The organism is Sphingomonas sp. SUN039 (assembly GCF_024758725.1).
Lineage (GTDB): Bacteria > Pseudomonadota > Alphaproteobacteria > Sphingomonadales > Sphingomonadaceae > Sphingomonas_O.
This window is the reverse complement of the sequence record NZ_CP096972.1, coordinates 111,149-166,268: the sequence shown is the minus strand read 5'-3', so window position 1 is coordinate 166,268 and position 55,120 is coordinate 111,149. Positions and strand designations below refer to the sequence as shown.

Sequence of the window (55,120 nt, the reverse complement as noted above, 5' to 3'; positions counted from 1 at the left end):
CGACGTTGCGGCAGGCACAGCAGCGCTGGTCATCCTCGCACCGCTGCTCACGGCGGTCGCCGTCGCGATCCGCCTCGAGGACGGCGGCCCCGTTCTTTTCCGGCAAACGCGGATCGGGCGTGACGGCAAGCCCTTTTTGATGCTCAAGTTCCGCTCGATGGCGGTCGATGCCGAGGCGCGGCTCGAAGCACTGCGCGCCCAGTCGGAGCGCGACGCGACCTGTTTCAAAATGCGTCACGACCCGCGTATCACGCGCGTCGGACGTTTCATTCGTCGCTTCTCGATCGATGAATTGCCGCAATTGTTGAATGTGGTCGGTGGCTCGATGGCGCTGGTCGGCCCGCGCCCGGCACTGCCCAAGGAGGTTATCAGTTATCACGACCGTGTCTGGCCGCGGCTGGCGGGCAAGCCCGGAATTACCTGCACATGGCAAGTCTCGGGCCGTGCTGAAATCCCTTTCGAGGAACAGGTGGCGATGGACATAGCTTATCTCGACAAGCCCTCGCTGCGGCAGGACCTTGCGCTGCTCGCGCGCACAATTCCCGCCGTAGTTGGCGGGAGAGGCGCTTATTGAGGCACGGGCAGGGGCACGGTTCGTCCAAAAAAACGAGGATCGTCACGTGCATTCCTTGGCGCTGCCAGCACCTTTGCCGTCCATATGACAAAAACGACGACAGCAACGATCAGGGCTTACAGGCTATGAGCGAACGGCTGCAATCTCGACAAAGCCCTGAACAAGCCTGCCTCACGCACGAATGCACAATGTGCGGATATTCCCAGGGATCGCTCGCAGACACGAAACGGTAACAAGTTAACGTGGGTCGCCGTGAGACGTTTATATCTCACAAATCAATACCTTAAGAAATCTTTGCTATCTTGGTCGGGACGACAGGATTCGAACCTGCGACCCCCACACCCCCAGTGTGATGCGCTACCAGGCTGCGCTACGTCCCGACCGAGGCGCGGCGTTTAGGCAAGCACGCAAGGATTGGCAACAGCGAGTCTCGTCTTCATCGTGGCAATGCCACGCCGTCCGTCCTCGCCCGCGCGAGGCCGTCGGAGGCCTCGCGGTGCGCCCAATTTTAGTTTCGCCAAAATTATTGCGCCTTGCCTCTTTCCTACACCTAACCGTTCTGGTTATGTTCCGAACGACTCGGCAAAGCAGAAGGTTAGTTGCCATGGATATCGACGAGCTCATCGACGCCGTCATCGGTCGCGAGGGCGGCTTTAGCGACCACCCCGCCGACCGCGGCGGCGCGACACGCTGGGGGATTACCGAGGCGGTTGCCCGCGCACATGGCTATCACGGCGAGATGCGCGTCTTTCCCCGCGACGAGGCGGTCGCGATCTATCGCCGCATTTATTGGGTGCGCCCCGGCTTCGACCGCATTGCTGACGCGGCCCCCGATGTCGCGGCGGAATTGTTCGACACCGGCGTCAACATGGGACCGGCAGTCGCGGTGTCGTTCCTGCAGCGCGCGCTCAACGCACTCAATCGCGGCGCGGCGGACTACCCCGACATCGTGCCGGGTCCGCGCATCGACGATGCAACCCAGGCGGCTCTCACTGCCTTCCTCGCGCGCCGTAAACCGCACGGCGAAAGCGTGCTGATGAAGGCGCTCGAGGCATTGCAGGGCGAACGCTACCTCGACCTCGCCGAACGCCGACCCGCCAATGAGGCGTTTCTGTACGGCTGGCTGGCCAATCGCCTCGGCTGACGCCCCCTCCCGAACGGGGCGCCGCGCCGTTTTAAGTGTGACCTTTGTGACCTTTGGAGAAAAGACATGCCCATCATCGAATCGCTGTTCGCCCCGATTGCGGGCCTGATCGACAAGATCATTCCCGATCCCCGCGCCCGCGATGCGGCCAAGCTCGAACTGCTCAAGATGCAGGGGTCGCAGGACATGGAAACGCTCCGCACGCAGTTGTCCGCCATCGTGGCCGAGGCCGAAAGCCCCGACCCCTGGACGAGCCGCGCGCGCCCCTCGTTCCTCTATGTCATGTACGCGATGATCCTGTGGGCGATCCCGATGGGCCTGATCGCGGCGGTCCAGCCGAAAATGGCAACGAACGTCGCGGCGGGCATGACTGCCTACCTCGCCGCAATCCCCGAATCGATGTGGGCGCTCTTCGGTACCGGCTATCTGGGCTACACAGCGGCGCGGAGCTGGGGTAAGGCCCGGGGGTTCGAGAAATAAGGGGGTCGCGCCCTGCTGGAACGGACCCGGCCCCGATTCTCGTCAAGAGGGGAAAGATCATGAGCGATTTAGGACCGGGACCGGCGGGCAACAGCCTTATCGGGCGGGTGAAGAACATCCTGCTGACGCCGAAGACCGAATGGCCGCGCATCGACGCCGAGCCGTCGACGATTGCCGATATCTACAAAAGCCATGTCATTCCGCTCGCGGCCATCGGCCCGGTTGCCTCGCTGATCGGCGGGCAAATGTTCGGGCATGGCGCGTTCGGCATCGTCTATCGCCCGACATTGCTCAGCAGCATCGTGACGGCGCTCGTCGGCTACGCGCTGACTCTGGTCATGGTCTATGTCATGGCCCTGGTGATCGAGGCGCTCGCGCCGCAGTTCGGCGGCACCAAGAACCGGCTCTCTGCGTTCAAGGTCGCGGCCTATGGCGCAACGGCGAGCTGGGTTGCGGGTATCTTCGGGTTGATGCCGATGCTGGGTCTGCTCGGCATCATCGGCGGACTTTACTCGCTCTACCTGATCTATCTCGGGCTGCCGGTGCTGATGAAGGCACCCGAGGACAAGGCGGTCGGCTATACGGCGGTGGTCGTGCTGTGCCTGGTCGTCGCCTCGCTCGCGGTCGGCCTGATCACCGCGCCCGTTGCGCTGCTGTTCGGCGGCGGCGGGCTGGTGTCGAGTGCGGGCACGGTATCGGGTACGGTCAACATGCCGGGCGGAGGATCGCTCGACATGGGCAAGCTCGACGAAGCGACCAAGAAAATGGAAGCGGCGGCCGAACGCATGAAGTCGGGCCAGGCCGCGCCCGCTATCGCGCCCGATGTGCTGCAAGGCTTGCTCCCGGCGACACTCAACGGCTTGGCGCGCACCTCGATCGAAAGCCAGTCGGGCGGCGCGGCAGGGATTGCCGGGTCGAATGCCGAGGCGCGCTACGGATCGGGCGACAGCGAGATCAAGCTGTCGGTGACCGACATGGGCGCCATGGGCGGCCTTGCCGCGCTTGGCGGGGCGCTCAACGTCCAGTCGTCGAAACAGGAAGGCACCAGCTACGAAAAGGTCGGCAAGGTCGACGGGCGGATGACGACCGAAAAGTTCGACACCGCCGACAAGCGCGGCAGCTACGGCACCATCGTCGGCGACCGGGTAATGGTCCAGGCCGAAGGACACGCAGCGTCCATCGATGTGCTGAAAGCGGCGGTCGCGGGGGTCGATCTGGCGAAAGTCGAAGGGCTGGCGAGAGAATAGGCTAACGCACCCTTCTCCCGACCCATACCACCCGCCCGATGATGTCGATCCGCGCCGGATCGCAATCGGGCCATGACGGATAGGCGGGATTGTCGCTGCGGACGGTGAAGCGGCGACCTTCGGGGTTCATCGCGATGCGCTTCACATTGAGCGCATCGTCGAAGCGCAGGACGTAGATGCCGTCGCGCACCCGCTCGGCGGCATCGCTGCGGTCGACCAAAATGTCGTCGCTGTCGCCCAGGGTCGGCTCCATCGAATCGCCGCTGACCTGGATCATCGAGAGCATGCCCGCATCGCCCAGTGCCCGGACCGAACGGGCGTCGAGGACGAATTCGCCGGCCGCGGCATCCTCGGTATCGAGCGCACCCGGCCCTGCCGATGCACCGATAGCAAGGCGGGGGATACGGACGAAATCGGCCCCGCGCCGTGATTGCGGCTTGGCGATGACAGGGGTGCGCGGCCCGCCCAACACCGCCTCGTCGACGCGAAAGTAGCGCGCGAGCGTCCGCCGGTCCTCCTCGTCGAGCTTGCGCGGCGTGCCGCGCCGGATGAACTGCTGGATATAGGCAGCGTTGCGCCCGAGCAGCCGCGATAGCGAGGCATAGTCCTCGCCCCGGTCGCGGATCAGCTGGTCGAGCGCGGTACGGGCATCGGTCATGAATCTCCTATAGTGATAGGAAAACCCCTAGACAAGTAGGAAAATCCCTTTGAAATAGGAAAGTGCCTAGCGAATCAAACTTTGGAGCACCCCGATGTTGCTGACTCTTGTCGAAACCCATTTGCGTCGCACCGGCACGCCCCCGACCCGTTTCGGGCGCGAGGCCGCGCGCGATCCCCGCTTCGTGCACGACCTGCGGCGCGGGCGCACGGTCGGCGACCGGCTGTTGCGGCGGGTGACGGCGTATATAGAAGGATGCGGGCGATGAGCGTTGAGAGCGCATTGCTGGCGGCCTTCGCGGTGCAGCTCGGGCCTATATATCTCGTGTCGCACACCGCAACGCCGTGGTTCAGTGCGACCTTTTCGGGCGAGCGCCATCGCTTGCGGGTGGAGACCGAGGCATCCCCCGATATCGCGGCGTTCGCGCGCCGAATCGGCGAGGTGGAGATTTCCCTGCCGCGCGGCTTTGTCGCCGATGTGGCGGTGGTCGAAGCCGGGGACGAAGACCCGCGACGGATTAGCGTCGAAGCGCTGACGATCGACGCCTGATCAACCCGCCATGCGGCGCGCGGCAAGGCGTTGAAGCGTGTCGAGCGCACGGGCCGAGCCTATGTCGTTCTGCGCTTCGGGCTCGCGGGCAATGCCCATCATGTCGCGCATCGCGCTCAGCGGGTTGGCCGCAGCGGCCGGCGGATTGGGCGGCGGCGGTCCCGCGCGACGCGCCATCCCGGCTTCCAGACGGCGGATCAGCGTATCGATGCTGCTTTCGTCCGAAATCGGCTCGCGTGCGTCGGCGACCGGCGGCAAGTCGAATTCGGCGATGTCGAGCGGCGCTTCGAGTGCGGGGTCGACGTCCATCTGCGGCACGGCGGGTTCGGGAGCGACCGGGACAGTCTCTTCGGGTGCATCGAGAACAAGTGCAGGCTCGGGTTCGACTTCAGGCGCTTCGAGTGCCAATTCCTGTTCCGGTTCGGTTACCGGTTCGGGTGGCGTCAGAACCAGCGGCAGCGCGGGCGCCGTCGCTAGCGCCTCGTCCGACATGAACGGCGCACCGAGTTCGCGGTCGGCAAAAATCGGGCGACGCGGCGCATCGACCGGCGGTAGGGTATCGATATAGGCACCGAGATCGAGCTCGTCATCCGCATCGTCATCGACACGCGGCTTCGGCCCGTCGATCAGGCGCTGGACGAGCGTTGCCGCCAGCCAGACCAGCGTCGCGACCAGCGCAAAGCCGAGCATGACCGCAAGCAGCCGCGCCTTCAGCCCGAGCGGCGGCACCGCGACCGACAGCACCGAACCGAGGCCCGTCGCGCCCACGGCCTGTTCGAACCGCCACTGCGGCATCGCGGCGATGACGATGGCGACCGCCGTCCCGAAAAGGAGCGCGAACACCGGCGCGAGCGGCAGACGGTCGATGAAATTGCGGCGTTTGGCCATAGACGCGGTCCTTGTTACCCGCGCCGTGCTAATAGCTTTTGGTAAACAGGTTCGTAACGCGAAATGTTCGAGGCCCAGTTGCGTTTGGCTTCAACGAACGCCCGCGCGCGATCACGCCGCGCTTCCCAGTTCGGGCGGTCGGCAAAGACGGCCGCCAGCGCTGCTGCCGCTGCCGCCGGCTCGTCCGCCGTAAACAACGTACCGGTAACCCCGTCCTCGATGAGTTCGCGGTGACCGCCGACGTCCGACGCCGCGACCAGCCGCCGCTGCGCCATCGCTTCGAGCGGTTTCAGCGGGGTAACGAGATCGGTCAGCCGCATCTTCTTGCGCGGATAGGCGAGGACATCGGTGAGCGCGTAATAATCCTCGACCCGCTCATGCGACACGCGCCCGACGAAAACGATGCGGTCGGCAACCGGCGACGCGGCGGCCTGTGCGCGCAACGCGGCCTCCATCGGCCCGCCGCCGACCAGCAACAGCTTGGCGAGCGGCCGCTGCGTCACCAGCGCGGGCATCGCCGCGATCAGGTCGTCGATCCCCTCATAATCGTAGAAGCTGCCGATATAGCCGACCACTTCGGCCCCGGTCAGACCGAGTTCGGCAGCGAGCGCGGGATCGGGCGGGACGGGCGCGCCGAACAGAGTCAGGTCGACGCCGTTGGGCGACACCACGATCTTGTCGGCAGCGATTCCCCGCTCGATCAGATCGCCACGCAGGCCCTCGCAGATCACCGCCACCGCATCGGCGCGTTTCACTGCCCAGGTTTCGAGCGCTTTGGTCGCACGATAGCGTACGCTGCCCTCGGTCCCGGTGCCATTGCCGACCGCCGCGTCCTCCCAGAAAGCGCGGATTTCATAAACCAGCGGCAGCTTCCACGCCTTGACCGCATTGAGCGCCGCCAGCGCATCGAGCACCGGCGAATGGGCATGGACGATATCGGGCTTGAAGCTCTCGATGGCGGTGGCGATCCGCCGCGAAAAACTATTGACCTCCAGCAGCTCTCCCAGCGGCGCAGGTGCACCCCGCCCTTTCGCCGTCCGCCCGAAAGTCAGGCCGTCGGCGGTTTCGGGGTCCGGCCCCTCGGCGAAATGCCGCCAGCCCGTAACCCCCATCACGTCCCATCCGCGCGCGACCTGCGCCTTCAGGATCGCGCGGGTGCGGAAGGTGTAGCCGCTGTGTAGCGGCAGGCTGTGGTCGAGAACGTGGAGGATACGCATCGCAATTTCCCTGCCACACCCAAACTTAATGTGGCGTCAACCGCATTCGGCTAGGACAGGGCCAGACAAGGCAAGACGCAACAATGATCGACACTTTCTCGCTGGCCCTGACGCATGCCCTGCTGTTCTACGCGGCGTGGCGGCTTTACAACCGCCCCGACCTCGACCGCGAGGACGGGCAGACCGAAAAGCGCGGCTGGGCCAGAAACAAGAGCGACAAATAGATGCGCGACCTCGCCTTTGTCGCGTTTCTGCTTGCGTTCATCGGTCTCGGGTTCCGGCGGCCGTTCCTGTTCGTGCTGGTCTATGCCTATGTCGATATCGTCTCGCCACAGCGCCTGACCTATTGGCTGCTCAACAGCGTGCAGGTGTCGCTGATCGCTTTCCTCCTTGCCTTCCTCGGCTGGGCGGCCGCAGACGACAAGCGCGGCCTGACGATTGCGCCGCGCCAGGCGCTGCTGTTCCTGTTGCTGATCTACTGCGGCGTCACGACCAGTGTCGCCGATTTCCCACTCGAGGCTCTCGCCAAATGGGACTGGGTGTGGAAGGCGCTGATCTTTGCAATCTTCCTGCCACTGACACTCCGCACCAAGTTGCGGATCGAGGCGCTCGCGCTGTTCATGGTGTTGTGCGCCGCGTCGATCATCATCGTCGGCGGGATCAAGACGCTGGCGTCCGGCGGTGGCTATGGCGTGCTCAACCTGATGGTGTCGCAAAACAACGGCCTGTACGAGGGCAGCACGCTCGCCTGCATCGCCGTCGCTATCGTACCGGTCATCCTGTGGTTGACCAGATACGGCACGATCTATCCGCCCGACTGGCGGGTGCGGGTGTTTGCGGGTGCGCTGATCTTTGCCTGCCTGCTGATCCCGGTCGGGACGCAGGCGCGCACCGGATTGATCTGCATCGGCGTGCTCGGCGTGCTGATGCTGCGCCATACGAAGCGGCGGATGCTGTATCTCGGGCTGGTCGCGGCAGGGCTCGCCATCGCCATCCCCAACCTGCCCGAAAGCTATACCAAGCGCATGGACACGATTCAGGGGTACAAGGCCGACAGCTCGGCCTCGACGCGTATCGCGGTCTGGAAATGGACCATCGACTATGCCCGCGATCACCCCTGGGGTGGCGGCTTCGATGCATTCCGCGGCAACAAGTTGCGGATCGACAAGACCAGCACCGAAAGCGTCGGCGGGCAGACCGATGTGACGCAGTCGGTCGAGTACGACCAGGCCCGCGCCTATCACAGCGCCTATTTCGAAATGCTCGGCGAGCAAGGCTATCCAGGGCTGCTGATCTGGCTAGCCATACACCTGGGCGGACTTTTCAGCATGGAGCGGCTGCGCGCACGGACGAAGAAAATGGCTGAGGCCGAATGGGTGTCGGGCCTCGCGGGTGCATTGTTCCAGGCGCATGTCATCTACCTTGTCGGGGCGCTGTTCATCGGCATTGCATTCCAGCCGTTCGTCTTCATGCTGATCGGCTTGCAGATCGGCCTGTCGACCTACGCGCGGCGCTATGTCGTGGCCCCCGCGCCGACTCATCGGGCCGGAGGATGGGCTGCCGCGCAATGAGCGGGACGCGCCAGCTCGACGCCCTGACCGGCGTGCGCGGCATCGCGGCCTGGCTGGTCGTGCTCTATCACATCCGCGAAGGCGTGGCGCATGCCCTGCCCGCACCAGTGATCGCGGTGTTCGCCAAGGGCTATCTCGCAGTCGACCTGTTCTTCGTCCTGTCGGGTTTCGTTTTGTGGCTCACCTGGGGCGGACGCTTTGCCCGCGACGGACTGGGTGCTGCGCCCGATTTCTGGCGCAAGCGGGTGGCGCGGGTATGGCCGCTGCATGTTGTTATCTTAACCGCGACCGTCGCGTTCGCGCTCGTCGTGCAGGCGACCGGTAGGCCGGTACCACCTCACTATCGCTGGGACGAATTGCCGCTGCACGTCCTGTTGATCCAGAACTGGGGCTTCACCCGCGATATCGCGTGGAACGACCCGAGCTGGTCGATCTCGACCGAGATGGCGGCCTATCTGCTGTTTCCCTTCGCGGCGATCGCGCTCGCACGGTTAAGGCCCTCACCTGTCGTTGCGACCGGGATTGCGCTCGCACTGATCGTCGCGCTCGACCGGCTGTTCGCGTCGCGCGGCAGCGCGCTGCTGGGGCATGATATTGCCGGTCTCGGCCTGTGGCGCTGCCTCACGCAATTCGGTTGCGGGGTCGCGATGTGCCTCTTGTGGCAGCAATGGCAGAACCGGCGAATGGTCGCTGTCACGGCGCTCGCCAGTGCGACCGCGCTCGCGCTCTGGACGACCGGTCTGCTGCGGGAGACTTTCGCCATCCCACTCGCCTTTACTGCGCTGGTGCCATGGCTCGCGGCAACTTCGCCGCAAAAATATAATCCCTTGTCATCGCGGATTGCGGTGGCACTGGGCGAGATCAGCTATTCGACCTATCTCGCGCACTTCCTGTTGTGGACGGTATTCAAGATCGTCTTCGTCGGCGATCCGCGCGCGGTGCCGCTGGAGGTTGCCGCGCTCTATCTGGCGCTCACTCTCGCTGCTTCATTCGTCCTGTACCGTTTCATCGAGGTGCCCGCGCGCCGCTGGCTGGGCACCGCCGACCGGATCGCCGGAGCGCTGTCAGGGAACCCTGCCACGCCCTGAAGCATTGGCGGTGGCATGATCGTTTATGTCGACCCCGAAATGCCCGGCATAACGCGCCGCAAGCTGAAGCATGGCTGGGCCTATACCGACGCTAAAGGCAGCCGGATTGCCGACCGCGACGAGATCGACCGGCTCAACCGCATCGCTTTGCCCCCGGCCTATGTTGATGCGTGGTTTTGCCCCAGTCCGCACGGCCATATCCAGGCAATCGGTTATGACGCGAAGGGGCGTCGGCAATACCGCTATCACCCCGATTTCCGCGCCACCCGCGAGGCCGAAAAATACGACCGGTGCAGCGATTTCGGCCGCGCGCTGCCGCTACTCCGTGCGCGGGTCGAACACGATCTGTCGGGTCGACCGACGGCGCGCGAGACGGTTCTCGCGGCCATCGTGCGCCTGCTCGATATCGGACGCGTGCGGGTGGGGAATGAGGCATACGCCCGGTCCAACCGGAGCTTCGGGGCGACGACACTTCGCAGCCGCCATGCCTCGGTCAAGGGGAGCAAGCTGAGCCTGCAATACCGCGCCAAGTCAGGCGTGCTCCGCAAACTGACCCTGACCGACAGGGGGCTGTTGCGTGTCGTCCGCCGGGTGCAGGATTTGCCGGGACAAAATCTGTTCCAGTATCTGGACGACGATGGCGCGCCCTGCCCGGTCGGCTCGGCCGATGTGAATGCCTATATCAAGGAAGCCACTGGCGACGATTTTACCGCGAAGCATTTCCGCACCTGGAGTGCGAGCGTTATCGCCCTCGAACAAGTGATCGCGAGTTGTAAATCAGGGATCCGCCCCAAGCTCGTCGATGTGCTGCTGCCCGTGGCGGAAGCGCTCGGCAATACACCTGCGATTGCGCGCAAGTCCTATGTCCACCCCCGCGTACTGGGACTGTGCGAAGCGGGACCCTCGCCGGAAAAGCTGCCGCGCTCGACACGCTGGCTGGCGCCGGCCGAACGCGCATTGATCGCGCTGCTTGACGATACGCCTGCGGACCTGTCCAAGGCCGCGTGATGAACAACAGCATTGCCGATCAATTCGCCGATTTCGGTGCCGAGGCCATGTGGCGCGATACCTTCATCTGGGTAACGCAGCACACCGTGCAAATTGTCGTTGCGACAGTGCTCGGCGCGGTCATTGCCCTGGTGCTGCTCGGCCTCAAATGGCTCGGCAAGCGGCTCGCACGGCGACACGCGGACGGTAACCACTGGTACCACATTATCGGCAAGTCATTGGGCAAGATTCGCCTGTGGTTCGTCGCCGCCGTCGTCGCGCAGGTCGTCGCGACCTATGCACATGCGCCTTCGGACCTCGCCGGTACGATCTACTTCCTGTTCGTCATCGCCTTCACCTTACAGGCGGCCGTGTTCGCCCGGGAGGTGGTTCTCGGCATCATCGAGTTTCGCGCGAGCGGGCATCAGGGGCTGGGCAGCGCGCTCAACATCATCCGGCTGCTCGTCACCTTTGCGTTGTTCTCGATTGCCGCGATTCTGATCCTGTCGAACCTCGGCGTGAACGTCACGGGGCTGATCGCGGGCCTCGGTGTCGGCGGCATTGCCATCGGCCTTGCCGCGCAGGGTATCTTCCGCGACCTGTTCGCCGCATTGTCGATCCTGTTCGACCGGCCGTTCGTCGTCGGCGATACGATCAAATTCGGCGACGTCACCGGCAAGGTCCAGACCATCGGCCTGAAGACCACACGCGTGCGATCGGTCGAGGGCGAAGAAGTGATCATGTCGAACGACAAGCTGCTTGACCAGCAGATCCGCAATTTCCACGGCATCGAGCAGCGCCGCATCGTGCTCAGCCTGCCGCTGCACTATGCCAATGCCGCCGCCAAGTTCGCGGAAATTCCCGATGCGCTAAAGGCCGTCGTCGCCGACATCTCCGACAGCAGCTTCGACCACGCACTGCTCACCGAATTCAAAGACAATGCGGTGACGCTTGAGCTGATGCTCCATTCGACCAAGGGTGCCGCCGATGTGCGCGACCGCGTCCGTCACGAGGCGATGTGCGCCACGCTCGCCTGGCTCGAGCGCGAGGGGATCGGCCTTAGCTATCAGTCGACCGACATGCCGAGATCAAAGGCCGACATCGTCGAGCGGAAATAGGTCCGATCGTTGCCGACCATTCGAGTCGAAACTTCGTTCGACCCGATGGATGTACGGCACGCACCGCAGCGTTGTTATTCCGGTTGCGTAACGATATGATTTGCTCGACGATGGTGCTGTCGCGCGCATGGTCGCCGCGCACAATTCCATTTGGGGGGCATCTGGATGACCGTTCTCGAACAAATTGCCGCCGTACTCGATGCAAAGCATGTGCACGGCTATCGAGGATACGCGCTGACCCGCGGCAACAAGTTCGCGCAGCTCGACAATGCCGTGCTGTCGACACCGACGGGCATTTTCAGCCAGGCAACCGATCATCTGCCGCCCCACCCTAGCGCTGCACTGACGCAAGCGGTTCGCGGCGTGGCACAGCGCGGAAAGGCAATCCTCGATTACGTTCACCTGTCGATGAAGGGCTCAGGCCCGACCGACCAGTTCGAAAGAGAGCTGTTCCTCGGCATCAAGGACGCGCTGGCGACCGGTGTCCACCCCGTGACCGATCGTCTGTTCGTCCGGATCGTGCTGGGATTGCCGCCGGGGTCGAGCGAACCGTTCGATCCCGAAGCCTTTATCAGGCGCTTGATCGCAGGGGTTGGCGCCCCGGGAAAATTATCGGCTTGTGTGTTGTATCATAATTTCTCGTTGCCGTCGCGCACAGTGCCCGTGCAAGGCTCGACATGGAACCACGGAAAGTTCGTTGCCGCCGATGGCCAGCACTTGATGACCGGTGGGCACAATTGGTGGGATGTCTATCTGGGCCAGCAACCCGTTTTCGATCTTTCGGTGCAGCTGGAGGGGCCGGTTGCCCAGGACGCGCATCAATTCACCAATTTCCTGATCAAGGAGGCCATGAAAGGCGGGATTCCGCCCTTCAAGATGATGAAAGACGGCAAGATCGGCGACGATCTCAATCCGTTCATCGAACCGTTCGTTCCCCCACCCACGCAAACGGGCAGCGTCGATGTTCTGTCGGTGGCGCAACTCGGCAATCTGGGCGGCGCGCACAAGACCAACCCCAGCCTCGACGCGATGCATTGGGCGTTCCGTCGCGCCACACGCGAGATCAACCTGTCGCAGATGTCGATCGGCTCGCCACGGTGCGAACCCTTATCGATGGAGTTCGCCCGATCCTTTTCGTGCGGCGGCGTCGAGCTATTCAACGTCAAATCGCCGACCGATAAATACTCAAGATACTATGATTACAACCTGATGTTGTTCATCGCGATGGCGCTGCTCCGCAAGACGAACGTCAATATCGTCATCTCGAATTCCCAGAATGTCGGCGACTTCGAGGGCGACGGGCCTGATTCCATTTACCGGGCGATCGGCTATTGCCTAATGAAATTCGGCAACAAGACCGACGCTGTCGCAACAATCAGGAACCATCTCAAAGTCAAAGTCATCATGACGCATGGGACGATTCCATGGACTAGCGCGCCCCATTTGAACAAGAGCAATCATGCCAAATTCTGGAGCGTCGACGAAACCTGTTATGTTGGAAGCCACAACGTCTACCCCTCAGCGGCCAGAACCGGCTTATTGACGGCACATCTTGCCGAATATGGTGTGATCATGTCAGACGCTGTCTCGCACGAAAGGATCATGAGGGAGTATTTCACCCCATTGTGGGGACATTCCCACCTGGGCGATTTCAATCCCGACTGGATCGCCTGACCGAGCTAACCGACCGTAACGGCCGGGCCAGCGACATCGTCGAGCGAGAGCAAGGTCGCATTGCCCCCTGCCGACGTCGTGTCGGTCGAGGTAACGCGCTCGGCAGTGAAGCGGTGGAGGTAGTGCGGCCCGCCCGCCTTGGGTCCGGTGCCGGACAGCCCTTCGCCACCGAAGGGTTGCGACCCGACAATGGCGCCGATCATGCTGCGGTTGACATAGAGATTGCCGACCTTCGCCAGCGCCTCGACCGTCTCGGCATTGCGGGCGATGCGGCTGTGCAGGCCCATCGTCAGGCCGAAACCTTTGGCGTTGATGCGCGCTACTGTGGCTTCGAGCTCGCCTGCTTTCCAAGTCGCGACGTGGAGGAGTGGGCCGAACCATTCCTGGGTCAGATCGTGGAGGGCGGCGAGGCGGATTGCAGTCGGCGGTACGAAATGCCCCTTGGTCGGCGCAGCGACCGTGTGAATCCAGTTTGCCTTCTGGCGGGCGCGGTGGTCCATCAGCCGTTGGTGCGCGGCGTCGTCGATCACCGGCCCGACATCGGTCGCCGGGTCCGACGGGTCACCGACGATCAGGGAATCCATCGCCCCTGCCAACATTTCGAGCGTCCGTTCGGCGACATCCTCCTGCACCAGCAGCAGCCGCAGCGCCGAGCAGCGCTGCCCCGCCGAACGGAACGCGCTGGTCACGACGTCCTGCACCACCTGTTCGGTCAGCGCGGTCGAATCGACGATCATCGCGTTGATACCGCCGGTCTCGGCGATCAGCGGAACGATGGGCCGCGTGTCGTCGTCGAGCAGACTTCGCGCGATGCGCTTGGCGGTCGCCGTCGATCCGGTGAAGGCGACACCGACCACGCGCGGGTCGGCGACAAGCTCCGCCCCGACGTCCGGACCGCCGGTCAGCAGGACCAACGCACCTTCAGGAATCCCGGCCTCATGCGCCAGTTCGACGGCGCGCGCGCCAATACGCGGGGTCTGCGGGGCAGGCTTGGCCACAACAGTGTTACCGGCGACCAGCGCCGCCGCGACCTGTCCGAGAAAGATCGCCAGCGGGAAGTTCCATGGCGCGATGCACGCCCACACCCCGCGTCCCTCCATGCGGAGCACATTGCGTTCGCCCGTCGGGCCGGGGAGTTCGATGGGTTTGAGACCGTCACGGGCTTGCGCGGCATAGTATCGACAGAAATCGACTGCCTCACGCACCTCGCCGAGTGCATCGGGCAGGGTCTTCTTCGCCTCGTCGACAAGAATCGACATGAGGTCGAGGCGATGCGTTTCGAGCAAATCGGCAAGCCGCTCCAGCGCCGCACAGCGGCTTTCCAACGACTGAGCGGACCACGCGTCGAAGCTCGATGCGGCGGCGAGGACGGCCCCCTTCGCGTCTTCGCGGCTTTGCGTGAAATCACCTTCTTTTTCACGCGATGCCGCGAAGACGCGAAGGGATTGCAGTGTTTCAGCAAGGATCGACCGGTCCTGCAGGTCGATTCCGAACGAGTTCCGGCGTTCGCCGAACAGGTCTTGCGGCAATGGGATGCTCGGATGCCGCGCGCCGCCGACTGCGGCGATCTTCGCAACCGGATCGGCGAGGATATCGGCATCGGTCAGGTTTTCGTCCGCGAGCTGATGGACGAAACTGGAATTCGCACCATTCTCCAGCAACCGCCGCACCAGATACGCTAGCAAATCGCGATGCCCGCCGACCGGCGCGTAGATGCGGCAGTGATAGCCCTCTTCCCGGACCAGACGCTCGTACAGCCCCTCGCCCATGCCGTGCAGCCGCTGGAACTCGAAATCGCGCGAATCCCCCGCCCATTCGAGGATCGTCGCCACGGTTAGCGCATTGTGCGTCGCGAATGCGGGATAGATGTGCTTCGCATCGAGCATGTCGCGCGCCACCGCCATGTAGGACACATCGGTCGCGGCCTTGCGCGTGAACAGCGGATAATCGCTCAAGCCCGCCTCTTGCGTCCGCTTGATCTCGCTATCCCAATAGGCACCCTTAACCAGCCGCGCGGCGACCCGCCGCCCGGTGCGCGCGCCGAGATCATCGGCCCAGCCAATTACCGAGCGCGCGCGCTTGCCGTACGCTTGCACCGCCATGCCGAACCCGTCCCAGCCTTTCAGGGTCGGTAACGTCGCAATGTTTTCGATGATCGCGAGGCTCATCTCCAGCCGCTCGGACTCCTCCGCATCGACCGTCAGCGCGATCCCGGCATTTGATGCCTGCACGGCCAGCCCTTCGAGCATTTCGGTCAGCGCAGGCACGCACGTGTCCCAATGCGCGACCTCATAGCGCGGATGCAGTGCGGACAGCTTGACCGAGATCGAATGCCCCGCCGCCGGGTTCGCGCCCACAGCGGCAATCGCGTCGGCATAGGATTTCAGATAGCGCTGCCCGTCGGGATAAGTCCGTGCGGCCTCCCCCAGCATGTCGAAACTTGCGGTGAACCCCTTGTTCTCCGGCTTCGCCATCCGCTTGGTCGCTTCGTCGATGGTGCGACCCATGACGAAGATTTCGCCCATCATCTTCATGGCCGCGCCGACGGCCTGGCGGACGAACGGTTCGCCCGCGCGGGAGATCAGGCGACGCAGGACGCCCGCCTCTTCTTTCTCGCTCACCAGCGCGCGGCCGACGACCAGCCCCCAGGTGCCGACATTGACGAGGGCCGATGCCGACTTGCCCGTATGCGCCCGCCAGTCGGCATCGCCCAGCTTGTCGGCAATCAGCGCGTCGGCAGTCTCGGGGTCGGGCACGCGCAGGAATGCTTCGGCGAGCGACAGCAACGCCACCCCTTCAGACGTGTTCAACCGGTATTCCTGAAGGAACTGGTTCACCCACCCGGTCGATTGCGCCGCGCGCAGGTCGGCAAGCAGGCCCGATGCCCGTGCGACCACGCCCTGCCGTTCCGTCTCACCGAGTTTCGCCCGGTCCAGCAACGAGGCGAGCACTTCCGGTTCGGGCGCGCGGTGCAGGTGGCGCATCTGCGCGGCAAAATCCGACGTAACGGCATCCATGGCTTTTGACTCTTAGGTTTACGCGGACGTAAAGCGCCGCAACAGGACTCGACGTCTTGTAATAAAATTACGCGAGGAATGCACCATGGGCGTCGTAACGCAGGACGAATTAAAGGCACTGGTCGGCAGCAACATCGGCACGTCCGACTGGCTGACCGTCGATCAGGCCATGATCGACAAATTCGCCGAAGCGACCGGCGATCACCAGTTCATCCATGTCGATGTCGAAAAGGCCAAGCTGACGCCATTCGGCGGCACCATCGCACACGGATTCCTGTCGCTGTCGATCATGCCTGTGCTGACCGCGATGACGGACATGCCGCGCCTCGACGGCATCAAGATGGGCGTCAATTACGGGGGCAACAAGACGCGGTTTCTGGCTCCTGTCCGCTCGGGCAAGCGCGTGCGCGGGCATTTCAAGCTGCTCGAGATCGAGGAAAAGCGCCCCGGCCAGTGGCAGCAGACCGTCGAATATACGCTCGAGATCGAAAGCGAGGACAAGCCTGCGCTGATCGCCGAGTGGATCAGCCAGTTCTTCGTATGACGCGCATCACGCCGCTCTCGCAGCCCTACCCCGAACCGATAGCGGCAACGCTCGGCCGGATGACCCCGGCTGGCGGCGAGGCACCGATGCTGTTCCGCATCATCGGGACCAGCCAGCGCGCGTGGGACAAATTCGCCGCCGGGTCGCTGCTCGACAAAGGGCCGCTGCCGATGCGGGAACGCGAACTGACGATATTTCGCACGGCGGCGCGGATCTGCGCGGACTACGAATGGGGCATGCACTGCGCGCTCTACGCCGAACGCTGCGGGATCGACGACACACAGTTGAACGCGCTGGCCAAACTCAAGGCCGACGACGGCGGCTGGAGCGAGGCCGATGCGGCGCTCATCGCCACCGTCGATGCGCTGATCGACGACCGCCACCTGAGCGATGCCCAACACGCCCGTATGGCTGCCCATTTCACCCCCGAGCAGCAGCTCGAAATCGTCCAGCTCGTCGGCTTTTATCAGGGCGTCGCGCTGATCGTCGGCGCGTTCGACATAGAACCCGAACCCGGCACACCCCATATTCCCGTCTGACTTCTTTCACCCGAACAGGAGAATTCCCATGCGCGACGCCGTTATCGTTTCCACTGCCCGTACGCCGCTGGTCAAGGCTGCGCGCGGGGCGTTCAACAACACCACTGCGCCGACACTGGGCGCCTATTCGGTCAAAGCCGCCGTCGAGCGCGCAGGCCTCGAAGGCGGCGAGATCGACGATGTACTGATCGGCGCGGCGCTCCAGCAGGGGTCGGCCTTCCCGAACATCGCGCGGCTCGTCGCACTGCGGGCGGGCCTCCCCGTCACGGTTGCGGGCATGTCGATGGACCGGCAATGCTCTTCGGGCCTGATGACGATCGCGACGGCGGCCAAGCAGGTGATCGTCGACCGCATGGACATCGTCGTCGCGGGCGGCGTCGAGTCGGTCTCGAAGGTGCAGATGTCGGGCAAGCTGTTCATCGAACCCGATGCCGAACTGCTGAAGATGCACGCCGACACCTATATGCCGATGATCGGCACGGCAGAGGTGGTCGCCAAGCGTTACGGCATCAGCCGCGAGCGCCAGGACGAATATTCGCTGCAGTCGCAGCAGCGGACGGCGGCGGCGCAGGCGGCGGGCAAGTTCGACGACGAGATCGTGGCGTGCGACGCAACGATGGCGGTGGTGAACAAGGAGACCAAGGAGGTCACCTACCAGGACGTCACCGCGACCAAGGACGATTGCAACCGCCCCGACACGACGCTGGAGGGCCTTGCGTCGCTGAAGCCCGTGATGGGCGAGGGCCACACCATTACGGCGGGCAATGCGTCGCAGCTCAGCGATGGATCGTCGGCCAGCGTCGTCATGGAAGCCAGCGTGGCGGCGAAGCGCGGGCTGACCCCGCTCGGTCGCTATGTCGGGATGGCGGTCGCGGGCACCGAGCCCGATGAAATGGGCATCGGCCCGGTTTTCGCCATCCCGAAGCTTCTCGAACGCTTCGGTCTGAAGATGGACGATATCGGCCTGTGGGAATTGAACGAAGCGTTCGCTGTGCAGGTGCTCTATTGCGCCGACCGGCTCGGCATTCCGATGGACCGTTTGAACGTCAATGGCGGCTCGATCTCGATCGGACACCCCTTCGGAATGACCGGCGCGCGCTGCACCGGCCATGCGCTGATCGAGGGCAAGCGGCGCGGCGTGAAATATGTCGTCGTGACGATGTGCGTCGGCGGCGGTCAGGGCGCGGCGGGGCTGTTCGAGGTTCTCTAAGGGAACTCGACAAGCGGTCACATGTTTCGTCTCCACCCTGATTGTGGAGACGAAACATGCCTGACAACGCCGAAATCAAAGCGAAATTCTGGAAAGCCCTGAAGTCCGACCGCACGATGATGCTGGGTCTGGCCGAGGGTGATGACGGCCATGCACGGCCGATGACCGCGCAGGTCGAGGGCGATCCCGAGGACGGCGAAACCGCCGGTCCGATCTGGTTCTTCACCTCGACCGACAACGCGCTCTACGGACAGATCGGCCACGGAGGTGCCGTCGGCACGTCGCGCACCCGCGCAATGGCGCATTTCGTGTCGAAGGGGCACGACGTCTGGGCGACCGTCCACGGCAACCTGTCGACGACACAGGACAGGGCGACAATCGACCGCCTGTGGAACCCGTTCGTTGCGGCGTGGTACGAGAGCAAGGACGACCCTAAGATTGCTTTGATCCGCCTCGATGCCGAACACGCGCAGATCTGGATCGACGCGTCGAGCATTGTCGTCGGCATCAAGATGCTGATCGGGATCGATCCGAAGCAGGACTACAAGGACAAGGTCGCGGAAGTCGCGCTTTAGTCGTGCGCGGCGATCCATTCCTCGACTACCGGCGCGATCAGCGTGCGCCAGCGTGAGCCGTTGAAAATGCCGTAATGTCCCGCGCCCGGTGCCATGTGATATTTCTTCATGGCATCGGGCAGGCCGGTCGAAATCTTCAGCGCGGCCTTGGTCTGGCCCAGTCCCGAGATGTCGTCGCGCTCGCCCTCGATGGCGAGGATGGCGATATCGGTGATCGCCGCCGGATCGACACGGGTACCGCGATGCATCATTTCGCCCTTCGGCAGCGAATGGCTCTGGAACACGGTCTCGATGGTCTGGAGATAGAATTCCGCCGTCATGTCGCAGACGCTGCGATATTCCTCGTAGAACGCCTTGGTCCCGTCAGCTGCGTCGTCATCGCCCTTCACCAGGTCTTTGAACATGGCGAAATGCGATTCCATGTGGCTGCCCAGATTCATCGACAAAAACCCGGTGAGCTGAAGGAAGCCGGGATAGACCCGCCGTCCCGCACCCGGATATATGACCGGCACGGTCTGGATCGCGTTCTGCTGGAACCACGCGTGCGGGCGCTCGGTCGCGACGTCGTTGACCGCCGTCGGGGCCTCGCGCGTGTCGATAGGGCCGCCCATCATGGTCAGCGTTTTCGGCCGGTTCGGATTTTTGTCTGCCGACATCAGACAGGCCAAGGCATAACAAGGGACCGAGGGCTGGCACACCGCGAGCATGTGCGCGCCGGGTCCGATGTGGTCGAGAAACGCCGACAGATAGTCGATATAGTCGTCGAGATCGAAGCACCCGTCGCGCAACGGCACTTGTCGCGCGTCGCGCCAGTCGGTGATATAGACGTCGTGCTTGGGCAGCATCCGCTCCACGGTGCCCCGCAAAAGCGTCGCGAAATGGCCCGACATCGGGGCGACGATCAGCAAGCGCGGCGCACCCTCGACGCCCGTTTTCACAAAGCGCTTGAGCTGGCCGAAAGGCAGTTGCAGGACGATTTCTTCGTGGACTGCCACTTCGCGGCCATCGACGACCATCGACGTCAGCCCGAATGCGGGCTTGCCACGCGGGGCGGAGGCATGCGCGAACACTTCGAGCGCGGACGCCATCACCTGCCCGCCCATCATCGCAAAAGGATTGCCGGGGCTTTGCAGCAGTTCCGCCGACATCCCGGCCATTGCCGACGCGCCCGCCAGCCAGTTCTTCTGCATTTCGTAGGTGTTGTAGAGCATATCGATTTCGATCCCCGGGGAGGCGGGTTATGCCGCATCCGTCGCATTGTGCAACGCACAATTTATACGCTTGCGGTGCGGATTGAGACGTACCCCTAACGCTGCTAGGCGGCATGGATGACCGAACCCGTCGCCGTTGCCCGCACGCCCGAACCTCAATCCAGCCGCAAGATCGGCAATTTGCGTCTCATCTGGAGTTTCGCGCGGCACTATCCGGGGCAGATCACGGCTGCGACAGTGGCGCTGGTCGTTGCCGCATCGGCGACCGCCGCAATCCCGGTCAGTTTTCGGGCGATCATCGACAAGGGCTTCATCGGCGGCGGCGATATCGGCCGCTGGTTCACCTATTTGCTGTTGCTTATCGGGACGATGGCGATTGCGACGGCGTTCCGTTTCTATTTCGTCTCGTGGCTCGGCGAGCGCGTCGTCGCCGACCTTCGCGTCGCGCTGCTCCGCAATCTGGTGCGCCTGTCCCCCAGCTATTTCGAGGAAAACCGTCCGGCGGAAATCTCTGCACGGTTGACGGCGGATACGACGGTGATCGAACAGGTCGTCGGCACGACCGCATCGATGGCGCTCCGCAACCTCATCATGGCAATCATCTGTCTGGTCGTGTTGATCACCCTGTCGCCAAAGCTGGCAGGCATGCTGGTGCTCGGCTTGCCGCTCGTTATCGGGCCAATCGCGATCTTCGGTCGCCGTCTGCGCTCCGCATCGCGCGCCAGCCAGGACCGAATTGCCGATGTCGGCGTTATTTCCAGCGAAGTTTTGGGTGCAATCAAGATCGTCCAGGCATTCGGGCAGGAAGGGCGCGAAGCAACGCGTTTTGCCGGGGCCGCCGAAGTTGTCGTGGCTGCTGCCCAGCGTCGCATCCGGCTGCGGGCGATCATGACCGCCATGGGCATGTTTCTGGTTTTCGGCGCGATCACGCTGGTCATCTGGCAAGGGGCAATCGATGTCGCGGCAGGGCGGATGACCGGCGGGTCGATTGCCGCTTTCGTGCTGTCGGGCGGGCTGCTGGCCGGCGCAGCCGGATCGCTGACCGAAACCTGGGGCGATGTGTTGCGCGCGGCAGGCGCGGCGGGGCGGCTGGGTGAGTTGCTGTCGGAGCAGCCCGGCATCGTCGCACCGCCGAACCCCGTCTGTTTGCCCGAACCGCCGCAGGGCCGGGTGACGTTCGACCATGTCACCTTTCGCTACCCGACCCGGCAGGAAGTCAGCGCGCTCGACGATTTCTCGCTCGACATTGCACCGGGCGAAACCGTTGCCGTCGTCGGTCCGTCGGGGGCAGGCAAGACCACCTTGTTCCAGTTGATCCAGCGCTTCTACGATCCAGAGTCGGGCAGTGTCAGCATCGACGGCGTTGCGCTCCCCACGACCGATCCGGCCTGGGCGCGCGCGCGGATCGCGATGGTCCCGCAGGAAACGGTGATCTTCGCAGCGTCTGCCCGCGATAATCTGCGCTACGGGCGGTGGGATGCGAACGACGAGGAGTTATGGGCTGCCGCAGAAGCGGCCAATGCGGCGGAGTTTCTCAAAAGGCTTCCTGCCGGGCTCGACACCTTCATGGGAGAGGGCGGCGCGCGATTGTCGGGCGGGCAGCGGCAGCGCATGGCGATTGCCCGCGCGATTCTGCGCGACGCGCCGATCCTGCTGCTCGACGAGGCGACCTCGGCGCTCGATGCCGAGAGCGAGCGGCTGGTGCAGGACGCGTTCGACCGGCTGATGCATTCGCGCACGACGATCGTCATTGCCCATCGTCTCGCCACGGTGCGTGCCGCAGATCGCATTATCGTGATGGACCATGGTCGCATCGTCGAGCAGGGCACCCACGACCGGCTGGCGCGCGCGGGCGGGCTTTACGAGCGGCTGGCACGGCTCCAGTTCGAAGGGCTGGCAGCCTAAGTTTTGGGTTTGCGCAAACGGCGGAACAGGCCGCGCGCGCTGAGCGCCTCGAACATTTCTTCGGGTCCTTCCGGATCGAGCACTTCATGGTCGGCGAGCCAGGCCTCGACCGCTGACAGGTTCGGCTCGCAAAACGGCACCAGCGTGCGTCCCGAACCGCGCAATCGCTCGACCGTGGCGATCAGCGAACCCGTCTCGGCCAGAGTCGCAGTTACCTTAGATAGAGGAACGCCGAGGTGCTCGGCCAACAGATCGTCGCGAAGCGTCGAGATGGCTGTAGTCAGCCGGCTGTCGCCATCGGGGCCTGCATCCACGATCACGTCGCATTCGGAGTCGAGACGCATCGACCGGTTGTTCAGATTTGCCGAGCCGATCCGCAGTTGCCGGTCATCTATGAACGTAATCTTGGCATGGACGTAAATCGGTTCGCCCGCCTGTGTGACGGGGTGATACATCCGCAGCCGCCCGTGTCTGTCACGGCGGCGTAGCGCCTCCATCAAGCGACCCCGTGCCGAATCCATCGCGACGGGCTCCAGCCACCCTTGCGCGGTCACGGGATTGACGATCACGATTTCGGGTCCGTTCGCTTCGTCGAGCCGGTGGGCGATGGCTTCGGCGACTTTACGCGACGCGAAATACTGGCTCTCCATGTAGATGCTATCGCGGGCTGCCGCGATCTGGGCGACGAACAGCGCCTCGATCTCATGGGTAACGGTAGTATCATCGAGCACGGGCAAGGTGCGGGCGATCCCGACATCGATATCGCGGAACTGGGGCTCGAGCGCCTCGGGCCAGGCATCGACGCCGCCGACAACTGCGCCCAGTTCGTCGCCCGTCGCGCGGTACCAGCGGTCGCGACATCCCTCGGCCAGAGTGGCAGCGGCATCCCCCGACAGCGCCGAGGTGGCGTCATGCCACGGCCCATAGGGCTGGCCGCCGGGACGTCGTCGTCCGGGGTCGTCATCGCGGTGCGCGCGGGTGTCCCAACGCTCGCTGGTCATGTCGATGCCGCCGCACACGGCAAAACGGTCGTCGATCGAAACGATCTTCTGGTGGTGCGAGCCGCCGGTCGGGTGGGCACCATCGAGTTTGGTATGAATACGCGGATGCCGCATCCATTTGAGCACCGTGAACACGGTCGATCCTCGTCCCAGCGTCTTGAGCGCGCCGACATCCCAGCGCAGCAGGTAAAGCTCGAGGTCCGGCCGCTGCTCGACCAGCCAGTAGAGGAAATCGCCCAGTGCCTCGGGCTCGCCGGGCAGGCGATCCCCGTTGGTCAACCGGATGCGGGCATCGAAATCCCAGCCGACGAGCATGATACGGCGTTCGGCCTTTAGAAAGGCATCGCGCGCCAGCCGGAAATAATCATCGGAATCGACGATCACCGCCATGCGATCCGTGTGCGCGATCCGCCAGCAATTATCTCCTTCGCGCAGCATGGCCATAGCTCAACCGTGCGCCCGCGCGGGGACCGATGGCAAGCGGTGTTATCTGGTGAAATGCGCGTAACGCTCGTTATCGACGAAGCCGACCTTGGTGACGGCCGACCGCTTCACCACCGCGAGCATTTCGTCGACGCGCGCATAGCGTGCGTAGGGATCGGCGGCGATGTGCAGTTCGGGTTCGGGCGTCATTGTGCGGGTCAGATCGAGATAGGTGCGGAGCGTCACCAGATCGACGGGCGCGCCGTTCCAGCCGATCTGTCCCGACGGCGCGACGCTGAGGGTGTTGAAGTCGGAATTCGGGTGCGGGAGCTGCGGTCCAGGTGTCGGCAGCGCGACCTTCACGGCATGGGTTTGCAGCGGGATGGTGATGATGAACATGACGAGGAGGACAAGCATGATGTCGATCAGCGGCGTCGTGTTCAGGCTGCCGATGGGAACGTCAGAGTCGGTGGTTGCGGTCATCGCCATGATCTGTCTCCTGTCGCATAAACGTAGGAGATGTTGTATCATTATATCCAACCCAGCAAGCGGAAATAATATTCTTCCCGAGCGAAGCGCGGGGGAGGAGTCCGCCCGAAACGCAAACGGCGCGGCAAAGCCGCGCCGTCGTCGGTCCTCGCAAGCGAGGCCGTCCGGGCTAGCCGCGTGCCGGAATAGCAATGCTATTCCGTGTGCGCGGCGTCACCCTATTTGTTGAAACGGGCGTATTTCTCGTTGTCGACGAAGCCGACCTTGGTCACTTCCGACTTCTTCACGACGGCCAGCATCTCGTCGACGCGGGCGTAGCGCGAATAGGGGTCGGGCTGGATGTGCAACTCCGGCTCGACCGGCAGCGCCTTGGTCTGGTCGAGATAGGTCCGCAGCGTTTCCAGGTCGATCGGCGAGCCGTTCCACGTGATGTTGTTCTGCGTATCGACCGACACCGTGTTGAAGTCCGGCTTGATAATCACCGGCGGCGGGTTCGGGTTGTTCACGGGCAGGTTGATCTTCACCGCGTGGGTCTGGATCGGGATGGTGATGATGAACATGATGATGAGAACGAGCATGACGTCGATCAACGGCGTCGTGTTCATTTCCATAATCGGTTCGCCTTCGGCACCGCCTGAGCTCATTGCCATAACATATGGTCTTTCTTCAAAAAGACGCGCCTAGAGGCGGGTCGTGCCGCCCGCGGGAGGCTCGGAAATGAAGCCGACCTTCTGGAAACCGGCCAGCTGCATGTTATAGATCGCGCCGCCGATGCACATGTACGGCGTGTTCACGTCGCCGCGGATATGCGCTTCGGGCAGTTCGATGCCGGGCGCATTGGGGCCGCCCTGCTTGTCGATCTCCAGCTTCAGCTTGTTGACCGCGCGATCGAGCAATTCGGTCGAATCGACACGGGTGAGATTCCAGTAGACCTCGCACGTGTTGTTCGGCCCGCCACGGACCGACAACGAGACGTTCTCCGGCTTGGTCGTCGTCGGATCGAACCGCACGTTGGGCAGCTGGAGCTTCACCGCCTGAACCACGACCGGAACCGTGATCAGGAAGATGATCAGCAGCACGAGCATGATGTCCACCAGCGGCGTGGTGTTGATGTCCGACATCGGCTTTTCTTCGCCGTCGTCGTCACCGCCTACACTCATTGACATAATCTGGATTCCTGTCGGTAAGGAGCGCGGGCGGCGGAGTTACCGCCGCCCGATATCGGGCCGATCAGGCCTTGGCAGGTGCGGGCTTCGCAGCAGCAGGCTTGGCGGCACCGGCGCGAGCGATCACCGGCTTGACGGCGCCGTTCGACGACATCCACGCCTGAACGCTGTTGACGAAGGTCGTCATCTCTTCCGAGATCTGCTTGTTGCGCGCCTGCAGCCAGTTGAACGCAAGCACGGCGGGAACCGCGACGCCCAGACCGATGGCCGTCATGTAGAGCGCCTCACCGACCGGACCTGCGACGGTGTCGATCGACGCCTGACCGGCGGCACCGATCTTCACGAGCGCCGACAGAATGCCCATGACGGTCCCGAACAGTCCGACGAACGGCGCGGTCGAGCCGACGGTGGCAAGGAACGACAGGCCGCCCTTCAGCTTCGATTCGATCGCGGCCTTGGCACGGGTCATGACGATCAGCGTCCAGTCATGCTGGTCCTGGGCATCGCCGAGCAGCGTGTGCTGCTCCTGCGCGCGCAGGCCGTCATCGACGATCTGGCGGTACGGCGTGTCCTTTTCGACCTTGGCCGCAGCCTCGGCGAGCGACGAATGGTTCCAGAACGAAGCGCGAATCTTCTGACCCTGCGACAGCACTTTCTGCTGTTCGTAAAGCTTCACGAAAAAGATGAAGAGCGTACCGATCGACATCAGCACCATGATGCTGAACGTGGCGATAGTGACAGCACCACCGTCGCGAAGGGCGGGGAGGAGGCCGTATTCCGCCCCTTTGGGCGCGGCACCTGCGGCGGCAGCAGCGATCTGGATGAGCATGTGTTTTCTTCCCTAGTAAAAAGTTTGCGTTGGTTGTTGGGGGCCGCAGGGGCCCGTTAGGTTCAGCCTATTTCGGAATCACCCACTTAAACCGGCTGGCGTAGGTGAAGGGTATTGCATTACCGGCCGCATCCTTGGCCGCGTTGAACCTCGCGCGGCGGGTCAAGAGCCGACAGACCGTATCGTCTAGCAGAGACGATCCGCTCGATGCTGTGACCGAGCACGATTGAACCTTGCCGTCAGCACCGACCTGAATTGCAAACCCGGTTGTACCTTCGACACCATCTCGCATGGCCGACGGCGGATAGTCGTCGTTCGAAACCCAGCTTTGTGGGCTACCGCGCGGCGTGCCCTTAACGGCAACCTGCGGCGGTGCGGGCGGCGTAATGACGGGCGCAGCGGGCGCCGGCACATAGACCGGCGGCGGTGTCGGCTGCGACACGATCACCGACGGCGGCGGCGGCGTATTGGTCTGAACCAATGGCGGCGGCACGACCGGCGGCGGCGGCAACTTCGTGTCCGGCGGCGGCGGCGGCGGCAAGGGTTTCGGCGGGGGCGGCGGTGTCTTGACGTCGATGACCTCAAGCTCGGTCAGCTTTTTCTTGATGACCGAATATCCACCGTTGAGCATGGCATAAAGGCCAAGCACGTGGATCGCCACGACAAGGATGATCGACCAAACGCGCGCCGGCGTCATCGGTCTCGGGTCAGTGTAGGCCATTCAGCTCTTAAACTCCCTCCAACAATATTCCCGAGGGACATACGCGCACCGGCTTTTTACCGCATGCGCCTGGAACCCTGCGCTCCGCCGGAAAGCGACCCTGCTTCCGGATGAACGGGCAAAGTCTATCGACGAGCCGTGCGCGGCGCAATCGCCTTTTCCCCCGCATTCGCTTAGGTGCCACGACCTCATGGTAACGAGGTTTCAATGATGCGATTCCGTTCACAGACACGGTCCATCCTATCGGCAATTCGCGCCGTCCTGTTTGCAATCGTTTTCGGTATCCCTTCGATAAATGGCGGAAAAGCGGCGGTTTCTGCGCCTCCGCCGGTCGCCTCGCCTGCCGACCGCTGGAGCTATGCCGATGTCGCGGATCTGTTTCTGGCAGCGCCCGTCGTCGTCTCCGCCCGCATCGTCGATGCCATTCCGGTGCCACAGCCCGCTAATACACCCGGCCGCCCTGCCATGATTCGTTACTATCTGGTTGCCGATGTCACGGCCCTGATTCGCGGCACCGGCGGGGTGCCGCCACGGGTCAGCTGGATTGCCGATGTCGCGCCCGATTCGCGCGGCAAAACGCCCAAGCTCAAAAAGCAGCAAATGCTGCTCGCGGCACTGCCCGTCGTCGGCCGCCCTGCCGAGCTGCGCCTCGCCGCGCGCGACGCTATGGTACCGTGGAGTGCTGCGCTCGAAACGCGCGTCCGCCGCATCGTCGCCAGCGGCCTTGCCGCCGACGCCCCGCCGCGCGTGACCGGCATCGCCAGCGCCTTTCACAGCCCCGGCAATTTGCCGGGCGAAGGCGAGACGCAGATTTTCCTGACGACCGACATTGCCCAACCGGTATCGATCAACGTGCTGCGGCGACCGGGACAGGCGACGGCATGGGCGGTCTCGCTGGGCGAAATCGTCGACGAGGCAGCCCAGGCCCCGGCACGCGACACGCTGGGCTGGTATCGCCTCGCGTGCTTCCTGCCGCGCGTGTTGCCGGCGGCAGCGGTTGCCGAACTGTCGGAAAGCGACGCTGCGGCATCGCGGGTGGACTATGCGTTCGTGATCGGGGCGATGGGGGCGTGTACGCGGACGCGGGGGTAGATTTGCCCCTGCAGGCTAAAGATGCACAAAATCCCGGTCGAAACTCTTCAGGCTTGCCCCGCCGTCCACGAACAAGGTCTGGCCGGTCATGCTCTGCGCCCCGGCAAGGAAAGCGACGGTATCGGCGATATCGCCGGGTGACGGCAGCACACCGAGCGGCATGGCGGCGGCGATGCGGGCCATCTGCGCGGCATCGTAATCGGCAGTCGGCAGGGTGAGCCCCGGGGCAACGGCATTTACCCGGATATGCGGGGCGAGCGACACCGCCAGTGTGCGCGTGGCGGACGCCAGCGCCGCCTTCGACAGGCCATAGCCGAACTGGTCCGGGACAGGATTACGGATGCGTTGGTCGATAATGTTGACGACGCTCCCCGTCCCGCCCGACCGGTGCAGCGCCAGCGCCAGTGCCACCGGGGCCGCCGCATTGACCGCGTGATGCGCCGCGATTCTCGCAGCGGTCGCGGTCGCGGCCGTGTCATCGACAAAGCGCGAGGCGTTATTGACGAGCAGGTCGGGTGCGCGACCGAAATGCGCCGTAACCACCGGGATCAGCCCCTCGACGGCCGAACTATCTGCGAGATCGGCGACGAACCCATGCCATGCAGTGCCATATTTCGCGAAGGCCGCCGCCAGTATCGCGTCGGGTTCAGCATCGTGCGCGCCGTGGATCGCCAGCGCCCAGCCGTCCGCCGCCAACCGCGCCGAAATCATCGCGCCGAGGCGACGATGGCCGCCGGTGACGAGTGCCAGCTTCATTTGCGATAACGCACGCGGCGGATGCCGATGGCCTCGCCGTTTTCGCTGAGTGCCAGCTTGACGATCGACACTTCGACCCGCGCCACGCGGGTGTCGCCGTACATCAGGGTTTCGGCGATATGGTCGGCGACCGCCTCGACCAGCTTGAAATGCACGCCCGGGGGCAGCGCGGCGGTCGCGGCGTGTTTCAGGTCCATGTAATTCTTGGACGCGCTCAGCGGGGTGTCCGGGTCGAACCGCTCGGGCGCGTCGAGATCGACCGTGATGGAGATTCGCAAAGGTTGCGGCAGGTGCGTTTCCTCGGAGAAAATCCCGGTCAGCACCGGGACTTCGAGGTCGTGGACGCAAAGCTGGAGAAGGTCGTTCATGTCGGGCGCCCCCCTAGCGCCGCTTTCAATTCGCGCAAAGGCCGTTAGAGGCGCGCGTCCCATGACGATTCGACTTGCTCCCTTGTCCGATGCCGATCCACAGGCGGTCGAAAACCTGCTCGATGCGGCGTTCGGGATCGACCGCCATTCACGCACGGCATACCGGATCCGCGAGGGGATGCCGGTAATCGACGCGCTGAGCTTTGCGGCATTTGCCGAGGATGTGCTGGTCGGCTCGATCCAGAGCTGGCCGGTCGCACTCGGCGACGCCGCCGTCGTGCTGGTCGGCCCTGTCGCCGTCGCGCCCGACCGGCAACGCGCAGGCGTCGGGCGTAAGCTGATGGAGCGGTTGATCGAAACCGCGCCGGAAGCACCGATGGCGATGATCGGCGACCCCGAATATTATGGGCGGTTCTTCGGCTTTACGGCGGAGGCGACGGGGGGTTGGGCCGTGCCCGGGCCGGTCGAGCGGCGGCGCTTGCTGGCCCGCAATGCGGAGGGCCTGCCGCGCACCGGCACGCTCGGGCCGCGCACCTTTGCGCTGGGCGAAGTCAACGCCTAAGCCGCGTCCATGCCGATGGATGCCCCGCCCGACCTGACGACGATGTCGCTCGCCGAGGTCGCGCGCGCGGTTGCCGAAAAGCGCCTGCCCCCGGTCGAAAAATGGAACCCGACGCATTGCGGCGACAGCGAAATGCGGATCGCGCGCGACGGCACCTGGTTTCATCAGGGGTCGCCGATCGGGCGCGTAGAGATGGTGCGGCTGTTTTCGACGATCCTTCGTCGCGAACCCGATGGCGGCCATGTGCTGGTGACGCCGGGCGAGAAGCTCGACATCGCGGTCGAGGATGCGCCGTTCATTGCAGTCGAGGTGAAAAATGAGGGCGCGGGGACCGGCAGGTCGCTGGCCTTCCGGCTCAACACGGGCGATCTCGTGGTCGCGGGGCCAGAACACGGCTTGCGATTCGAAGACCGCGAGGACGGGCCGCATCCTTATTTGCATGTGCGGGGCGGGCTGGAGGCGTTGGTCGCCCGGTCGGTCTATTACGAGCTCGCCGAAATGGCGCTCGATGACGGGGCCGACCCGCTTGGCGTGTGGAGCGGTGGCGCATTCTTCCCGATGGTCGCATGAGTCTGGCCGAGCGGCTGCGCGCCAGCCTGTCCGCGACCGAGGGGCATGCCGTGCCCTTCGCCAACGACATGCGCCGCGCGGTGGCGGGGCCGGGGACGCCCGCCGCCGTGCTGATCGCCGTCACCGACCGGCCCGAGCCGGGGCTGATCCTGACGCAGCGGCCTGACACGATGCGCCATCACGCGGGGCAGGTCGCGTTTCCCGGCGGGCGGGTCGATCCGGGCGATGCCGATGCAGTCGCAGCGGCCCTGCGCGAGGCGGAGGAGGAGGTCGAGCTGGCCCGGTCTGCGGTCGAAATCGTGGGCAGTCTCGACCCGTATCGCACGATCACCGGCTATGACATCGTGCCGGTGCTGGGCGTGATCGCGCCCGACCTGCCGCTGGTCCCGCATGTCCGCGAAGTGGCCGATGTGTTCGAGGTGCCCCTGGCGCACGTCCTCGACACCGCGAACCACGGTACGCAAACAGTGATGTTCGAGGGCAGCCAGCGGACCTATATCGAGATCATGTGGGGGCAGCGACGCATCTGGGGCGCGACAGCGGCGATGCTGGTCAATCTGGGGGCGCGCCTGAAATGGTAGTGCTGCCTGAAGCCGGTTGGCGGACGCGCGCCGGGATGGCGGCACTGATCGCGGCGCTGGGCGGGCCGGACGACGCGCGCTTCGTCGGCGGCGCAGTGCGCGACAGCTTGCTGGGGCTGCCGGTCAGCGATGTGGACGTGGCGACACGGTTGCGGCCCGACGACGTGATGGCGCGGCTGAAGGCGGCGGGGATCAAGGCGGTGCCGACCGGCCTCGCGCACGGCACGGTCACGGCAGTGACCGACGGCGGGCCGGTCGAAGTGACGACCTTGCGCCGCGATGTGTCGACCGACGGCCGCCACGCGACGGTCGCATTCAGCGACGACTGGCAGGAGGACGCCAGCCGCCGCGACTTCACGATCAACGCGCTTTATGCCGATCCGGTGACGGGCGCGGTGTTCGACTGGTTCGGCGGGCTGGCCGATCTCGACGCGCGGCGGGTGCGTTTCATCGGCGATCCGCTGACCCGCATTGCCGAGGACCACCTCCGCATCCTGCGCTTCTTTCGCTTTCATGCGCGCTTCGGGGCGGGTGCTCCGGACGCGGCGGCGCTGGCGGCCTGCACGGCACGCGCGAACGACCTGATGGCGCTGAGCCGCGAACGGATTGCCGCCGAACTGCTCAAGCTGCTCGCGGCGGACGATCCCGTGCCCGACGTGCGCGTGATGATCGAACAGGGCATTTTCGTACCCGTCCTGCCCGAAATCGTCGATGCCGCACCGCTCGCCGTGCTGGTCGCGCGCGAGGCAGCGGCCGGGGTGGCGGGCGATCCGGTTCGGCGGCTATCGGCGTTGATTGCGCCCGATCCGGCGCTCGCCCGCGACATCGCCGCGCGGCTGAAATTGTCGAACCATGTTGCGAAGCGTCTCGCGACAGCCGCCGCACGCCACGATGACCGTCCCGATGCGCTCGCCTATCGATATGGACCTGAAAGCGCGGTCGATCTCGTCCTGCTCGGCAACGGACCAGAGGCGGAAGCGCGCAAGCTCGACGCTTGGCAACGCCCGCAGCTCCCGCTCGGCGGCGGCACCCTGATTGCGCGCGGTTTGGCCCCCGGCCCCATCGTCGCGCGCACCCTGGGCAGGATCGAAGACCGCTGGGTCGAAGCTGGCTTTCCCGACGGCCGCGTGCTCGAGGCCATCGTCACCGAAGAACTCAGCCGAGCGCGCTGAGCGCAAACGCCAGCGCGGCGTCGCCGCCGAGCGGGCGGCTGAAATGATAGCCCTGCCCCGTCGTGCACCCGAGCGCCGCCAGCAACCGCGCGGTTTCCGGCGTCTCGATCCCCTCCGCGGTCGTCGACATGCCGAGCGCCTGGGCCAGGCTGAGGATGGCGCGAACAATCGCGATGCGGTCGGGGTCGCCGAGCATGTCGGTCACGAAACTCCGGTCGATCTTGAGCACGTCGATGGGCAGTTTTTGCAAGGACGCGAGGTTGGAGAAGCCCGTACCGAAATCGTCCATCGCCACCTGCGCATCGCACGCCTTCAGCGCATCGAGCATCCGCGAGGCGCGGTCCGGGTCGCTGACGATGACACCCTCGGTCAGTTCGATCGACAGCCGGTGGCCGCTCATCCGGTGCGCGGCGAGCGCACCTGAAACCATCGCTGCAACATCGTCGCGCGCGACCTGGATCGGCGACAGGTTGACGCCCATGTAGAGTGGCAAGGTGTAGGCAGCCGTCGCATCCCACGCCGCCAAGGTCCGCATCGCCCGGTCGAGCGCCCAGCGCCCCAGCGGCACGATCAACCCGCAATCCTCCGCAACCGCAATGAAATCGCTGGGCGGAATAGCACCGTCGGGATGGTCCCAGCGCGCCAATGCCTCGAACCCCGAAATCTGCCCCGTTGCCAGCGAAAACAGCGGCTGGAAGGCGAGCGACAGTTCGTCGCGCTCGATGGCGCGGCGCAGCTCGGTCTCCATCGTGAACCGGCGGCGCGCCGCGTCGAGCGCGGCCGGCTGATACACCTCGACCCGCTTCGACAATTTGGCCGCTTTCAGCGCGAGCTGGGCATGGCGGAACAATTCCTCCGCATCGTCGGTAGCGCCGCCGTCGGTGGCGAGCACGCAACCGATGGCGCAGTCGATCTTGATCTCGAAGTCCGACAGGCGGAACGGCTGCGACAGGGCCGCCTCGACCCGTCGCGCGACATGAAGGACGTCGCCGGGTCCATCGTCGATCCGCACGGCGATGGCGAATTCATTGGCGCCGGTGCGCCCGAGCAGGTCGGTGCCGCGCAACTGGCCGAGCAGGCGGCGCGCGACAGTGATGATGAGCTCGTCGCCGCCCAGCGACCCCATGCATTCGTTGACCCGGCTGAACCGGGCGAGATCGACCAGCACCAGCGCTTGGCCGTCCGCGCCGTCATCGGCAATCCGCAGGTCGAGTCCTTCGACAAATCCCGCGCGGTTGGCGAGACCCGATAGCGGGTCGGTCAGCGTCTGGCGGCGCAGCGATTCGCCCGCGCGGACTTCGCCGGTACGCTCGAGCAACGTCACCAGTACGCGCCGTCCGAATTCGGAACCGGGCGTCACCGGCGAAACCGTCACGGTGAAATGCCGCCCCTCGATCAGCCCGCCGTCGCGCCACTGGAAACGCTCGCTGCTGCTTTCTCCCGACAGGACGCGTCCTACGGCATCGGCTGCGCCGATACGCCGCAACAATTTGTCGGCACGTTTGCATGCTGTCGCTTCGAGTTTGGCAAAACCTGCGTTCGACGCACGGATGTCGAGCCGGCTGCCCCGCATCGCGACGATGGCGGCAGGCAGAGGCAGCGCATCGATATAGGCTTGTCGCTCGGCGACATCGCGCGGCCGGTCACGTCCCGAAGGCGCGCGCGTTGCCATGGGCGATTGTTCCGCCGGTTTACGTAGAGCGACCTTCACCCGCCGATTGTATGTGACAAAGCGTTAAATCGTGCTGAAAGCAGGATTCAAGTCAGAATTTGTTATCTCTCGGAAATCCCGTCGGTGGCGAACGCCCGATGGCCCCGCGTGCGGCGCGCCACGGCATCAGGTCGGTTTCGGAACGGGTCCGCCCGCTGTCGCCGCCCATCGCCCAGCTCAGTCCTTCCGACAGCACGATGGTCTTGGCATCGGTTAGGCTGCCTTCACGGAATTTCTGGAGCTGTACCCCCTGCCCCCGCCCCATTTCGGGGAGTTCGGACAGCGGGAAGATCAGCAATCGTCGGTTGTTGCCGATAGTTGCCACCGCATCGTCGGTCGCGCCGATCGGGCGGACGACGATGAGCGTGGCACCGGGGCGCAGATTGACAACCTGTCGCCCTTTGCGCGTCTCGGCGATGACGTCGGCGACCTTCGCGATGAACCCCCGCCCGTCGCTCGCCGCGAGCAGCAGCCGGGTGTCGGTCCGCGCGGCAAGCAATTGCACAATCCCGATCTCGCCGGGCAGATCGACCATCAGCCGCACCGGCTCGCCGAAACCGCGCCCGCCCGGCAATTTATCCCCGCCGAGCGTGTAGAACCGCCCGTCGGCGGCGGCCACGACGATCTTGTCGGTTGTCTGGGCATGGAGCGCGAAAGCGGGGCCATCGCCTTCCTTGAATTTCGACATGTCGGCCCCGGCCAGATCGGCATGGCCCTTCAGCGCGCGGATCCAGCCCTTTTGCGACAGGATCACTGTGATCGGCTCGCGTTCGATCATCGCGTCGAGCGGGATATCGCGCGGCGGTGCTGCTTCCTCGACCGTCGTGCGACGTTTGCCCAGCGACGTCTCGGGCGCATAGCGCGTGCGGAGACCGGCCAAATCCTTCTTCAACCGCGTCTTCTGCCGCGCGGGGCTTTCGATCAGCGCAATCAGCTCGGCGCGTTCCTTCCCCAGCTTCTCGCGTTCCGACTTCAGTTCCATTTCCTCGAGCCGTCGTAACGAGCGCAGCCGCATGTTGAGAATGGCCTCGGCCTGCCGGTCGTTGAGCGCGAACTCGGCGATCATAACGGGCTTGGGCTCATCCTCGGTGCGAATGATCTCGATCACGCGGTCGAGGTTGAGGAAAGCGATGATGTAACCGTCGAGCAATTCGGTGCGGTCGTCGATCTTCGACACCCGGTGCTGCGCGCGGCGGACCAGCACTTCGATCTGATGGACCAGCCATGCCTCGAGCACCGCCTTCAGGCTCATCACACGCGGCGTACGGTCGGCTCCCAGCACGTTCATGTTGAGCGGCACACGGACCTCGAGCTCCGACATGCGGAACAGGCTTTCCATCAGGACGTGCGGGTCGACTGCGCGGCTGCGCGGCTCGATAACGAGGCGGATATCCTCGGCACTTTCGTCGCGGACATCGGCAAGAATCGGCAGCTTCTTGTCGTTGACCAGCGCGGCCAGCGCCTCGATCAGCTTGCCCTTCTGCACACCGTAGGGAATTTCGGTGACGACCGCGATCCAGGTGCCGCGACCCTGATCCTCGACCGACCAGCGTGCGCGGACGCGGAACCCGCCGCGACCGGTCGCATAGGCCTGCGCGATCAGCGCGGGCGGATCGACGACGATCCCGCCGGTCGGGAAGTCCGGCCCCTGGACGAACTCCAGCAGCTCGGCATCCTCGGCGCGGGGGGTGTCGATCAGATGCGTCGCGGCATCGATGACCTCCGCCACATTGTGCGGCGGAATACTCGTCGCCATGCCGACCGCGATCCCGCTGGCGCCGTTCGCCAGCAGGTTCGGGAACAGCCCGGGGAAGATTTCGGGCTCTTCCTCCTCGCCATTGTACGTAGGTTTGAAATCGACGGTGCCGTCATCGAGTCCAGCCATCAGGTCGATGGTCGCCTGTGTCAGCCGCGCTTCAGTGTAGCGATAGGCGGCGGCATTATCGCCGTCGATATTGCCGAAATTGCCCTGCCCGTCGACGAGCGGATAACGCAGCGCGAAATCCTGCGCGAGACGAACCATCGCGTCGTACACCGACTGGTCGCCATGCGGATGATATTTGCCGATGGTATCGCCGACAACGCGCGCGCACTTCTTATAGGCTTCATTAGGAGCCAGCTTGAGCAACCGCATTGCCCAAAGCAGGCGGCGGTGAACCGGCTTCAGTCCGTCGCGCAGATCGGGCAGCGACCGCGCCGTAATCGTCGACAGCGCATAGACCAGATACCGGTCGCTGAGCGCGGTATCGAACGGGGCATCGACGATATGGTCGAAGGGGTCGGCGTCGTCGCGGGTGTTAGTCATTGCCCGCCACCTAACAGCGGCTTTTCGATTAGGCGATAGGGTGCCGTCGCCGGTCGAATGCCGAAACCAGATGAGGCATCAGCATATGGGGGACCGTGAGAATCGACAGCGTCACAAAACTGGCGACAATCGCTCCATCGCTTGCCGTTATCGATGCCCGGTGCCCAAAAATGAGCGCCGCAATGCCGAGGGCTGCCAGAGTGACAGCTGCAATTTCCAGCGTCCAGCGCAAATGCGACCTGTTTTTCGTCCTTGTTAGACCGGCGACGAGCTGCGTCGGCGAATGCGACAGGCAAAAGAACAGCGCAAACCCGACAATCGGTGGCAGCAGGATCATGGCGAGGAGTGACATCGCTGTTTCAACGGCTTTTGCACGGCAATCCGCAAGGTATATTCCGACCAGCGCCGCGGCCAGAGAGATCGGCGCGACGAGGATGCCGACGTCCATCCATATCGCCGATGCCGAAACGCCCGTCAGGCGGACATAGATATCGCCGACTTCGGCACGATGCAGGAAAACCGGTGCCGTTAGCATTGCGACCGCCGTACCGACGGCAAAAAACGAAGGCAGCGTATCGTTCCAATCCTCGGCAAAATGGATGCAGGCAAGGACGAGGAACACGCCGAGCGCGAGTGCAGGCGCGGCACGCCACGCGAAATACATCGTGGCTGCGCAGCCGAGATAAAGCAAAACGACGGCAATCGTCCGGTGCACCCCCGTGCGGGCGGCGTTGTTCAACAGCGAAATGTCGAGGCTGCCATGCGGCAAACCGAAGAGCAGCAGCGCGAGACACGCCATCGTCGTCGCGGCTGGACCGTTCAGGCGGTAGCCGTCCAAATGCAGACAGAGCGCAAGGGCAAGCATGGCAGCAAGCCCTGCTTGCCGCCATGAAAAACGATCGAGCGAAGCCGTGCGGCTCCGCCCGATCTCTGGCGCGTTCGATTGTGCGACCCGAAGCGCCATTCTGCTCAGCCTGCGCGGACCGGCGTGCCGTATTCAGCTTCCGACTTACGCACGGCGATGATGTAGATGAGCACGCCCACACCCGCCTTGGCGATGATGTCGGCAATCGTGTAGCCGACCTGCACGCCCGTCACGACGTTGCCGCCGCTCAGGTTGGTGTAGGGAATCATGTAGACGATGGGATAAAATCCCCAGGATGCGAAGGTCAGCAGGCGGGCCTTCTTGACCAGCTCACGCACATTGGCGGGCTGGCGCTCGATCGACTCACCCAATCCCTTGAACAGCTGGAACATGACATAGGCGAATGGAATCGCCGACAGCGTGCCCCAGATCGCGCGGGTCGTGTTGTCGGTCGCGATTTCGCCCGGATAGCCGAGGATCACCATCAGCGCCGCCGCCGAGCCGAGCTTTACCGACTTCGACATGGTTTCGTCCTGCGACAGGCGCATGACGAGCACGAGTTCGATCAGCAGCAGCGGCACCGTCAGCAGCCAATCGACATAGCGATAGGCATCGTTGAACGCGACGTTCGTCGCCGTAACCACACCGTCGGCAAGGCCGTAGGCGGCGTTCCAGCTCTCGAAAATGCGGAAATAATGATAGGCGGCAATTGCGCAGACCAGCCCCGAAATCGTGAGGGCCGTCTTGTAGGCCGGGCCGACTTGCGACCGACCGAGCCACAGGAACAGGGTCGCCGCCGCCATCGTGGCAAAGGTGAAAGAAAAGGCATTGTACACGAGCGAAAACTGCCCGGCAGTCAATTGGGTCATCGGTCACTCCAGTCAGAGCGGCTCCGGCAGTCGGCCGTCCGCAAACAAATCGTGAGCGGTGCTGGCCGGCCAAGGGGGGGTCAAGCCGGCCAGCACCCCCTGCGCAGGGTGACGGAGAGACGGAACGTCCGCAGGGGTGCTCACAGGCAGTCAAGTGCGCCCGAAAAGCGGTGACAGCTATACGGACTTTAGGCGGTAGTCAGAGCCCGGCTTCGACCGCGATCCGGATCGCGTCGGCAGTGTTGCTGGTGCCCAGTTTCTGGAACAACAGCGACCGGTGCATCTTCACGGTTTTTTCGCTAAGCGACAATTGCCAGGCGATCTGCTTGCTGCGGTATCCAGCGGCAATCCGCTGCAAAACTTCGCGCTGGCGTGGCGACAGTGTTTTGACCACGGCAACTGCGTGCGCGTGGCGCGCAGATAGTGGCCCTACCGCATCGTCGGGCAGTTCGACTTGCGAGCCCAGAAAATATTCGAGTTCACCGTTGGCATCGAATACCGGGGCGACCAGAACGGCGTTGCGAAACGGTGTCTGATCACGCTTGTAGTTCAGGATTTCGACGAGCACCGGGCGACGCTCGCGCACGCCTGCACTGATCCGCTCGGTCAGCCATGGCTCGGTCGCGGGGCCAGCCAGAAACTTGCAATTACGGCCGATGATTTCATCGACGGGGTAGCCGGTCAGCCGACAAAAGGCGTCGTTAACGGCGACGATCGGGTTCGTTGGCAGACGTGGGTCGCTAATAACCGCCGCAATCGGGCTTATCCGGATGGACGCCAGCAAGCTTTCGCCGTCAGCGTCGAGGTCGTAACCGCGCACCGCTTCCATACCGCGCGCCCTACGCCCATCGCACAGCCATGTCCAAGTCGATGATTGCGCGGGCAGGGTCAGCCGCCCAACCTATGGCAGGGAAGCAAGTGTGTGCACCTTTCTGTGGTCCTTGCGGGCCGCCTTCCGACTTTTAGCAACGGCTTGAGAATTCACCCTTTTCGCCAAGCCAGATCGCATGGCATCCCCGAACGGTGCGATCAGCGCACCGCGCAGGCCATGCGGATTACTCATTCCCTCGACGCCAAAGGTGAGCGGCTCGCGCTTTGAGTGGGGCTGGTGGAGCGTGCCCGCCAGCCAGTCGAATACCGCCAGCGTATCGCCGAAATTGCGGTCGTGGTGCTCGGGCGCGACCGAATGATGGATCTGGTGGTGCGCGGGGCTGAGGATCAGCCGACCCCAAGCTCCGCGCCACGAAATCCAGACGTGCGAGTGGTGAAGGTGCTTGATCGTGAAGATCGCGGCAATCGTCACCGCATTGGTCCCCGCCACGGTCAGCGGCGACACACCCACGCCGATCAGCCAGCGCATGACGCCCGCCATCACCCCGGTGACGACCGCGACGATATTGTAGAACACGATGCTGTCGACCGGATGGACGCGGAACACGGTCAGCGGCGACAGCGTCTCGGCGCTGTGGTGAACCTTGTGGAATGCCCAGAGCGTGGGGATTTTATGGCTGAGCAGGTGATCGAACCAATAGGCGAACTCATAGGCGAGCCAGAGCGTGAAGGTCATAGCAGCGACGGCAAGCCATGACGGCAGACCGAGGTCGAGCGGCGCTCCAAGCACCGCCGCGACCGCAGCCGCAATCCCGACATGCGACAACACCGCCCAGCCGAACAGCGCGCTGCTGACGAACACCGCGAGCAGGGTGAAGCCCATATCGGCGCGGGCGGAGGCACCAAAGACACGGTGGCGCGGGAACATCGCACGCGCCATCGCGCGCAGCGGCACCGCGCGGCCCGAGTGTTTTGCCAGCGCGACTGCTACCGCAATCGCCAGCGCCGCGAGCAGTGACCACAGCGACAGCGACGACCCCGGCGACAGCAGGAGCTGCGCCGTACGGTCGGCCAGGGTCGAGGCGAAATCGCGGATCACACCTTGTCTTAGCGCGCGCGTGGTAAACCGGAGGTCAACGGGGCCGCAGCACGCTTCGCCTTAATACGGCCTTTATTATGCCACACTTTTGCCATATTTACACATTGCCCGCAAAAGCATATCGTCCGAGTCGGATTTAACGCGGGAGAGGTTCGATGCGTACCACTGCTCTGTTGCTGCTGTCCGGTTGCCTGATCGTCGCCGGGTGTTCCAAAGCCCCCACCGAAACGAGCGCGGGATCAGGCACCTCCGCCGATGCCTCCGCCGAACAAGCCCCCGGGATCGACCCGTCGGTCGCGCCGGGCGTGGCGTTCGATTTCGCCTACGGCTTCACCCTGCCCGAGCGGCAGATTGCGACGGTACAGGAGAGCCATGCGGCACTGTGCGGACAGCTGGGCATGGCGCATTGCCGTGTCACTGCCGTGCATTTCGACAAGGCGCGGGGCGGTAATGTCGAGGCCGACATGACTTTCCTGCTCGATCCTGCACTCGCGTTCGGTTTCGCGCGCGACGCGACGGCCTTGGTCGAAAAGGCCGAGGGATCGCTGGCGACCAGCCGCGTGACCGGTGAGGACGCAGGCAAGGCCATTGTCGCGGGCGACAAGTCCGCAGATGGCATGGGCGCCGAACTCGCCAAGCTCGACGCGCAACTGCGTATTCCCGGCCTGTCGAAGGATGCGCGGGGACAACTCGTGGCGCGCTCGGGCGAAGTGCGCGCACAACTCCGCGAACTCGGCGAAACGCGCGATGCCAAGGTCGAGAGCCTCGCAACCACCCCCGTCCGCTTCAACTATGAAGTCGCGCCTGCTGCGCTCGGCGATGCGTGGAAACAGGGCGTTAGCAGCGGTGCCGGGTCGGGCGCCGCGATTGCATCCATGCTAGCTTACCTGCTCGGCGCACTATGGCCTTTAGCGTTGCTCGGCGGCATGGCATGGTTAGGCGTCCGCCGCTTAGGCAACCAGAAGGAAGCAGCGGCTGCACCTTTCGAAAGCTGAGCCTCATAGGTGAGAAAGGCACCCTTCCCGGCGGGAAGGGTGCCTTTTGATAGGGTTTCGTCGAACGACGGCCTATTTGTCGTCCTTGACCCCGACCGTCGGCACGTCGATCGTCGTTTTCTTGGTCTCGAGCTTCGGGACGGTCACGCTGGTTTTCGTCGTTCCCACCACGATTTCCTTCGACTTCACGTTGACGTCGGGAAGGTCGCCGCCCTTGACGCTGACCGTAGGCAGATTGCCGCCCTTGACCGATGCGCTCCAGAACCCGGTAGCGAACAGCACTCCCACGATAGCGACAATCGCGATCAGCACGACGGCGATCATGGTGCCGCCGTTGCTGCGGCGCGGTTCGACATAAGGCTGGTTGTTGTCGACGCGCGTCGTGGTCCCGTCAGGGTTGCGAATTTCGGTCATGCGATCCTCCTGTTTAATTTAGTGAATCGCAGAACGAGTCGTTCCATCGAATGTTCCGGCAATGAACCTACGCCGTAAACACATTCCAGTTCGTCGCCGCGGCAAGGCGTTCGAGCGCCTCGCTGCCGAGCTTCGAATTGCCGCGCGCGTTGAGGCCGGGCGACCATACCGCAATGCTCGCCTTGCCCGGCACCACCGCAAGGATGCCGCCGCCGACGCCCGACTTGCCGGGGATGCCGACGCGGAAAGCGAATTCGCCCGATCCGTCGTAATGGCCGCAGGTCAGCATCAGCGACAATATGCGCCGCGCGCGCACCGGGGTTACGACCGCGCGCCCGGTATCGGGATTGATCCCGTCCATCATCAGATAGCGTCCGGCCATCGCGAGCTGGCGACACGACATGGCGATGGCGCATTGGTGGAAATAGACTTTGAGCGCGTCGTCCACGCGGTGCGCCATGTTGCCGAAGGCGCGCATGTAGTTGGCGAGGGCCACGTTCCTGAAACCGGTATCGGCCTCCGAATTGGCGACCGCGCTGTCGATGAAGACGCTGCCGTCGCCGCTGACGAAGCGGACGAAGCGCAGGATATCGCCGATGGCGTCGCGCGACTCGCCGCTGCCCAGCACGACATCGCTGACCACGATGGCCCCGGCGTTGATGAACGGATTGCGCGGAATGCCCTTTTCCGCCTCAAGCTGGACAACCGAATTGAACGCCGATCCCGACGGCTCGACCCCCACGCGCTGCCACAAGTCGCCGCCAACCTTCCCCAACGCGAGGGTGAGCGCGAACACCTTCGACACCGACTGGATCGAGAACGGCACTGCGGCATCGCCGCCGGTATGGACGCTGCCGTCGGGCGTGACGATGGCAATACCGAACTGCGCGGGGTCGATACACCCGAGCGAGGGGATATAGTCGGCGACCTTGCCGCGATCCTGCGCCGTCGCAGCCTCCGACACGATCCCGTCGACGATTGACTGCAAGTCGAGGGTCACGGGTGTGCCCGGTTCCAGGCATCGATAGCGGCGAGATGCGCGCCCTGCTCGTTGTCGGGCAAGAACGACCCCGTAAAACTGTTACGCGCGAGCGCGAGCAGTTCTTCGCGCGACAGGTCGAGCGCGTCGGCGACGCCGATGAAATTCGCGTTCACATAGCCCCCGAAATACGCCGGGTCGTCCGAATTGACCGTCGCCGCCAATCCTGCATCCAGCATCGTCTTTAGAGGATGCGCGTGCAGGTCGTCGACCACGCACAGTTTCAGGTTCGACAGCGGGCAGACGGTCAGCGTCATCCCCGAGGCCGCCAGCCGCGCGACCAGCGCCGGGTCTTCGAGCGAGCGGTTGCCATGATCGATGCGGTCCACGCCGAGCACGTCGAGTGCCTCGTAAACATAAGCCGGCGGCCCCTCCTCGCCCGCATGCGCTACGAGTTTCAGGCCCAGCGAACGGGCGCGGGCGAAGACGCGCGCGAATTTGGCGGGCGGGTGGCCGTTTTCCGACGAGTCCAGACCCACGCCGTGGATGCGTTCGAGATGCGGCAGGGCCTGATCGAGCGTTGCCTCTGCCTCTGCTTCGCTCAGATGGCGCAGGAAGCACATGATGAGGCGCGAGGACATGCCCCATTGCGCCTGCGCCGCGTCGAGCGCGCGGGTGATGCCGCCAATCACCGTCGCGAACGCGACACCGCGTTCGGTATGCCCCTGCGGATCGAAAAAGATTTCGACATGGCGCACCGCATCGGCGTGGACGCGCGCGAGATAGGCCATGGTCAGGTCGTAGAAATCATTCTCGGTCAACAGGACGGCCATCCCCTGATAATAGATGTCGAGAAAATCCTGCAGGTTGGAAAAGGCATAAGCGGCGCGGACTTCCTCGACGCTCGAGAAGGGGATCGCGACCCCGTTGCGTTCGGCGAGCGCGAACATCAACTCTGGTTCGAGCGACCCCTCGATATGCAAATGCAATTCGGCCTTGGGCAGTCCGGCGATAAATTCGCGACGGTCTGCGGCACTGGCGAACCCGTTGCTCATGCGTCCACCGCCTGTTCGCCCAGGATGATCGCCACCTCGGGCTTGTACGCGCGGATTTCGGCTTCGCTCAACCCGTCGATTTCGTGCGGGAACACCAGCCACTCCTCGGTCGCATGAACGTAAAAGTCGGGCTTCAGCGCCGTCCGGTTGCGCGACGGCTTGTACCACACCGTCGCAATCCGCACCTCGCGCGGCATATTGTGGCGGCAGCGCACCGCGAGCTCGCGCAGGAACGCGGCAATGCTGCGCCCGCTGTCGAACACGTCGTCGATGACGAGCAAACGGTCGTCCGGCCCCAGCGTGTCGATAAGATAGCCGAGCGCGAACACGCGGACCTCGGCGTCCTGCCGGTCGATCCCCGAATAGGACGAGGTCCGCACCGCGATATGGTCGCACGGCACGCCCTTATATTCGAGCAGCTCCTGCACTGCGATGCCGACGGGCGCCCCGCCGCGCCAGATGCCCACGAGGTGCGTCGGCGCAAAGCCGCTGTCGACCACCTGCATGCCGAGACGGAATGAGTCGGCGAGAAGATCGTTGGCGGTAAGGTAGATTTTTTCGGTCATGCACGCTGCTTCACAGCGATGCGCGCCGACCGCAACCCAATTCCGTTGCACCGGTCGTTCCGCCCGATTTGACCTCGTTCCGTGTGTGAAATAACGTAAACCGAGTCTTGGGGAAGATGTCGGGGCATGGCACAATTTTCGACGGCGCGCCGCGACTGCGCGGCGCATATGCTGGACCAGCGCATTCCATCGCGGCGCGCGATCGTGAAATTTCTGTCGCGCCTACATCTGACGCGCGCGCGCGAAGAGGCGCTCATCGCCGCCGCACCCGATCGCGAAGTGCTGCGCGATCACATTTTCCCGCAGGTAGCCGCAGCGGGCGGACGCATCCTGCTTGCGGGCGTGCGCGGCTATACGGCCGATTATCCCGCACGGGTAACGACACACGGGGCGGAGTGCTGGACGATCGATTACGATCCCGCCGCCGCGCCGCACGGCGTGCCCGGGCGTCATGTCACCGGCGACATCGGCGCGCTCCCCGAGTTGCTGCCCGATGTGCGGTTCGATGCGATTTTTCTGACCGGACTGTTCGGATTCGGGGTCTATGGCTATGCGGCCCAGACGCGTGTCGTCGATGCCTGTACTACGTCGCTGAACGGCGGCGGCCTGCTCGTGATCGGCTGGAACGACCGGCGCGGACATCCTGGCGTGATCGAGGAACTCGCGATGCGCGGCTTGGCGTATGCTCCGCTCGGCGATTTGCCGCCGCGCATCTGGATCGACGACAGCGACTATAATTTCGCGTTCCTGCGCCGCACCGCGCACTGACCCGGCGCGTTTGCGCGCTGCTTCCCGCCCCGCTATAGCGCCCCGCGAAGCCCCGGCCGCCCGCTCGACGCGCGCTTGCCGGGGCATATTGCTTTGTTGCGAACAGGAATTGCCATGACCCGCCGCCGCCAGATCTACGAAGGCAAGGCCAAGATTTTGTACGAAGGGCCCGAGCCCGGCACGCTGATCCAGTATTTCAAGGACGATGCGACGGCGTTCAACGCCCAGAAAAAGGGGACGATCAACGGCAAGGGCGTGCTCAACAACCGGATTTCGGAGCATATCTTCACGCTGCTCGGTACCATCGGCGTGCCGCACCATTTCATGCGCCGCCTGAACATGCGCGAGCAACTGATCCGGCAAGTCGAGATCATCCCGATCGAAGTCGTCGTCCGCAATGTCGCGGCGGGCTCGATCTCGACGCGGCTCGGCATCGAGGAGGGGACGCAGCTGCCCCGCACCATCATCGAATATTATTACAAGGACGACGCGCTCGGCGATCCGATGATCACCGACGAACATATCGCCGCGTTCGGCTGGGCGTCGCAGGACGAGATGCACGACATCGCCGACATGGCGATCCGGATCAACGACTTCATGTGCGGGCTCTTCGCCGGGATCGGCATCAAGCTGGTCGATTTCAAGCTCGAGTTCGGGCGCATCTGGGACAATGACTACGCCCGCGTCATCCTCGCCGACGAGATCAGCCCCGACGGATGCCGCTTGTGGGACATGGCGACCAACGAAAAGCTCGACAAAGACCGTTTCCGCCGCGACCTGGGCGGTGAAGTCGAAGCCTATCAGGAAGTCGCGCGGCGGCTGGGTTTGCTGCCCGAGGGTGCCGATAATGTCGTGCTCGATCTGGATGCCCAGCGGAAGAAGCGGGGACGGTAGTTTCAACCCTCTCCGCCGTGCGGAGAGGGCGATGCGAAGCATCGGGAGAGGCACGACCGCGTGCACTTCAATCCTCTCCCGGCTGCGCTTCGCTTCGCCGCCCTCTCCGCAAAGCGAAGAGGGTTTGAACACTCCTAAACTCCCCACAAAAAGTAACGGCCTTTAGCGCTGCGTTAACCATTCACGGCTTACTCCATGGGGGACCGGGCTTCACAGGCCCCTACTGGAGCGACCCCGATGCGTAATCTCGCGATCCTGCTGCTGACTGCCACTTCGCTGACCGCGTGTAGCGGCGGCGACACCCAAAGCGCGAGCGGCACGGCCGTTTCGAGCGGCACCAGCGGGACCGGGACAACGGCGGCGACCGACCCCTATGCCGAATTCGTCACGCCGACCGCGCCGCGCACCTATCAGGGCATCGGCGGCACGCTGGTGATGGATTACAATACCGACGATCGCACGGTCACCAATGGTGCCAGCCCTTTCCCGGGCGACGATTCGCAACAGGGCTATGCCTTTGGCGGTTATTCCTCGACCGTCCGCAGCAGCAAGATTTCGCTGAGCTACGACCCGCGCGATGCAATCTTCACGCTGGTCGTCAAGGACGTGAACAACAACAACACCGACACCCGTTTCCAGGACCCCGCTTCGCGCACCGACTTTGCCGGGGCCCGCACGCCGCAATGGGGCGTCGACGATCTCAGCGGTTATGGCGGCATCGGGCAGAATTCGAACTATGCCTATCTTCAAGCAGGCGACGGCGACCCGCGTTCGCTGTACCTCGCCAGCGGCTCCGGCTTCGTCATCTATGGGGACAACAACACACCGCCGCGTCCCGGCAATTCGGCAGTGGCCGCAAGCTATCAGGCCACCAACCTGTTCTTCGAACGCCCCGGGACCAACGGGACAAAATACGTCTCGCTCGCGGGCTTCATCCGCAACGCGTTCAGTTGGCAGCCACAAACGCTCAGCACCGGAAAGACGATCGGTCAAACCATCTGGCACCTCGAACGTGGTGCCTTTGCTTATGGTCTGCAGACCGACCAGAATGCAGTGCCCAAGACCGGCAGCGGCACCTATACCGGCACGATGCTCGCAACGATGGTGTTCAATCCGACACTCGACGCCGGCACAGGCTCCTATCCTAATTACTTCCAGTGGATTTCGGGTACATCGTCGACGAGTGTCAATTTCGCGACCGGCGCAGTAGGTCTGAAACTCGACGGTATCGTCGGGCGTCCGATCTACGACTACCAGACCTCGCCGCAGCAGAGCACGATTGCGCTGGGGACAACCTTCACCGCATCCGGCACCGCGACCATCGACCTCGTCCGGACCGGCGGCTTCATCGGTCAATTCCAGTCGGCCCGCTTCGGTGCGACAACCAATGGCTATAGCCCGATCGTCAACATCGCAGGATCGACCATTGACGGCGCGTTCTTCGGCCCTGCGGCAGAGGAAGTCGGCGGCGGGTTCCGCATCGTCGGCGGCAACCCCGACCAGCGCATCGACATCGTCGGCGCGTTCAAGGGAAAGAAGCCCTAAGGTGCGCGCAGCGCTCGCCCTTCCGCTCGCCGTCCTGTCCCTTTCCGGAGTTCCCCTAGCTGCCGCGCCGCTGGCCGAAACCTGCGCCAATGGCACCTGCCAGATTCAGCTGACCCCCGACCAGCTGCTGGGCCATGCCTCGGCGCTGGTCGAACAACGCCGCTTCGAAGAGGCGCGGCCCTTCATCGCCGCTTTGCGTCAGGCACCGTCGGCGGGAATGGAAGCGCATTTTCTGGCCGGATATGTCGCGGTCGAAACCGGCGATACCGCGACCGCGATCAAGGAATTCCGCGCCTCGCTCGCCATCGATCCGAAACAGACACGCGTCCGCCTCGAACTCGCGCGCGCGCTGATGATGCAGGGCAAGGACGGCGGGGCCGCCTATCATTTCCGCCTCGCCGCGCAGGACGGCGCGCTGACTCCCGAAATCCGTGCGACGATTCAGGCGCAGCGCGGCATTTTGCGCGACCGGCGTCCCTGGCACGTCTCGACCGAATTCGGCTTTGCGCCCGATACCAACATAAACAGCGGCACCAGTGCCGAGACCGTCGATCTCGTCGTCGGCAACCAGACGATTCCGCTGACCCTCGACGAAAATGCCCGTGCGCGTTCGGGCCTGGGGCAGACCGCCAGTATTTCGGCGGGTTGGCGCTTCAAGATCGGCGAGCGCGGCGCATTTCTGGTCGATGGCGACGCGCAGGGAGTGAACTACAAGGGCACCGCCAACGACGATTATACCGTCCAGCTGGCCGCCGGACCCGAATTCCGCCCGTCGGAGGAAACCTCCATCTCGCTGCAGGGGCTGGGGCTTCAGCGCTGGTACGGTGGCGACCGCGCCGTGACTCAACTGGGTGCACGCCTCGCCGTCCAGCATACGATCGGCGACGACCAGCGGGTCGGACTGACGCTCGATGCCCGCCATTCGGCCTCTGGCTTTCAGGAGGCCTATTCGGGCTGGAATTTCGCGCTTTATGCCACCTACGAGCGCGTCGTCGCGCGGTCGCTGATCGCCAGTGCCAGCCTGTTCGCACGCGCCGACCGGCTGAACGAGGAAGCCTATTCGAGCAAGGAATTCGGCCTGTCGCTGGGACTAGGCGGCGAACTGCCGCACGGGATCAACGCCGGGATTACCGGCACCGCGAGCCGCGCGACCTATGGCGCGCCGCTCGCCGCTTTCTCGGACACGCCGCGCGCCGACTGGCGGCTGTCTGGCCGCATCTACGCGGGCGTCCGTGCGCTCCGCGTCATGGGGTTTTCGCCCAGCGTCAGCTATACCTACACGCTCAACGCCTCGTCGCTGTCGCTCTATGAAAGCAAGCGGTCGCGCTTCGCGTTCAACCTCGCCCGCTATTTCTAGCCGCGCGCGCGGTACCCCGCGAGCACCCCGAACGCGAAAGTCGCGAACAGGGCGAGCTTGATACCGCCGTCATCGTCCGAATAGCCGAGCACCTGCGGCCCGAAGACGAACAGGCACACGAACAGCGCGGTCGCAATGAATCCCATGTCGGACGTGTCCTTTGGCTGTAAAGCCTGCGCCGATTCTCCTAAAAATCGATGAACACTTGCCCGTGCGCGGCCCCGCGTTCATAGGCTGCCCCCCATGAAAATCCGTGTCATCGTCACGCTGAAACCCGGCGTCCTCGACCCGCAGGGCAAGGCCATCCACCATGCACTCGAAGGGCTGGGCTTCACCGGCATCGACGATGTCCGGCAGGGCAAGCTGATCGAACTCGACGTCGCCGAGACGACCAGCGACGCCGATCTGGATGCGATGTGCAGCAAGTTGCTCGCGAACACAGTCATCGAGAATTACCGGATCGAGCGGTGACCAGAAGCGCGGTCATCGTCTTTCCCGGGTCGAATTGCGACCGTGACCTGGCGGTCGCGCTGGAAGCAGTCACCGGAACAGCGCCCGCGATGGTGTGGCACCGAGAAACCGCCCTGCCCGACGGACTCGACATCATCGGCGTGCCCGGCGGATTTTCGTACGGCGACTATCTCCGCTCGGGCGCAATGGCGGCGCGGTCGCCGATCATGCAGGCGGTGATTGCGGCGGCGGGAGAAGGACGCACCGTACTCGGCATCTGCAACGGATTTCAGGTGCTGACCGAAGCGGGACTTCTGCCCGGCGCGCTGATGCGGAACGCGGGCATCCGCTTCGTCGGGCGCGATGTGCGGCTCACCGTCGCCAACAGCCAGACGGCCTTCACCAGCGGCTACGCCAATGGTGAGACCGTCACTTTCCCCGTCGCCCACCACGACGGCAATTACTTTGCCGACGCGGCCACGCTCGACCGGCTCGAAGGCGAAGGCCGCGTCGTGTTTCGCTACGCCGAGCCCGTCAACGGCAGCGCACGCGACATTGCGGGCATCGTCAACGTAGGCGGCAATGTGCTCGGCATGATGCCGCACCCCGAACGCATGATCGAAGCCGCGCACGGGGGCACCGACGGCCGGCGACTGTTCGAGGGATTGCTGGAGCTGGCCTAAACTGCCGCCCGGAACGGCGTGAAGTCGGTGCCCTCGTCATACACGTCCACGCCCTCGCGGGACTTCAGGAAGCCGACCACCGCATAGGTGACCGGCGTCAGCAGGATTTCCCAGAGCACTTTTAGCGCCCAGTTGACGGCCATCACCGATACGACGGTCGATGTCTCCCACACGCCCAGAAACGCCAGCGGGTAGAAGATCAGGCTGTCGACCCCCTGTCCGAACACCGTCGAGCCGATCGTCCGCATCCACAAATGCCTGCCCTGCGTCGCGATCTTCATCTTGGCCATGACGAACGCATTGACGAACTCGCCCGCCCAAAACGCCGCGACCGAGGCGAGGACGATGCGCGGCACCTGCCCGAATACGCTCTCGTAAGCCGCCTGCCCTTCCCAGCCGGGTGCGGGCGGCAGCGACACCACGACCCATGACATGAACGCCATGAACAGGACAGCGGCAAACCCCGCCCAGACACACCGGCGCGCGCGTCCGTAGCCGTACACCTCGGTCAGCACGTCGCCGATGATGTAGCTCAAGGGGAAAAACAGAATCCCCGCACCGAAAGTGAATCCCCAGATCTGCGCCGGCTTCGCGGCCCCGATCACGTTCGACAGCAGCAGGATCGCGACGAACGCCGCCATCACGAAATCGAAATAGCGAAAGCCGTCGCGGCCGACATCGCGCGCGCTGACATGTTTCGGGGGGGCGTCGGTGCTCATGGCTGGAGCCTAGGAGCAATCGGCGCTACGGCACAAGCGACGCGCCCGTAGCTCAGCTGGATAGAGCACGAGACTTCTAATCTTGAGGCCACAGGTTCGACTCCTGTCGGGCGCGCCATTTCCGTTCGGCGATGCACAAATCCCCCTCGCTATCCGTGTTATAGCCTTGTAATACACCGACTGCGATGATCGACCGTACCGATGTCCTTGATCCACCGTCGGCGCCCGTTCCGGGCCGGGAGCAAGGCTTTGCCGATCCCGCAGCGTACCCCGGATTGCAGCCGGGGCAAGATCAACCGCCGCCGTCCAAACTTCGCAGCCGGTGGCGCTGGGTCAAGCGCGGGTTTCAGGCGTTCGTGCTGCTGTTCGTCGTGCTGTTCGCCTGGCTCGCGCTTACCGCGCCGCTGTCGAAATCGCTTCAGCCGATGGTGCCGCCCAGCGTGACCTTGCTTGCCGCCGACGGGCAGGCGATTGCGCGAAACGGCGCCATTGTCGACCGGCCGGTCAAGCTTGCTACGCTACCGAAGCACGTTCCGCAGGCGTTCATCGCGATCGAGGACCGCCGTTTTTACAGCCATTGGGGCGTCGATCCGCGAGGCCTGGCGCGCGCCGCTTGGAACAACCTTCGCGGCGGCGGCACCCAGGGGGGCAGCACCATCACACAGCAGTTCGCGAAAATGACCTTCCTCACCGCCGACCGCAATCTGTCGCGGAAAGCGCGCGAAATGCTGATCGCGTTCTGGCTGGAAGGCTGGCTGACCAAGGACGAAATCCTCGAACGCTATCTGTCGAACGCCTATTTCGGCGACAATGTCTACGGCCTGCGTGCGGCATCGCGTCACTACTTCAACCGCCAGCCCGAAAAGCTGACGCTGGCGCAGGCGGCGATGCTGGCGGGGCTGGTCAAGGCACCGTCGCAGCTCGCGCCGTCGCGCAACCTGTCCGGCGCGCAGGCGCGGTCGCAGCTCGTGCTGGCGGCGATGGCCGAGACCGGCGCAATCACGCCCGCGCGCGCCGCAGCGACCGATCCGGCGACGCTCAATCTGTACAACCGCTCGCAACTGCCGACCGGCACCTATTTCGCCGACTGGGCACTGCCACAGGCACGCGCGACGGCGGAGGACGCCTATGCCGATGCGAAGATCACCACGACGCTCGACGCGCGGTTACAACGGCTGGCACGTGCTGCAGTCGGACGCGCAGCGCTGGGCAAGGCGCAGGTCGCGCTGGTCGCGATGCGGACCAATGGCGATGTCGTCGCGATGATCGGTGGGCGCAGCTACGACGCGTCACCCTTCAACCGTGCGACCCAGGCGCGGCGACAGCCGGGATCGACGTTCAAACTGTTCGTCTATCTCGCCGCGCTGCGCTCCGGCATGACCCCCGATTCTATGATCGACGACAGCCCGATCCTCGACAGCAGCTATCGCCCGAAGAACAGCAGCGAACATTATCGGGGCGAGATCACGCTGCGACAGGCGTTCGCGCGGTCGAGCAACGTCGCCGCCGTCCGGCTATACAAACAACTCGGCCCCGAAATGGTGATCGAGGCGGCGCGCGATCTCGGCATCCGCAGCAAGCTGACCGCCGACCCGACGCTGGCGCTGGGTTCGTCTGGGGTGAGCTTGCTCGAACTCACCTCCGCCTATGGGTCGGTCGCGGCAGGGCGCTGGCCGGTGTCGCCGCACGCCGTCGAACAGCCCGAACCCGGACTCCTCGACCGTCTGCTCGCAAGTCGCCGGACTTTCGGCGACACCCAGCACGACCAGCTGCTCGACCTTTTGCGAACGGTCGTCACCGACGGCACCGGACGGCGCGCCAATCTGGCGATCAAGGCTTATGGGAAGACCGGCACCAGTCAGGACAGCCGCGACGCCTTGTTCGTCGGCTTTGCGGGCGATCTGGTCGTCGGTGTCTGGGTCGGCAACGACGACAATACGCCGCTGAAGGGGATCAACGGCGGTACGGTCCCGGCGCAAATCTGGCGCGACTTCATGAGCGGGGCGATTCCCGGCGCGCGCGCCGCCGCGCCGGTTGCCAAGCCTGTCGAGGTGCCGCTCGACATCCCCGCCGACCTCAACATTCCGCTCGGCAACGATACCCAGTTGCAGATCGAGAACGGCCAGAGCGTCACGCTTCGCGGCGAAATCGGCGGGACGCCGCTCGATGTGCGGCTCGACAAGGACGGGATATCGGCTGGACCTCGCGCACGGCCGGAAGATCGCGAAAAGCGGTGACGCGTTGAAATGCCCAAACGCCTGAAAATTTTCTTTGACGGCGGGTGCCGACCGAATCCGGGACCGATGGAGGCCGCCGTCGTTGCGCGTGGGGTAACGCATTATTTCGATGACCTCGGCGATGGCACTAACAACGACGCCGAATGGCTGGCGCTTATCGCGGCGCTGCGAGTGGCGCAGAGGCTCGGGGTGACGGATTTCGTCCTGCTCGGCGATTCGGCATTAGTGGTCGCGCAGGCCAATGGCAGGCAACGCTGCCGCACTCCCGCGCTTCAGGCACATCTCGACGCGTTTGAAGTCATCGGCGACGTTCGGACGGTTCGAGTTCGCAAAATCGCGCGGTCGCAAAACCTGGCGGGCATTGCGCTCGACCGGCGGCGGCACGCGGCGGGTATCGCACGCGCGGCTTGACCGGAATGGCGCGCGGTTCGATTGGAGACGCATGACCCAGTTCGACCTCACCGACGACCAGCGCGCGATCCAGGATATGGCCCGCAAGTTCACCGCCGATGCGATTACGCCGTTCGCTGCTGAATGGGATGAAAAGCATCATTACCCCGTCGATGTGTGGAAGGCGGCAGGCGCGCTGGGTTTCGGCGCGATTTATGTGGCGGAAGAACGCGGCGGGATCGGGCTCGGGCGGCTGGAGGCGGCGCTCATCATGGAAGCCATGGCGTACGGTTGCACCGCGACGTCGAGTTTCATCTCGATCCACAATATGGCGAGCTGGATGATCGACCAGTTCGGCGGCACGGAGATCAAGGATCGGTATCTGCCGCAGCTGGTCGGTATGGACAAAATCGCCTCCTATTGCCTGACCGAACCGGGCAGCGGATCGGATGCGGCAGCGCTCAAGACCACCGCCAAGCTCGACGGCGACCATTATGTCGTCAACGGGACGAAACAGTTCATCAGCGGCGCGGGCGTCAACGAGATTTACGTGACGATGGTCCGCACCGGCGAGGCGGGGCCGAAAGGCGTGTCGTGCCTCGTCATCGAAAAGGACATGCCGGGCGTCAGCTTCGGCGCGTTCGAGCGCAAGCTAGGCTGGAACGCATCCCCCACCGCGCAGGTGATCTTCGACAATGTGAAAGTGCCCGTCGCCAACCGTGTCGGCGCGGAGGGCGACGGGTTCCGCTTCGCGATGATGGGCCTCGATGGCGGGCGTATCAACATCGGTGCGGCGTCGCTGGGCGGTGCGCAACGCTGCCTCGACGAGGCGATTGCCTATACCAAGGACCGCCAGCAGTTCGGCAAGCCTATCGCTGATTTCCAGAATACCCAGTTCATGCTCGCCGACATGGCGACCGATTTAGAAGCGGCGCGCGCATTGCTCTACATGGCGGCGGCCAAGGTAACGGCGAACGCGCCCGACAAGTCGCGCTTTTCGGCGATGGCGAAGCGGCTCGCGACCGATACAGGGTCGAAAGTCGCCAATGACGCGCTGCAATTGTTCGGCGGGTACGGTTATTTGCAGGATTACCCCATCGAACGCTTCTGGCGCGACCTGCGGGTGCATTCGATCCTTGAGGGGACCAATCAGGTGATGCGGATGATCGTCGGGCGGGATTTGTTGCGGCAGTGAACGCCGAAGTCCTCATTGCGAAGGAAGGCCACCTAGGGCGCATCCGGCTGAACCGGCCCAAGGCGCTAAACGCGCTGACTACCGACATGTGCCTCCGAATGCTCGATGCGCTGGCCGATTTCGAAGCCGACGACGAAATCGCGCTCGTCGTGATCGACCATGCACAAGGGCGCGGCTTCTGCGCAGGTGGCGATATTCGCATGCTCTCCGACAGCATGAAGGGCGACGGCGTTGCGGCGCGGGCGTTCTTCCATACCGAATACCGGCTCGACCACCGGCTGTTCACTTACCCCAAGCCGACCGTCAGCATCATGGACGGCATCACGATGGGCGGCGGCGTCGGTATTGCGCTGCCCTGCCGTTATCGCATTGCGACCGAGAACACGCGCTTTGCGATGCCCGAAACCGGAATCGGCCTGTTCCCCGATGTCGGCGGTAGCTGGTATCTGTCGCGGCTGCCGGGGCAGGTCGGCAAGTTCATGGGGCTGACCGGGGCGCGGCTCGACGGCGCGGAGTGCCTCGCGTTGGGGCTGGCGACGCATTACATCGCGAGCGCGGATGTGCCTGCCGCCATCGCCGCGTTGAATGACAGCGCGGATATCTTCGCGACGCTCAAAAGCCATGGCGTCGGTGCCCCGCTCGCCCGCATCGTCGAGAACCGCACCCATATCGACCGGCTGTTCGCCGGAGACAGCGTGGCCGGAATCATGGCAGCGCTCGAAGCTGACGGTAGCGAGTGGGCGCTGAAGGAACTGGCGACGCTCCGCAGCAAATCCCCGCTGTCGATGGCCGTCGCGTTGCGCCAGTTGCGCGAGGGTGCGGCGATGACCGATTTCGCCGATATCATGCGGATGGAGTACCGCATCGCCGTCCGCGTCCTCGCGCACCCCGATTTCATCGAGGGCGTCCGCGCGGTCGTGATCGACAAGGATAATGCGCCGCGCTGGGTGCCGGATGCAAGCAGTGCCGATGTGGATGCCGTATTCGCGCCGCTGCCCGCCGAGCAGGAATGGACTCCCCTTTTATCGTCGCCCCGGGCTTGACCCGGGGTTAGGCTTCCTTTTGCTGGCTTCACGACGAAGAAGCCCAGCCCCGGATCAAGTCCGGGGCGACGGAGAATGAAAATGACTTACGAAACCATCCTCGTTGAAACCCGTAAAGCCGTGACGCTCGTCACGCTCAACCGCCCGCAGGCACTGAACGCGCTCAACAGCCAGATTCTCTCTGATCTGACCACCGCCTTCGCCGCCTATGACGCCGACCCCGG

At 64.2% G+C, this 55,120-nt stretch carries 59 protein-coding genes and 2 tRNA genes (2 of these 61 cut by a window edge); 35 read left to right on the top strand and 26 right to left on the bottom strand.

Annotated elements, in window-relative coordinates:
* On the top strand, window positions 1-574 hold the 3' portion of the coding sequence (locus M0209_RS00880; protein WP_258886292.1) for a WecB/TagA/CpsF family glycosyltransferase. The gene continues 827 nt to the left of window position 1, outside the view; only the last 574 of its 1,401 coding nucleotides appear in the window; the start codon falls outside the window, past its left edge; it ends in the stop codon at window positions 572-574.
* Between the two features lie 303 nt (window positions 575-877).
* Here M0209_RS00880 and M0209_RS00875 read toward each other — a convergent pair.
* Window positions 878-954, bottom strand: a tRNA-Pro gene (locus tag M0209_RS00875).
* Between the two features lie 224 nt (window positions 955-1,178).
* Between M0209_RS00875 and M0209_RS00870 the strand changes: the two genes are divergently transcribed.
* The 3 genes from M0209_RS00870 (at window position 1,179) to M0209_RS00860 (ending at window position 3,445) form a co-directional block, all read left to right on the top strand.
* Window positions 1,179-1,718, top strand: a complete 540-nt coding sequence (locus M0209_RS00870) for a glycoside hydrolase family 108 protein (protein ID WP_258886291.1) — start codon at window positions 1,179-1,181, stop codon at window positions 1,716-1,718.
* Window positions 1,719-1,784: 66 nt separating this feature from the next.
* Entirely contained in the window at window positions 1,785-2,198 is a 414-nt protein-coding gene (locus tag M0209_RS00865) for a holin family protein (RefSeq protein WP_258886290.1), read from the top strand.
* Between the two features lie 59 nt (window positions 2,199-2,257).
* On the top strand, window positions 2,258-3,445 hold the full coding sequence (locus M0209_RS00860) for a Yip1 family protein (protein WP_258886289.1): 1,188 nt from the start codon (window positions 2,258-2,260) through the stop codon (window positions 3,443-3,445).
* A 1-nt stretch (window position 3,446) separates the two neighbouring features.
* Here M0209_RS00860 and M0209_RS00855 read toward each other — a convergent pair whose 3' ends face one another.
* Window positions 3,447-4,103, bottom strand: coding sequence for a S24 family peptidase (locus tag M0209_RS00855; RefSeq protein WP_258886288.1), 657 nt, complete (start codon window positions 4,101-4,103; stop codon window positions 3,447-3,449).
* A 94-nt stretch (window positions 4,104-4,197) separates the two neighbouring features.
* Here M0209_RS00855 and M0209_RS00850 point away from each other — a divergent pair, with 94 nt between their 5' ends.
* Together M0209_RS00850 and M0209_RS00845 are read left to right on the top strand one after the other, a co-directional pair.
* Complete coding sequence (locus M0209_RS00850) at window positions 4,198-4,371, top strand: hypothetical protein (protein WP_258886287.1); 174 nt, start codon at window positions 4,198-4,200, stop codon at window positions 4,369-4,371.
* Complete coding sequence (locus M0209_RS00845) at window positions 4,368-4,652, top strand: hypothetical protein (protein ID WP_258886286.1); 285 nt, start codon at window positions 4,368-4,370, stop codon at window positions 4,650-4,652. The genes M0209_RS00850 and M0209_RS00845 overlap by 4 nt, the downstream gene beginning before the upstream one ends.
* Here M0209_RS00845 and M0209_RS00840 read toward each other — a convergent pair whose 3' ends face one another.
* Together M0209_RS00840 and M0209_RS00835 are read right to left on the bottom strand one after the other, a co-directional pair.
* Window positions 4,653-5,540: a hypothetical protein gene (locus tag M0209_RS00840; protein WP_258886285.1), complete on the bottom strand. Its 888-nt coding sequence runs from the start codon at window positions 5,538-5,540 to the stop codon at window positions 4,653-4,655. It abuts the gene before it with no gap.
* A gap of 14 nt (window positions 5,541-5,554) precedes the next feature.
* Window positions 5,555-6,757: a TIGR04063 family PEP-CTERM/XrtA system glycosyltransferase gene (locus M0209_RS00835; RefSeq protein WP_258886284.1), complete on the bottom strand. Its 1,203-nt coding sequence runs from the start codon at window positions 6,755-6,757 to the stop codon at window positions 5,555-5,557.
* 83 nt (window positions 6,758-6,840) lie between these two features.
* Between M0209_RS00835 and M0209_RS00830 the strand changes: the two genes are divergently transcribed.
* The 6 genes from M0209_RS00830 (at window position 6,841) to M0209_RS00805 (ending at window position 13,195) form a co-directional block, all read left to right on the top strand.
* The gene (locus M0209_RS00830; RefSeq protein ID WP_258886283.1) at window positions 6,841-6,981 is read left to right on the top strand and encodes a hypothetical protein; all 141 of its coding nucleotides are present in this window, start codon (window positions 6,841-6,843) and stop codon (window positions 6,979-6,981) included.
* Window positions 6,982-8,328 carry a putative O-glycosylation ligase, exosortase A system-associated gene (locus tag M0209_RS00825; protein WP_258886282.1) on the top strand — a complete coding sequence of 449 codons (1,347 nt, stop codon included), beginning with the start codon at window positions 6,982-6,984 and terminating at the stop codon, window positions 8,326-8,328. It abuts the gene before it with no gap.
* Window positions 8,325-9,416, top strand: a complete 1,092-nt coding sequence (locus M0209_RS00820; RefSeq protein WP_258886281.1) for an acyltransferase — start codon at window positions 8,325-8,327, stop codon at window positions 9,414-9,416. The genes M0209_RS00825 and M0209_RS00820 overlap by 4 nt, the downstream gene beginning before the upstream one ends.
* 15 nt (window positions 9,417-9,431) lie before the next feature.
* Window positions 9,432-10,424 carry a DNA topoisomerase IB gene (locus M0209_RS00815; RefSeq protein WP_258886280.1) on the top strand — a complete coding sequence of 331 codons (993 nt, stop codon included), beginning with the start codon at window positions 9,432-9,434 and terminating at the stop codon, window positions 10,422-10,424.
* A complete protein-coding gene (locus M0209_RS00810; RefSeq protein WP_258886279.1) occupies window positions 10,424-11,521 on the top strand; it encodes a mechanosensitive ion channel family protein in 1,098 nt (365 codons plus the stop codon). Before M0209_RS00815 ends, M0209_RS00810 begins: the two co-directional genes overlap by 1 nt.
* A gap of 165 nt (window positions 11,522-11,686) precedes the next feature.
* Entirely contained in the window at window positions 11,687-13,195 is a 1,509-nt protein-coding gene (locus tag M0209_RS00805; RefSeq protein ID WP_258886278.1) for a hypothetical protein, read from the top strand.
* Window positions 13,196-13,200: 5 nt separating this feature from the next.
* Here M0209_RS00805 and putA read toward each other — a convergent pair whose 3' ends face one another.
* The gene (gene putA, locus M0209_RS00800; RefSeq protein WP_408988223.1) at window positions 13,201-16,179 is read right to left on the bottom strand and encodes a bifunctional proline dehydrogenase/L-glutamate gamma-semialdehyde dehydrogenase PutA; all 2,979 of its coding nucleotides are present in this window, start codon (window positions 16,177-16,179) and stop codon (window positions 13,201-13,203) included.
* Between the two features lie 118 nt (window positions 16,180-16,297).
* Here putA and M0209_RS00795 point away from each other — a divergent pair, with 118 nt between their 5' ends.
* Genes M0209_RS00795 through M0209_RS00780 form a run of 4 tightly spaced genes read left to right on the top strand, consistent with a single transcriptional unit; the run spans window position 16,298 to window position 19,080 of the window.
* A complete protein-coding gene (locus tag M0209_RS00795) occupies window positions 16,298-16,756 on the top strand; it encodes a MaoC family dehydratase (RefSeq protein WP_258886276.1) in 459 nt (152 codons plus the stop codon).
* Window positions 16,753-17,295, top strand: a complete 543-nt coding sequence (locus M0209_RS00790) for a carboxymuconolactone decarboxylase family protein (protein ID WP_258886275.1) — start codon at window positions 16,753-16,755, stop codon at window positions 17,293-17,295. Before M0209_RS00795 ends, M0209_RS00790 begins: the two co-directional genes overlap by 4 nt.
* 28 nt (window positions 17,296-17,323) lie before the next feature.
* Window positions 17,324-18,505 (top strand): acetyl-CoA C-acyltransferase, encoded by a 1,182-nt coding sequence (locus M0209_RS00785; RefSeq protein ID WP_258886274.1) that lies wholly within the window; start codon window positions 17,324-17,326, stop codon window positions 18,503-18,505.
* A 56-nt stretch (window positions 18,506-18,561) separates the two neighbouring features.
* The gene (locus M0209_RS00780; protein WP_258886273.1) at window positions 18,562-19,080 is read left to right on the top strand and encodes a pyridoxamine 5'-phosphate oxidase family protein; all 519 of its coding nucleotides are present in this window, start codon (window positions 18,562-18,564) and stop codon (window positions 19,078-19,080) included.
* Here the strand turns inward: M0209_RS00780 and M0209_RS00775 are convergent.
* Window positions 19,077-20,291: a polyhydroxyalkanoate depolymerase gene (locus M0209_RS00775; RefSeq protein WP_258886272.1), complete on the bottom strand. Its 1,215-nt coding sequence runs from the start codon at window positions 20,289-20,291 to the stop codon at window positions 19,077-19,079. The genes M0209_RS00780 and M0209_RS00775 overlap by 4 nt on opposite strands.
* Window positions 20,292-20,408: 117 nt before the next feature.
* Between M0209_RS00775 and M0209_RS00770 the strand changes: the two genes are divergently transcribed.
* Window positions 20,409-22,196, top strand: a complete 1,788-nt coding sequence (locus tag M0209_RS00770; protein ID WP_258886271.1) for an ABC transporter transmembrane domain-containing protein — start codon at window positions 20,409-20,411, stop codon at window positions 22,194-22,196.
* Here M0209_RS00770 and M0209_RS00765 read toward each other — a convergent pair.
* From M0209_RS00765 to M0209_RS00740, 6 genes are all read right to left on the bottom strand, one after another.
* Window positions 22,193-23,635 (bottom strand): phospholipase D-like domain-containing protein, encoded by a 1,443-nt coding sequence (locus M0209_RS00765; protein WP_408988222.1) that lies wholly within the window; start codon window positions 23,633-23,635, stop codon window positions 22,193-22,195. The two genes, M0209_RS00770 and M0209_RS00765, sit on opposite strands and share 4 nt — an antisense overlap.
* A gap of 48 nt (window positions 23,636-23,683) precedes the next feature.
* Complete coding sequence (locus tag M0209_RS00760; protein ID WP_258886269.1) at window positions 23,684-24,109, bottom strand: biopolymer transporter ExbD; 426 nt, start codon at window positions 24,107-24,109, stop codon at window positions 23,684-23,686.
* 218 nt (window positions 24,110-24,327) lie between these two features.
* Entirely contained in the window at window positions 24,328-24,759 is a 432-nt protein-coding gene (locus M0209_RS00755) for a biopolymer transporter ExbD (RefSeq protein ID WP_258886268.1), read from the bottom strand.
* A 30-nt stretch (window positions 24,760-24,789) separates the two neighbouring features.
* Window positions 24,790-25,275, bottom strand: coding sequence for a biopolymer transporter ExbD (locus M0209_RS00750; RefSeq protein WP_258886267.1), 486 nt, complete (start codon window positions 25,273-25,275; stop codon window positions 24,790-24,792).
* Between the two features lie 64 nt (window positions 25,276-25,339).
* A complete protein-coding gene (locus tag M0209_RS00745) occupies window positions 25,340-26,104 on the bottom strand; it encodes a MotA/TolQ/ExbB proton channel family protein (protein ID WP_258886266.1) in 765 nt (254 codons plus the stop codon).
* Window positions 26,105-26,171: 67 nt separating this feature from the next.
* The gene (locus tag M0209_RS00740; RefSeq protein ID WP_258886265.1) at window positions 26,172-26,825 is read right to left on the bottom strand and encodes an energy transducer TonB; all 654 of its coding nucleotides are present in this window, start codon (window positions 26,823-26,825) and stop codon (window positions 26,172-26,174) included.
* A gap of 207 nt (window positions 26,826-27,032) precedes the next feature.
* Between M0209_RS00740 and M0209_RS00735 the strand changes: the two genes are divergently transcribed.
* Window positions 27,033-27,917 (top strand): hypothetical protein, encoded by an 885-nt coding sequence (locus M0209_RS00735; RefSeq protein ID WP_258886264.1) that lies wholly within the window; start codon window positions 27,033-27,035, stop codon window positions 27,915-27,917.
* A 15-nt stretch (window positions 27,918-27,932) separates the two neighbouring features.
* Here M0209_RS00735 and M0209_RS00730 read toward each other — a convergent pair whose 3' ends face one another.
* A complete protein-coding gene (locus M0209_RS00730; RefSeq protein WP_258886263.1) occupies window positions 27,933-28,673 on the bottom strand; it encodes an SDR family oxidoreductase in 741 nt (246 codons plus the stop codon).
* The gene (locus M0209_RS00725; RefSeq protein WP_258886262.1) at window positions 28,670-29,041 is read right to left on the bottom strand and encodes a dihydroneopterin aldolase; all 372 of its coding nucleotides are present in this window, start codon (window positions 29,039-29,041) and stop codon (window positions 28,670-28,672) included. Before M0209_RS00725 ends, M0209_RS00730 begins: the two co-directional genes overlap by 4 nt.
* A 61-nt stretch (window positions 29,042-29,102) precedes the next feature.
* On the opposite strand from M0209_RS00725, the gene M0209_RS00720 reads away from it, so the two are divergent.
* From M0209_RS00720 to M0209_RS00705, 4 genes are read left to right on the top strand one after another with little or no spacing between them, the layout of a single operon-like run.
* Entirely contained in the window at window positions 29,103-29,603 is a 501-nt protein-coding gene (locus tag M0209_RS00720; RefSeq protein ID WP_258886261.1) for a GNAT family N-acetyltransferase, read from the top strand.
* A 9-nt stretch (window positions 29,604-29,612) separates the two neighbouring features.
* A complete protein-coding gene (locus M0209_RS00715) occupies window positions 29,613-30,173 on the top strand; it encodes a DUF1285 domain-containing protein (RefSeq protein WP_258886260.1) in 561 nt (186 codons plus the stop codon).
* Window positions 30,170-30,754 carry a CoA pyrophosphatase gene (locus M0209_RS00710; protein WP_258886259.1) on the top strand — a complete coding sequence of 195 codons (585 nt, stop codon included), beginning with the start codon at window positions 30,170-30,172 and terminating at the stop codon, window positions 30,752-30,754. The genes M0209_RS00715 and M0209_RS00710 overlap by 4 nt, the downstream gene beginning before the upstream one ends.
* Window positions 30,748-31,926: a CCA tRNA nucleotidyltransferase gene (locus M0209_RS00705; protein ID WP_258886258.1), complete on the top strand. Its 1,179-nt coding sequence runs from the start codon at window positions 30,748-30,750 to the stop codon at window positions 31,924-31,926. Before M0209_RS00710 ends, M0209_RS00705 begins: the two co-directional genes overlap by 7 nt.
* Here the strand turns inward: M0209_RS00705 and M0209_RS00700 are convergent.
* The 6 genes from M0209_RS00700 to M0209_RS00675 form a co-directional block, all read right to left on the bottom strand.
* Complete coding sequence (locus M0209_RS00700) at window positions 31,910-33,598, bottom strand: bifunctional diguanylate cyclase/phosphodiesterase (protein WP_258886257.1); 1,689 nt, start codon at window positions 33,596-33,598, stop codon at window positions 31,910-31,912. The two genes, M0209_RS00705 and M0209_RS00700, sit on opposite strands and share 17 nt — an antisense overlap.
* Before the next feature lie 91 nt (window positions 33,599-33,689).
* A complete protein-coding gene (parC, locus tag M0209_RS00695) occupies window positions 33,690-35,942 on the bottom strand; it encodes a DNA topoisomerase IV subunit A (protein ID WP_258886256.1) in 2,253 nt (750 codons plus the stop codon).
* 28 nt (window positions 35,943-35,970) lie between these two features.
* Entirely contained in the window at window positions 35,971-36,780 is an 810-nt protein-coding gene (locus tag M0209_RS00690; protein WP_258886255.1) for a Brp/Blh family beta-carotene 15,15'-dioxygenase, read from the bottom strand.
* 131 nt (window positions 36,781-36,911) lie between these two features.
* Window positions 36,912-37,676, bottom strand: a complete 765-nt coding sequence (locus tag M0209_RS00685; protein WP_258886254.1) for a bacteriorhodopsin-like — start codon at window positions 37,674-37,676, stop codon at window positions 36,912-36,914.
* 199 nt (window positions 37,677-37,875) lie between these two features.
* Entirely contained in the window at window positions 37,876-38,505 is a 630-nt protein-coding gene (locus tag M0209_RS00680; protein WP_258886253.1) for a LuxR C-terminal-related transcriptional regulator, read from the bottom strand.
* Between the two features lie 72 nt (window positions 38,506-38,577).
* Window positions 38,578-39,606 carry a sterol desaturase family protein gene (locus M0209_RS00675; protein ID WP_258886252.1) on the bottom strand — a complete coding sequence of 343 codons (1,029 nt, stop codon included), beginning with the start codon at window positions 39,604-39,606 and terminating at the stop codon, window positions 38,578-38,580.
* 155 nt (window positions 39,607-39,761) lie between these two features.
* Between M0209_RS00675 and M0209_RS00670 the strand changes: the two genes are divergently transcribed.
* Window positions 39,762-40,601 (top strand): hypothetical protein, encoded by an 840-nt coding sequence (locus tag M0209_RS00670; RefSeq protein WP_258886251.1) that lies wholly within the window; start codon window positions 39,762-39,764, stop codon window positions 40,599-40,601.
* Window positions 40,602-40,673: 72 nt separating this feature from the next.
* Here M0209_RS00670 and M0209_RS00665 read toward each other — a convergent pair whose 3' ends face one another.
* The 4 genes from M0209_RS00665 to M0209_RS00650 all read right to left on the bottom strand — a co-directional run bounded on the left by M0209_RS00665 (window position 40,674) and on the right by M0209_RS00650 (window position 43,615).
* Complete coding sequence (locus tag M0209_RS00665; protein WP_258886250.1) at window positions 40,674-41,015, bottom strand: hypothetical protein; 342 nt, start codon at window positions 41,013-41,015, stop codon at window positions 40,674-40,676.
* A gap of 67 nt (window positions 41,016-41,082) precedes the next feature.
* Complete coding sequence (locus M0209_RS00660; RefSeq protein ID WP_258886249.1) at window positions 41,083-42,015, bottom strand: glutaminase; 933 nt, start codon at window positions 42,013-42,015, stop codon at window positions 41,083-41,085.
* Entirely contained in the window at window positions 42,012-43,049 is a 1,038-nt protein-coding gene (locus M0209_RS00655) for an adenosine deaminase (RefSeq protein ID WP_258886248.1), read from the bottom strand. The genes M0209_RS00660 and M0209_RS00655 overlap by 4 nt, the downstream gene beginning before the upstream one ends.
* Window positions 43,046-43,615: a phosphoribosyltransferase gene (locus tag M0209_RS00650; RefSeq protein ID WP_258886247.1), complete on the bottom strand. Its 570-nt coding sequence runs from the start codon at window positions 43,613-43,615 to the stop codon at window positions 43,046-43,048. The genes M0209_RS00655 and M0209_RS00650 overlap by 4 nt, the downstream gene beginning before the upstream one ends.
* 126 nt (window positions 43,616-43,741) lie before the next feature.
* Here M0209_RS00650 and M0209_RS00645 point away from each other — a divergent pair, with 126 nt between their 5' ends.
* From M0209_RS00645 to M0209_RS00630, 4 genes are all read left to right on the top strand, one after another.
* Window positions 43,742-44,383: a hypothetical protein gene (locus M0209_RS00645; RefSeq protein ID WP_258886246.1), complete on the top strand. Its 642-nt coding sequence runs from the start codon at window positions 43,742-43,744 to the stop codon at window positions 44,381-44,383.
* Between the two features lie 114 nt (window positions 44,384-44,497).
* Window positions 44,498-45,277, top strand: coding sequence for a phosphoribosylaminoimidazolesuccinocarboxamide synthase (purC, locus tag M0209_RS00640; RefSeq protein ID WP_258886245.1), 780 nt, complete (start codon window positions 44,498-44,500; stop codon window positions 45,275-45,277).
* Between the two features lie 237 nt (window positions 45,278-45,514).
* Window positions 45,515-46,822: a transferrin-binding protein-like solute binding protein gene (locus M0209_RS00635; protein WP_258886244.1), complete on the top strand. Its 1,308-nt coding sequence runs from the start codon at window positions 45,515-45,517 to the stop codon at window positions 46,820-46,822.
* 1 nt (window position 46,823) lies between these two features.
* Window positions 46,824-48,179: a surface lipoprotein assembly modifier gene (locus M0209_RS00630; protein ID WP_258886243.1), complete on the top strand. Its 1,356-nt coding sequence runs from the start codon at window positions 46,824-46,826 to the stop codon at window positions 48,177-48,179.
* On the opposite strand, the gene M0209_RS00625 is transcribed toward M0209_RS00630, so the two are convergent.
* On the bottom strand, window positions 48,176-48,325 hold the full coding sequence (locus M0209_RS00625; protein WP_258886242.1) for a hypothetical protein: 150 nt from the start codon (window positions 48,323-48,325) through the stop codon (window positions 48,176-48,178). The genes M0209_RS00630 and M0209_RS00625 overlap by 4 nt on opposite strands.
* 97 nt (window positions 48,326-48,422) lie before the next feature.
* On the opposite strand from M0209_RS00625, the gene purS reads away from it, so the two are divergent.
* Both purS and purQ read left to right on the top strand, forming a co-directional pair.
* On the top strand, window positions 48,423-48,650 hold the full coding sequence (gene purS / locus M0209_RS00620) for a phosphoribosylformylglycinamidine synthase subunit PurS (protein ID WP_258886241.1): 228 nt from the start codon (window positions 48,423-48,425) through the stop codon (window positions 48,648-48,650).
* The gene (purQ, locus tag M0209_RS00615) at window positions 48,647-49,312 is read left to right on the top strand and encodes a phosphoribosylformylglycinamidine synthase subunit PurQ (RefSeq protein ID WP_258886240.1); all 666 of its coding nucleotides are present in this window, start codon (window positions 48,647-48,649) and stop codon (window positions 49,310-49,312) included. The genes purS and purQ overlap by 4 nt, the downstream gene beginning before the upstream one ends.
* On the opposite strand, the gene M0209_RS00610 is transcribed toward purQ, so the two are convergent.
* Window positions 49,309-50,031 carry a queuosine precursor transporter gene (locus M0209_RS00610; protein ID WP_258886239.1) on the bottom strand — a complete coding sequence of 241 codons (723 nt, stop codon included), beginning with the start codon at window positions 50,029-50,031 and terminating at the stop codon, window positions 49,309-49,311. The two genes, purQ and M0209_RS00610, sit on opposite strands and share 4 nt — an antisense overlap.
* A 41-nt stretch (window positions 50,032-50,072) precedes the next feature.
* On the opposite strand from M0209_RS00610, the gene M0209_RS00605 reads away from it, so the two are divergent.
* From M0209_RS00605 to M0209_RS00580, 6 genes are all read left to right on the top strand, one after another.
* Window positions 50,073-50,149, top strand: a tRNA-Arg gene (locus M0209_RS00605).
* Window positions 50,150-50,216: 67 nt separating this feature from the next.
* The gene (locus M0209_RS00600) at window positions 50,217-52,268 is read left to right on the top strand and encodes a transglycosylase domain-containing protein (protein ID WP_258886238.1); all 2,052 of its coding nucleotides are present in this window, start codon (window positions 50,217-50,219) and stop codon (window positions 52,266-52,268) included.
* A gap of 9 nt (window positions 52,269-52,277) precedes the next feature.
* Window positions 52,278-52,679: a reverse transcriptase-like protein gene (locus tag M0209_RS00595; protein WP_258886237.1), complete on the top strand. Its 402-nt coding sequence runs from the start codon at window positions 52,278-52,280 to the stop codon at window positions 52,677-52,679.
* A gap of 31 nt (window positions 52,680-52,710) precedes the next feature.
* Entirely contained in the window at window positions 52,711-53,853 is a 1,143-nt protein-coding gene (locus M0209_RS00590) for an acyl-CoA dehydrogenase family protein (protein ID WP_258886236.1), read from the top strand.
* Window positions 53,850-54,896 carry an enoyl-CoA hydratase/isomerase family protein gene (locus M0209_RS00585; protein ID WP_258886235.1) on the top strand — a complete coding sequence of 349 codons (1,047 nt, stop codon included), beginning with the start codon at window positions 53,850-53,852 and terminating at the stop codon, window positions 54,894-54,896. The genes M0209_RS00590 and M0209_RS00585 overlap by 4 nt, the downstream gene beginning before the upstream one ends.
* 81 nt (window positions 54,897-54,977) lie before the next feature.
* On the top strand, window positions 54,978-55,120 hold the 5' portion of the coding sequence (locus M0209_RS00580) for an enoyl-CoA hydratase (RefSeq protein WP_258886234.1). Its footprint extends 631 nt past the window's final position; the window shows 143 of its 774 coding nt (coding positions 1-143); it begins with the start codon at window positions 54,978-54,980; its stop codon lies off the right edge, out of view.

Bases quoted from the DNA above. Each gene is read 5' to 3' on its own strand.
- M0209_RS00670 (WP_258886251.1), top strand. From the start codon at position 39,762: ATGCGTACCACTGCTCTGTTGCTGCTGTCCGGTTGCCTGATCGTCGCC.
- M0209_RS00835 (WP_258886284.1), bottom strand. From the start codon at position 6,757: ATGCGTATCCTCCACGTTCTCGACCACAGCCTGCCGCTACACAGCGGC.
- M0209_RS00680 (WP_258886253.1), bottom strand. From the start codon at position 38,505: ATGGAAGCGGTGCGCGGTTACGACCTCGACGCTGACGGCGAAAGCTTG.
- M0209_RS00635 (WP_258886244.1), top strand. From the start codon at position 45,515: ATGCGTAATCTCGCGATCCTGCTGCTGACTGCCACTTCGCTGACCGCG.
- M0209_RS00700 (WP_258886257.1), bottom strand. From the start codon at position 33,598: ATGGCAACGCGCGCGCCTTCGGGACGTGACCGGCCGCGCGATGTCGCC.
- M0209_RS00775 (WP_258886272.1), bottom strand. From the start codon at position 20,291: ATGCTCTACAACACCTACGAAATGCAGAAGAACTGGCTGGCGGGCGCG.
- M0209_RS00870 (WP_258886291.1), top strand. From the start codon at position 1,179: ATGGATATCGACGAGCTCATCGACGCCGTCATCGGTCGCGAGGGCGGC.
- M0209_RS00820 (WP_258886281.1), top strand. From the start codon at position 8,325: ATGAGCGGGACGCGCCAGCTCGACGCCCTGACCGGCGTGCGCGGCATC.
- M0209_RS00590 (WP_258886236.1), top strand. From the start codon at position 52,711: ATGACCCAGTTCGACCTCACCGACGACCAGCGCGCGATCCAGGATATG.
- M0209_RS00825 (WP_258886282.1), top strand. From the start codon at position 6,982: ATGCGCGACCTCGCCTTTGTCGCGTTTCTGCTTGCGTTCATCGGTCTC.
- M0209_RS00685 (WP_258886254.1), bottom strand. From the start codon at position 37,676: ATGACCCAATTGACTGCCGGGCAGTTTTCGCTCGTGTACAATGCCTTT.
- putA (WP_408988223.1), bottom strand. From the start codon at position 16,179: ATGCGCCACCTGCACCGCGCGCCCGAACCGGAAGTGCTCGCCTCGTTG.
- M0209_RS00855 (WP_258886288.1), bottom strand. From the start codon at position 4,103: ATGACCGATGCCCGTACCGCGCTCGACCAGCTGATCCGCGACCGGGGC.
- M0209_RS00750 (WP_258886267.1), bottom strand. From the start codon at position 25,275: ATGTCAATGAGTGTAGGCGGTGACGACGACGGCGAAGAAAAGCCGATG.
- M0209_RS00595 (WP_258886237.1), top strand. From the start codon at position 52,278: ATGCCCAAACGCCTGAAAATTTTCTTTGACGGCGGGTGCCGACCGAAT.
- M0209_RS00755 (WP_258886268.1), bottom strand. From the start codon at position 24,759: ATGGCAATGAGCTCAGGCGGTGCCGAAGGCGAACCGATTATGGAAATG.
- M0209_RS00705 (WP_258886258.1), top strand. From the start codon at position 30,748: ATGGTAGTGCTGCCTGAAGCCGGTTGGCGGACGCGCGCCGGGATGGCG.
- M0209_RS00780 (WP_258886273.1), top strand. From the start codon at position 18,562: ATGCCTGACAACGCCGAAATCAAAGCGAAATTCTGGAAAGCCCTGAAG.
- M0209_RS00760 (WP_258886269.1), bottom strand. From the start codon at position 24,109: ATGGCGATGACCGCAACCACCGACTCTGACGTTCCCATCGGCAGCCTG.
- M0209_RS00795 (WP_258886276.1), top strand. From the start codon at position 16,298: ATGGGCGTCGTAACGCAGGACGAATTAAAGGCACTGGTCGGCAGCAAC.
- M0209_RS00650 (WP_258886247.1), bottom strand. From the start codon at position 43,615: ATGACCGAAAAAATCTACCTTACCGCCAACGATCTTCTCGCCGACTCA.
- parC (WP_258886256.1), bottom strand. From the start codon at position 35,942: ATGACTAACACCCGCGACGACGCCGACCCCTTCGACCATATCGTCGAT.
- M0209_RS00730 (WP_258886263.1), bottom strand. From the start codon at position 28,673: ATGAAGCTGGCACTCGTCACCGGCGGCCATCGTCGCCTCGGCGCGATG.
- M0209_RS00840 (WP_258886285.1), bottom strand. From the start codon at position 5,540: ATGGCCAAACGCCGCAATTTCATCGACCGTCTGCCGCTCGCGCCGGTG.
- purC (WP_258886245.1), top strand. From the start codon at position 44,498: ATGACCCGCCGCCGCCAGATCTACGAAGGCAAGGCCAAGATTTTGTAC.
- M0209_RS00770 (WP_258886271.1), top strand. From the start codon at position 20,409: ATGACCGAACCCGTCGCCGTTGCCCGCACGCCCGAACCTCAATCCAGC.
- M0209_RS00655 (WP_258886248.1), bottom strand. From the start codon at position 43,049: ATGAGCAACGGGTTCGCCAGTGCCGCAGACCGTCGCGAATTTATCGCC.
- M0209_RS00665 (WP_258886250.1), bottom strand. From the start codon at position 41,015: ATGACCGAAATTCGCAACCCTGACGGGACCACGACGCGCGTCGACAAC.
- M0209_RS00810 (WP_258886279.1), top strand. From the start codon at position 10,424: ATGAACAACAGCATTGCCGATCAATTCGCCGATTTCGGTGCCGAGGCC.
- M0209_RS00830 (WP_258886283.1), top strand. From the start codon at position 6,841: ATGATCGACACTTTCTCGCTGGCCCTGACGCATGCCCTGCTGTTCTAC.
- M0209_RS00725 (WP_258886262.1), bottom strand. From the start codon at position 29,041: ATGAACGACCTTCTCCAGCTTTGCGTCCACGACCTCGAAGTCCCGGTG.
- M0209_RS00745 (WP_258886266.1), bottom strand. From the start codon at position 26,104: ATGCTCATCCAGATCGCTGCTGCCGCCGCAGGTGCCGCGCCCAAAGGG.
- M0209_RS00850 (WP_258886287.1), top strand. From the start codon at position 4,198: ATGTTGCTGACTCTTGTCGAAACCCATTTGCGTCGCACCGGCACGCCC.
- M0209_RS00600 (WP_258886238.1), top strand. From the start codon at position 50,217: ATGATCGACCGTACCGATGTCCTTGATCCACCGTCGGCGCCCGTTCCG.
- M0209_RS00790 (WP_258886275.1), top strand. From the start codon at position 16,753: ATGACGCGCATCACGCCGCTCTCGCAGCCCTACCCCGAACCGATAGCG.
- M0209_RS00815 (WP_258886280.1), top strand. From the start codon at position 9,432: ATGATCGTTTATGTCGACCCCGAAATGCCCGGCATAACGCGCCGCAAG.
- M0209_RS00715 (WP_258886260.1), top strand. From the start codon at position 29,613: ATGCCGATGGATGCCCCGCCCGACCTGACGACGATGTCGCTCGCCGAG.
- M0209_RS00735 (WP_258886264.1), top strand. From the start codon at position 27,033: ATGATGCGATTCCGTTCACAGACACGGTCCATCCTATCGGCAATTCGC.
- M0209_RS00845 (WP_258886286.1), top strand. From the start codon at position 4,368: ATGAGCGTTGAGAGCGCATTGCTGGCGGCCTTCGCGGTGCAGCTCGGG.
- M0209_RS00720 (WP_258886261.1), top strand. From the start codon at position 29,103: ATGACGATTCGACTTGCTCCCTTGTCCGATGCCGATCCACAGGCGGTC.
- M0209_RS00625 (WP_258886242.1), bottom strand. From the start codon at position 48,325: ATGGGATTCATTGCGACCGCGCTGTTCGTGTGCCTGTTCGTCTTCGGG.
- M0209_RS00740 (WP_258886265.1), bottom strand. From the start codon at position 26,825: ATGGCCTACACTGACCCGAGACCGATGACGCCGGCGCGCGTTTGGTCG.
- M0209_RS00785 (WP_258886274.1), top strand. From the start codon at position 17,324: ATGCGCGACGCCGTTATCGTTTCCACTGCCCGTACGCCGCTGGTCAAG.
- purS (WP_258886241.1), top strand. From the start codon at position 48,423: ATGAAAATCCGTGTCATCGTCACGCTGAAACCCGGCGTCCTCGACCCG.
- M0209_RS00710 (WP_258886259.1), top strand. From the start codon at position 30,170: ATGAGTCTGGCCGAGCGGCTGCGCGCCAGCCTGTCCGCGACCGAGGGG.
- M0209_RS00865 (WP_258886290.1), top strand. From the start codon at position 1,785: ATGCCCATCATCGAATCGCTGTTCGCCCCGATTGCGGGCCTGATCGAC.
- M0209_RS00860 (WP_258886289.1), top strand. From the start codon at position 2,258: ATGAGCGATTTAGGACCGGGACCGGCGGGCAACAGCCTTATCGGGCGG.
- M0209_RS00805 (WP_258886278.1), top strand. From the start codon at position 11,687: ATGACCGTTCTCGAACAAATTGCCGCCGTACTCGATGCAAAGCATGTG.
- M0209_RS00610 (WP_258886239.1), bottom strand. From the start codon at position 50,031: ATGAGCACCGACGCCCCCCCGAAACATGTCAGCGCGCGCGATGTCGGC.
- M0209_RS00645 (WP_258886246.1), top strand. From the start codon at position 43,742: ATGGCACAATTTTCGACGGCGCGCCGCGACTGCGCGGCGCATATGCTG.
- M0209_RS00765 (WP_408988222.1), bottom strand. From the start codon at position 23,635: ATGCTGCGCGAAGGAGATAATTGCTGGCGGATCGCGCACACGGATCGC.